Below are 56441 nucleotides of genomic sequence, written 5' to 3' on the forward strand. Positions count from 1 at the left end.
CGCGCCAGCGCGTTGCTGACGGCCGGCTGCGTGAGGTTCAGCACCTCGGCCGCGCGCGTCAGGTTGCGCTTGTTGTAGATCGCCTCGAATACGACGAACAGGTTCAGATCAATCTTCGAAAGGCGCATCGCCGGATCTCCTTGCCGGCATCTTAATACGGCGTGCGCCTCCCGTTCGCCCACGTCGCTCTCCGGCGCGCCGCTCAGCCGCGCGGCGGCGGCGTCAGGTACGGCGCGGTCGCGCCGGGTTCGCCGTCCTTGATCTCCATCCGCGCGATCGCCTGCAGGTGCACCTCATCCGGGCCGTCGGCGAAGCGCAGCGCGCGGCCCCAGGTCCACAGGTCGGCCAGCGGCGTATCGGGGCTCAGGCCGGCCGCGCCGAATACCTGCATCGCGCGGTCGCACACGTCCGTGTAGACGGTCGGCACGAGCGCCTTGATCATCGAGATTTCCTTGCGCGCCGCCTTCGCGCCGACCTTGTCGATCATCCACGCGGCCTTCAGCACCAAGAGGCGTGCCTGGTCGATCTCGATACGCGAGCGCGCGATCCATTCGCCGACCGTGCCGTGCCGGTTCAGCGGCTTGCCGAACGCGACGCGCGACTGCGCGCGGTCGACCATCAGCTCCAGCGCCAGCTCGGCCGCGCCGATCGAGCGCATGCAGTGGTGGATGCGGCCCGGCCCGAGGCGCGCCTGCGCGAGCGCGAAGCCGCTGCCTTCCTCGCCGAGCAGGTTGCGCGCCGGCACGCGCACGTTGTCGAACGTGATCTCGCAGTGCCCTTCCGGCGCGTGGTGATTGACCACCGTGATGTTGCGCACGACCGTCACGCCCGGCGTGTCGCGCGGCACGAGGATCATGCTCTGCTGCTGGTGCGACTCGGCGTCGGGATCGGTCTTGCCCATCACGATGAAGATCTTGCAGTTCGGATGCGCGGCGTTCGTGATGAACCACTTGCGGCCGTTGATCACGTACTCGTCGCCCACGCGCTCGATGCGTGTCGTGATGTTGGTCGCATCCGACGACGCGACGTCGGGCTCCGTCATCGCGAACGCCGAGCGGATCTCGCCGCGCAGCAGCGGCAGCAGCCACTGTTCGCGCTGCTCGGGCGTCGCGAACATGTGCAGCAGCTCCATGTTGCCGGTGTCCGGCGCGTTGCAGTTGAACACTTCCGACGCCCAGCTCACGCGCCCCATGATCTCGGCGAGCGGCGCGTATTCGAGGTTCGTCAGGCCCATCCCCGGCTCGTCGTCCTTCAGGTGCGGCAGGAACAGGTTCCACAGCCCTTCCGCCTTCGCGCGTTCCTTCAGTTCCTCCATGAACGACACCGGATACTGGCCCGCGTGCACTTCGTCGTTCCACTGGCGGATGCGCGGCACGATGTGCGCATCCATGAATGCGCTCACGCGTTCGCGCAGTGCTTCCACTTTCGGGGTGTAGCCAAAGTCCATGATCGACTCCTCGAGATTTCCGTGTTTCCGTTCGTTCGGTTCAGAAGGCCGAGACGCCGCCGTCGACGGCGACGGCCTGCCCGGTCAGATACGTGTTGTCCTTCGCGCACAGCATCAGCATCGTCGCGACGATTTCGTCGGGCCGGCCGAGCCGCTTCATCGGCGAGCCCTGCGCCAGAAAATCCTGGCGCTCGCCGATCTCGCTGTCGGTGACCATCGGCGTCGTGCTGTAGAACGGGCACACCGCATTCACGCGGATGCCGTGGCGCGCGTATTCGAGCGCGGCCGTCTTCGTGAGCCCGACCACCGCATGTTTCGATGCCGCATACGCGGCCAGCTTCGGCGCGCCGCCGAGCCCGGCCATCGACGCGACGTTCAGGATCACGCCTTCGCGCTGCGCGAGCATCTGGCGGATCTGGTGCTTCATCCCGAAGAACACGCCCTTGGCGTTCACCGCGAAGTTCAGGTCGAGATCGGCTTCGTCGGTGTCGATCAGCGCCTTCATCGGTGGCGCAATGCCCGCGTTGTTGATGCCGACGTCGAGCCGCCCGAAGCGCGCGACGGCTTCCTGCACCAGCGCGGCGACCTCCGTTTCGACGCGCACGTCGCAGCGCTGCGCGATCACGTCGGCGCCGGCCGCGCGCAGCGGCGCGGCCACGCGTTCGAGCGCATCGCCGTTCAGGTCGCCGAGCGCGAGCCGCGCGCCCATCGCGGCGAGTTCGCGCGCGAGCAGCGCGCCGAAGCCGCTCGCGGCGCCGGTGATCATCACGGCCTGGCCGGCGTAGCTGTCGAGTTTCATCGCGCGCTCAGATCGTCAGGCCGCCGTCGACGACGATGCATTCGCCGTTCGTGTAGCTCGCCGCGTCCGACACGAGATACAGCACGGTGCCGGCCATTTCGCGCGGCTCCGCGTGGCGGCGCAGCGGGATCTTCGTCATCCAGGTTTCGTAGATGTCCTTGTCCGCGAACAGCGCGCCCGCGAACTTCGTCTTCGTCAACCCCGGCAGCAGCGCGTTCACGCGGATGCCGAGCGGCCCGCATTCCTTCGCGAACGCCTTCGTCATGTTGACGACGGCCGCCTTCGTGATCGAGTAGATGCCTTGCCGGTCCCCCGGCTGCAGCGCGTTCACCGACGCGGTGTTGACGATCGCGCCGCCGCCGTGCGTCTTCATCAGCTTGCCGGCTTCGACCGACATGAAGAAGTACCCGCGGATGTTCACGTCGACGGTCTTCTCGTACGCGGCGAGATCGGTATCGAGGATGTGCCCGAAATACGGGTTCGCGGCCGCGTTGTTCACGAGGATGTCGAGACGGCCGTGCTTGCCGCGGATGTGCTCGAACGTCGCGGCGATGTCCTCCAGACGCCCGACGTGGCACGCGAGCGCCTCGGCGCGGCCGCCCGCCGCGACGATTGCGTCCGCAACCGCCTGGCAGTCGTCGATCTTGCGGCTCGACACGATCACGTGCGCGCCTTGTTCGGCGAGCAGCTTCGCGATTTCTTCGCCGATGCCGCGGCTCGCGCCCGTCACCAGTGCGATCTTGCCCGTCAGGTCGAACAGGTTCGTTGCCATGTTGCTGTGCTCCTCCATTGATTGGGTTGTCGTGTCGCCGCGCGGCGAGCGTGACGCTTCGCGGCGATATCAGCGATGCGCGTCGATCACGCCGACGGCCAGTTCGGCCAGCCGGCCGGCCATTTCGCCGACGCGCAGCGCCTGCTCGCTCGATGCGTTGCCCTGCAGCGCGCGCGCCTTCACGCCCTGCGCGATCGCCGCGAGCCGGAAGAAACTGAAGGCGAGGTAGAAATGCCAGTCGCGGATCGGCGCGATGCCGCGCAGCTCGCAGTAGCGCGCGACGATCGCCGCTTCGTCCGGAATCCCGAGTGCCGCGCGATCCTGGCCCGCGAGCCCGCGCACCTGGCCGCCCGACGGCAGCCGCAGGCACATGCAGAAATACGCGAGATCGGCGAGCGGGTTGCCGAGCGTCGACAGCTCCCAGTCGAGCACGGCCTGCACGCGATAGCCGTCGCGCGCGAACATCAGGTTGTCGATCCGGAAATCGCCGTGCACCAGCGCCGGCCGGCCCGTGTCCTCGGGGCATGCTTTCGGCAGCCAGTCGATCAGCGTCTCCATCGCATCGAGGCGGCCGGTTTCGGCCGCGCGATACTGCTTCGTCCACACGCCGATCTGGCGTTCGAAGTAGTTGCCCGGGCGGCCGTAGTCGGCGAGGCCCACCGCGTCGACATCGACGTCGTGCAGCGCGGCCATCGTCTGCAGCAGCGCGTCGTAGCAGGTCGCGCGCTCGGCCTTCGGCAGTTCGGGCAGCGCGGGATCCCAGAAGATCCGGCCATCCTCGAAACTCATCACGTAGAACAGGCTGCCGATCACGTCGCGGTCTTCGCACAGGTGATACGGGTGCGCGACCGGCACCGCGGTGCCCGACAGCGCGGTCAGCACGCGGAATTCGCGGTCGACCGCGTGCGCGGATTTCAGCAGTTCGCCCGGCGGCTGGCGGCGCAGCACGTAGCGGCCGCTCTTCGCATTCAGCAGGAAAGTCGGATTCGACTGGCCGCCGGCAAACTTCTCCGTGTCGACCGGGCCTTCGAAGCCCGGCACGTGCGTTTCCAGATAGCGCGTGAGGCGGGCTACGTCGAGTTGCTGGGAAGGGTTCGTCATCGTCGCGATCGTTCGTGGGTCAGCCGTAGGTGCGCAGCGCGTGTCGTTCGGGATCCTCCAGATGCGGGATGCCGTTGAACGACGCGAGGTGGAACGCCTCGGCGTTGAAGAAAAACTGCGAAAGACTGCTGTTGCGGATCTGCAGGTTCAGCGCGATCGCGCTCGACGGCGGCGCCGCGAGCACCTGCTGCACGGTGACCGCGATCGGGCCGCCGGAGCTCACCGCCAGCACGCGCTGGCCGCCGCCGTGGCGGATCGCGGCGCGCGCGTCGGCCACGCGCTGCTGGAAATGGGCCCAGGTTTCGGGAGCCGCATCGCCGAGCTTGTCCTCGGTCCACAGCTGCAGCACCTGCCGGAGCGCGCGGAAATGTTCCTTCATCGAGCCGGCCGCGAGCCGCGCGATTTCCGGGTAGTCGCTGGCGGCGGCCGCGAACAGCCCGTGGAAATCGTATTCGTTCAGGCCCGGATGGCGGTCGACCGCGACGCCTTCGCGGTCCATTCCGCGCAGGATCGCGGCGACCGTCTGCGCATGGCGGTTCATCGTGCCGCAGATCACGCGGTCGAACGTCAGCCCCTGCCGCGCGAAGTATTCGCCGAGCCAGACGCCCTGCTGGTCGCCCGCCGCGGAAAGCCGGTCGTAGTCGTCGGTGCCGAACGACGCCTGCCCGTGCCGTACCAGAAAGAGTTCCGCCATTGCATGCCCGCCTGAGTGAAGGATTCAGCATAGCGAGCGGGCGGCCATTTTTAAAATTTATTTGTTGAATGAACGAGCATTCATGATGTAAATGCCCCTGCCTTCGCAGATGGCGTGGGTTTGCCCGACTTATACTGCCCGATCCGCCCCCTTCACAGGAGTCCCGCCCATGTCGTCTTCCCCACCCAACGACCTGCCCCGCTATCGCTTGCTGACGGGCAAGGACGACGCCACGTTTTGCCACCGCGTGTCGGATGCGCTGGCGCTCGGCTATCGCCTGTACGGCTCGCCCGCCGCCACCTTCAACGGCGATCACGTCGTCGTCGCCCAGGCCCTGCTCTGGCCGGACACCGCCGGCACGGAGGCCGGCGCATAATCCCGGTCGCCCGCCGCGCACCGTCCGATGCGGCAGCGGCGCCCTACGGAACGATCGTCGCCTCGCGGCACGCGAATTGCGACAGCCGACACCGTGTCGAATAAATCCAGGAGGGATGCGATGCTCGGTACGATCCTCATCATCGTTCTGATTCTGCTGCTCATCGGAGCATTTCCTGCATGGCCGCATAGCCGAAGCTGGGGCTACTGGCCATCGGGGACCGTCGGGCTGATCGTCGTCATTGTCGTGATACTGGTGCTGCTCGGTCGCATCTGACGCCCCTGCCACCGGCGGGACGCGTCGCAGCCGGCACGGGTGCGTGCCTTCCCGAGCCTTCGCCGTGGATTCTTTACACGACGAGACCCGCAAAGACATGCATCCGATGCCGTCAACCCTACCCGTTACTGGCCACCCTCCAGGCGTAACTGGAGCTTGCTCTTCACCGACGTCACGCCCGGTACCTGGCGGGCCGCGTCCACCGCGGCCCGGTCCTGCGACTCGTCGGCGATCTGCCCGGCCAGTGTCACGTCGCCCGTCTTCGCCTTCGCGAACACGGTGACCTGCGCATTGCCCACGCCGGGCGCCCTCGCGATGGCCTGCCGAACCTTCTTCGCGAATGCGCGGTCGGCCGCGCGTTCGGCCTTCTTCGCCGCTCGCGGCGACGCGGCCGCCGATGCCGCCTGCTCGGCGGGCGCGGTGGGTGCGGCGGACTGCGCTTGACCGGCCAGCGGCGACAACGCAACGAAACCTGCAACGACGATTGCAAAACGGGACTTCATCGGATTCTCCTCGACAGGAACGAACGGGTACAACGGATACGACGGATGGGCCGGCCGTCAGGCCGTGACACCGGCCACCGCACGGGCACGGGCACGCTCGCAGCCGCGCGGCGCCGCGAGCGCGTCGAGCGCGCGGGCGTCGGCTTTCAGCGCGGGCGACAACCCCAAGCGCAGATGCTCGACGAAGGTGCGGACCTTCGCGTCCAGGAAGCGACGCGACGCATACATCGCGTACACGTCGAGCATCGTCAACCGGTAGTCCGGCAGCACGCGCACGAGCCGCCCGGTGCGCAGGTCGTCGATCGCCGAATAGATCGCGAGCGAACCGATGCCCAGCCCCGCGCGCAGCGCGATCGACATCGCCTCCGGCGCATTCGCGTGGAACGGCGCGGCCGTGACCGCATGCGACACCGCCTGGCCGCCCGCGCCGTGCAGCAGCCATTCGCCGTTCGCTTCCGCCGGCGTATCGAGGCGCAGGCAGGTATGGCGCGCCAGGTCGGCGGGCACGGCCGGCGCGCCGTGGCGGTCGAGGTAGGCCGGCGACGCGACCAGCACGCTGAAGGACGTGCCGCACGAATGCGCGATGCACGCGGAGTCCGGCAGGCTCGCGGCCGTGACGACCGACACGTCGTAGCCCTCCTCGACGAGATTGGGCATCCGCTGCGAATAGGTCATCTCGATGGCGACGTCGGGAAAGCGCGCCCGGTAGGCGACGGCCGACGCGGTGACATGGCTCTGCCCGAGCCCCGGCATCGTATGCACGCGCAGGCGTCCGTACGGGCGGACCAGCGCGTTCCTCGCCTCGGCGTTCGCCTGGTCGACATCGCCGAGGATCGATTGCAGGCGCTCGAAATAGCGGCGTCCGCTGTCGGTCAGCGCGATTTTCCGGGTGGTCCGGTTCAACAGACGAATCTGCGCATACGCTTCCAGGCTCGCGACGGCCCTCGACACCTGGGCGGTCGCGACATCGGTCTGCTTCGCCACGGCGGAGAAGCTGCCGGCCTGCACGACGCGAACGAACGTCCGCATGTTCTCGAGCATGTCCATTTCGACTCATCGTCCAGTGCGGTGCTGCATCCACGCGACGCGCCGGCGGGGCGCGGCGACGCATTCGGTGCCCCGATTGTCGGACCATCCCCGCCGCGGCTTCAGCCCCCCGACCGGGGGGCTGAAGGGTAGGCCGATCATGTGGAATGCTTGGCGTTTGCGTCGACGGCGGCCCGCAGCGATCCCTCCGCAGCCCGCGTCGCCAGCACGATCTTGCCGATATGTCGTCCCGAATCCATCAGCTCGTGCGCCGCACGGGCGTCGCGCAGATCGAACAGCCGATAGACCCGAGGCTTGACCGTGCCTTGCCGGATCAGCGGCCACACGGCCTCCTCGAGCTCGCGAATGATCTGCGCCTTCTCCGCGTAAGTGCGCGAGCGCAGCGTCGAGCCGATGTGCGTGAGCCGCTTCGTCAGCATCGGAAACAGATCGAGCGCCTTCGCGGGGCCATTGATCACGCCGATCTGCACGATGCGCCCGTTCATCGCGGCCGCCGCGAAATTGCGCGCGACGTAGTCGCCCGCGATGATGTCGACGATCACGTCGACGCCCTTGCCGCCCGTGAAGCGCGCGACCGCCTCGACGAAATCCTCGCTGCGATAGTCGATCGCGAGATCCGCGCCGAGCCGCATGCTCGCGTCGCGTTGCGCGTCCGACCCGACGGTCGTGATGATCGTCGACGCGCCGAACGCCTTCGCCAGCATCGTCGCCGTCGTGCCGATGCCCGACGCGCCGCCGTGGATCAGCACGCTTTCGCCGGGCGACAACCGGCCGCGCTGGAACAGGTTCAGCCAGACCGTCATGAAGGTCTCCGGCAGCGCCGCCGCCTCGGCCATCCCGAGGCCGTCGGGAATCGCGAGCGTGTTGCTCTCGTTCGCCACCGCGTATTCCGCGTAGCCGCCACCGGGAATCAGCGCGCAGACGCGATCGCCGACGGCGAACCGCGTGACGTCGCGGCCGACCGCGACGATTTCGCCGGCGATCTCGAGGCCGGGAATGTCGGACGCGCCGGGCGGCGGATCGTACAGCCCCTTGCGCTGGAACACGTCCGGGCCGTTGACGCCGGCCGCATGAATCCGGATCAGCACGTCGTCGGGGCCTGGCACCGGTACGGCGCGGGTCGCCGGCACGAGCACGTCGGGGCCGCCGGGACGCACGATTTCGATCGCGGTCATGTGGGTGGGAAGGGGGTTCGCGTCATCAATCACGATATGATCCTCAACGTTCGTCGATGCGCGGCCGATTCGCGGGCCATCCGCGAATCGCGGCATCGCCATGTGTGTGAAGCCAGTCTATGGGCGATGCCGCTGGCGGGCACGCAGCGAATTACCGGTCGGGGAATGCAAAAATGCATCAGTCGGGACACACGATGAACTGGGACGACGCGCGCGTCTTTCTCGCAATCCATCGCGAGCGCACGCTGCGCCGCGCGGCGCAGACGCTCGGCGTCGATCAGGCGACGGTCGGGCGGCGGCTCGCGACGCTCGAGCACATGCTCGGCGCGACGCTGTTCCTGCGCTCGTCGAAAGGCTATCTGCCCACGCCGGTCGGCGAACTGGCGCTACGCGCCGCCGAGGCGATGGAGCAGCACGCGCACGAGCTGGTGCGGCTGACGCACGGGGTCGACCGGCGGCTTGCCGGCGAGGTGAAGATCACGACGACCGACGCGCTCGCGATCGAGTTCGTGATGCCGTCGATCGCGCGGCTGCACGCGAAACATCCCGACGTCTCCGTCGCGCTGAACACGTCGACCCACATCCTGAATCTCGCGAAGCGCGAAGCCGATATCGCCATCCGCACCGTGCGGCCCGAGAACCCCGATCTGGTCGCACGCCGGCTGGCGTGCTGGGACATGGGCCTGTTCGCGTCGCCCGACTATCTGCGCCGGCACGGCGAGCCCGAGCGCGGCCGCGCGTTCGCGGGCCACGACCTCGTCGTCTACCAGCCGTACATCGACGCCAGCCGCAAGCCGACCCTCGCCGGCGAACCGATCGACGGCGGGCGCATCGTCACGCGCACGAACTCGAACCTGATGATGCGCGCGGCGCTGCGCGCGGGCCTCGGCGTCGGCGAGATTCCCGTCCACATGGGCGAGCGCGACGGGCTCACGCGCATCTGGCCGGACCGCATGCGGCAGTCGCCGTACGAGGTCTGGCTCGTCACGCACCGCGACCTGCGCCACACCGCGCGCATTCGCGCGGCGATCGACGAGATCGTGGCCGCGTTCGCCGCGCACCGCTGACGCGCGCCGGCACCGTATCGGCCGGTCATTCGTCGTCGCGCCGCACCCGCGACGGATCGAGCGCCAGCCCGCTGCGCACCGCCTGGATGCGCGACGTCACGTTGAGCTTCTCGAAGACGTTCTTCAGGTGCCACTTGATCGTCTCCGGCGCGACCCGCAGCGCACGGGCAATTTCCTTGTTCGACAGGCCGCGCGCGACGTAGTCGAGGATCTCGACTTCCCGTGCGCTGAGGTTGCCGGCCCCACCCTGCCGTGTGGCGGGCGTGGCGTTCGATTGCCGCTGCCCGTCGAACGCACGGGCCAGATCGCGCAGATACCATGCGCCGACCGCCGGAAAGCGGTCGGCACGCTTGTGTAAGCGCGCCAGCAGGCGCTCGGCCGCGGCCCCTTCGTCGACGAAGGTTCGGACGAGTCCGTTGCCCTGGCCGTATTCGAGCGCGCGCGCCAACGCCGCGAGCGCCGCGCTTTCGTCGCCCGCCTGGTCGAGCGCGATCGCAAGCAGCACGGCCGCCTGCGCCGCGAACCAGTCGAACCCGCGTGCGGCCAGCACCGCGTGCACGGTCGCCATGCGTTGGGCCGCCTCGCTCGCGCGCGCATCGGCGAGCAGCAGCCTGGCCTGCGCGGATTGCGCCATCTGCCACGTCTCGACGTGGCTCGACGCTTCGTCCGGCGGCACGGGCGACACCAGCGACGCCAGCGCCCGCCCCACGCGATGGGCTTGCGTCGGCTTGCCGGCGGCCAGATGCAGCCGGATACCGGTCGCCATGCACGCGACGCGCAGCCGCAGCCATTGCCGGCTGCACGCGACGCGATCGGCTTCGTCGAGCATGTCGTGCGCGCGCGCATCGTTTCCCGACTGGAATTGCAGCAGCGCGGCCGTCTGCATGAACCGCAGCAACGGCCCGAGCGAGCACGCCTGCATCGCGATGTCGAAGCGGTCGGCCTGCGCGTCGCGCACCTTCGCCCAGTCGTTCCATTCGTAATAGATCGCCGACAGATAGCCGGCCGACAGCGCCGTCGCCGCCGACAGGCGACCCGCCGATTGTTCGGCGGCCCGCAGCGCCGTCTCGAACGTCTTCGACGCGTCGTGCAGCCGGCCCGCGACGAACTCGGCCAGGCCCGACATGTTCTGGCGGTACACGTTCGCGTAAAGCGGCTCGTGCCCCGACGCCGCGTGTTCCGCGCGCGCGCCGAGATCCCGCACGTCGCCGAGGCGGCCCGCGTAGCCGAGCCCGAAGATCAGCGTCGTCTGCCCGATCTGCTCGACCCACGAACCGGCCGGCGGCGCGGCCGCGAGTACGCGCTCGCCGAGCTGCAGCGATTCGATGCTGTGATCCGACAGCCCGGCGATCAGCGAGCGGACGGCCAGCAGTTCGGTCGCCGTGACGGCATCGGTATCGAGTCGCCCGGTCGCGATGTCGGCTTCCAGCGCTTCCAGCGCGCGGCGCGCCTCGACCATCTGCATCGACAGCGCGAGCGCCCACGTATGCGCGATCCGCAACCGCAGGCGGCCCGCCAGCGCCTGCGCGGGCAGGCGCGACACCCAGTCGAGCACCGTGCGCACGTCGCTCGACGCGATGAGCTTCATCGCGCACGCCTCGACCCAGCCGGCGGCCGCGTCGAAGTCGCCCGCCGCGAGCGCGTGCCTGACGGCGTCCGGCCATTGCCGCTCGTCCGCGTACCAGGCGCTCGCGCGACGATGCAGCGTGGCCACCGCGCCGGGCTCGCGCAGCGCCAGTTCCTCCCGCAGGTATTGCAGGAACAGCGCGTGATAGCGGTAGCGCCGCCGGTCACCGTCGATCGACCGGATGAACAGGTTGTGCGCATTCAGCCATTCGAGGCAGCCGAGCGCATCGTCGCGGCCGGTCAGCGCATCGCACAGCGCCGGCGTCATCCGGTCCAGCACCGCCGTATGCAGCAGGAAGTGGCGGATCGCGTCCGGCACCTGCGTCATCACGTTCTCGTTCAGGTACGCGGCGATGCCGGCACGCGCGTGGCTGACCTGCTCGGCCACGCGCGCCGCGTCGCTGTCGTCGTGCAGCGCCAGGGCCGCCAGTTGCAGGCCCGACACCCAGCCTTCGGTCGCCGCGCGCAGACGCGCGACGTTGTCCGCATTGAGCGGCTTGCCGGCCACCCGCTCGAAGAACGCACGCGTCTCCGTGTCGTCGAAACGCAGGTCGTGCTCGTCCACCCGCACGAGTTCGTCGCGCGATTCGAAATAGCTGAGCGGCAACGCGGGTACCGAGCGGCACGCCAGCACGACGTGCAGGTTCGACGGCGCGTAGCGCAGCAGGTCGAACATCGCGTCGTGGATGACCGGCGACGCGAGGCGATCGAAGTCGTCGAGCATCAGGAACAGGTCGACGCCCGCGCTGTCCAGTTCGTTGAGCAGTTCGTCGAAGACGGTCTTCAGCGGAATCAGCGCGCGATCGCGCAACAACTGCTGCGCGCGGGCGCCGACGCCGCCGGTTGCGTCGACGATCGCGGCGACCACGTAGGACGCGAAGATCGACGCGTTGTCGTCGTCCTGGTCGAGACTCACCCACGCGACCTTCACGCCCGACGCCACCAGCGCATGGCGCCATTCCGCCAGCAGCGTGGTCTTGCCATATCCGGCCGGCGCGCACACGAGCGTCAGCCGGCGGTCGAGGCCGCGCTTGAGCCGGCCGAGCCGCGCGATGCGCGCCACGATGCCGCGGGCCGACGCCGGCGCCAGCTTGGTGCGCACCAGCACTTCGATCGCATCGGGGTCCGGCGGGCGAGCCGGTTGTCTGCTGTCCATCGGCGCCATGCTGTTCGTGTTCTCCTCGCGCTGATCGCGTGTCCGCCGGCCCGCCGGCGAAGCCGCCGGCCGGGCCCGGTCTCGCCGTGCGCCGAAAACAGCATAACGATTCGACGCCGGCCGTCAAAAGTAGGTGATGTCCGTACCGGCGTGGGCACGCGCAGCGCGTATCGGTCCGCGACACGGGACCCGCATTGTTCTCGAACCGGCGCGCGATGTTCAGCCCCCCATTCGGGGGGTTACCCCGGGCGGGGAGCCGCGTGGCCCTGGCCGCCGGCGTCTGGGCTGCCGGGCACTCGTCAGTCGGGCTGGTAGCGCTCGCGCAACGCGCGCTTGTTGATCTTCCCGACGCTCGTCTTCTCGATCGCGTCGACGATCAGCAGCCGCTCCGGCACCGCATAGCGCGAGATCAGCCCGCGGTCGGCCACTTGCTTCACATGCGCTTTCAATTCCTCCGGCTCGACGCGACCGACCTGCTCGTCGGTCAGCACGACCAGCGCGAGCGGACGCTCGCCCCAGCGCGCATCCTTCACGCCGATCACCGCCGATTCGCGCACGGCCGGATGACGCGACAGGATGCTCTCCAGTTCGAGCGACGAGACCCATTCCCCGCCCGTCTTGATCACGTCCTTGATGCGGTCGGTGATCTGCAGCCGGCCGTCGGGATCGATCACGCCGATGTCGTTCGTATGCAGATAGCCGCCGGCCCACAGCGCGGCCGACGCCGGCGCATCGCCCAGATAGCCTTGCGTCGCCCACGGCGTCCGCACGACGACCTCGCCCGCCGAGCGGCCGTCGTGCGGCACGTCGCGAAACTGCGCATCGACGATGCGCAGGTCGACGAGCGGCAACGGCAGCCCCGCCTTGGTCCGGCGCGCGATGTCGTCGTCGGCCGATGCGCCGCCGGCCGCGCGCGGCGGGTCGATCTGCGCGATGGTCATCAGCGGGCAGGTTTCCGACATCCCGTACCCGGTGTAGACCTCGATCCCGCGCGCGAGCGCCGCCCGCGCCAGCCCGTCGGACAGCGGCGAGCCGCCGACGATCACCTTCCACGCCGACAGGTCGGCCGCCGCCGACGCCGGGCTGTCGAGAATCATCGCGAGCAGCGTCGGCACGCAATGCGAGAACGTCACCGCTTCGCGCGCGATCAGCGCGACCAATCCGTCCGGCGAATAACGGCCCGGATAGACCTGCTTGAGCCCGAGCGCGGTCGCGATGTACGGCATTCCCCAGGCGTGCACATGGAACATCGGCGTGATCGGCATGTAGACGTCGTCGCGATGCACGCGGCCGCGATCGCGCGCGCTCGACAACGCCGCCATGCCCGCGAGCGTGTGCAGCACGAGCTGCCGATGGGTGAACGCCACCGCCTTCGGCAGGCCGGTGGTGCCGGTCGTGTAGAACGTCGTCGCGCGGGTCTGCTCGTCGAAATCGGGGAACGCGAAATCGGGCGAACCGGCCGCGACGAGCGCCTCGTATTCGTCGGTGAAACCGTCCGGCAACCCGGTTTCGTCGCCGTCGGCGATCAGCACGACGTGCCGCACGGTGTCGAGCCGGTCGCGCATGCCCGCCCACAACGGCAGGAAGTCGCGGTGAACCAGCACGATGCATGCGCCCGAATGGTTGAGCGTATACAGCAACTGGTCGGGCGACAGCCGGACATTGGCGGTCATCAGCACCGCGCCCATCATCGGGATCGCGTGGTAGCACTCCAGGTAGCGATGGCTGTCCCAGTCCAGCACGGCGACGACGTCGCCCGCGCCGACACCGATCGACGACAGTCCGCTCGCGAGTTGCCCGATGCGATGCCGGAACGCCCAGTAATCATGCCGAACCCGGTCGCCGTACACGATTTCCTGCTCGGGCCGCGTCGCCAGCGGCGCATGAAGTAACTGCTTGATCAGCAGCGGATACGCATGGCCGGACGGCGCCGGTTCGTCTTGCGGGTACGGGTATGACGAATGCATGAAGGTCTCCATGGGCGACCGGTCGGGTCGTCGAGCGTGCGGCCACGATACCGGACCGGCCGGCTTTCGCGTCCCCCCTGTCCGGGGGGAGCGAGCCCCCGTCGAAACCGGCGACGAGCCGTCCGGACGCGTATCACGGCGATGGATACGGGATACCCACCCGTTCGGGGAGGCGTTCGCCGCGGAACGGCGTTGTAGGATTCATCGCAGCACGTATCGTCCCTGCGAGATACCCGTCCGCACGACCGGGACATGACCGGAACGCCAGGTCGCCGCCGCGGAATCGCCGCGACGACTCACGCAGGCGCCCACCGGCCACGCCCGCCCCATCCGAACCCATCCCCCGAGCAAGGAGCAGCCATGACTTCCGACACGACGCAGACGGACCGCACGCCCGCCGCCGACCCGGCGGAGAACAACGCGTATTTCCCGTCGCCGTATTCGCTGTCGCAGTACACGTCGTCGAAGACCGACTTCGACGGCGCCGATTACCCGAATCCGTACACCGGCGGCAAGTGGAAAGTCCTGATGATCGCGACCGACGAGCGCTACATCCTGATGACGAACGGCAAGATGTTCTCGACCGGCAACCATCCGGTGGAGATGCTGCTGCCGATGCACCACATGGACAAGGCCGGCTTCGAGATCGACATCGCGACGCTGTCGGGTAACCCGGCCAAACTCGAACTCTGGGCGATGCCGCAGGATGACGAGGCCGTGCAGAGTACTTACCGGAAATACCTGCCGAAGCTGAAGACGCCGCTCAAGCTGTCCGACGTGCTCGACCAGCATTCCGGCGCCGATTCGCCGTATATCGCGGTGTTCATTCCCGGCGGCCACGGCGTGCTCGCCGGCATTCCGCACAGCAAGGACGTCAAGCGCACGCTGCGCTGGGCGCTCGACCACGACCGGCACATCATCACGCTGTGTCACGGGCCCGCATGCCTGCTGTCGGCCGCCGTCGACGAAGATCCTCAGGACTACCCGTTCAAGGACTACGAGATCTGCGTGTTTCCGGATGCGCTCGACACGGGGCCGAACCTCGACATCGGCTACATGCCGGGCCCGCTGCCGTGGCTCGTTGCGCAAAGCCTCGAAAAGCTCGGCGCGCGCGTGCTGAACAAGGACATGACCGGCCGCTGCCATCAGGACCGCAAACTGATCACGGGCGACAGCCCGCTCGCGTCGAACGGCGTCGGCAAGCTCGCGGCCGCAGCGCTGCTGAAGGCGGTCGGGCACTGACGGTACGCGCCGCCCTGGCGCGGCGTCTCGCCGGGGCATGGCCGCCCGTCTCCATTCGACCGCCAGAGCCGTACGGTAGTATGGCGATTCGATGGAACCCCGCTGAATCCGAACGAGTGGCCATGCCCGAATTTCCTTCATCTCCCGGCGCCGGCCAAGGCGCGCAGGCGCTCGTCCTCATCGCCGAGGACGAACCCGAGATCGCCGAGATCCTGATCGCGTATTTCGCGCGCAACGGCCTGCGCACCGTGCACGCCGCCGACGGCCGCCGCGCGCTCGAACTCCACCTGTCGCTGAAGCCCGACCTCGTGCTGCTCGACGTGCAGATGCCGCACGTCGACGGCTGGAAGGTGCTTGCCGAGATCCGCCATCGCGGCGACACGCCGGTCATCATGCTGACCGCACTCGACCAGGACATCGACAAGCTGACCGGGCTGCGCATCGGCGCCGACGACTACGTGGTCAAGCCGTTCAACCCGGCCGAAGTCGTCGCGCGCGCCCAGGCCGTGCTGCGCCGTTCGATGGCCGGCGCGCGCCAGGAAGAGCAGCGCGTGCTGCGCGCCGCGCCGTTCGAGATCGATCTCGAGCACCACGAAGCGACGGTCGAAGTCGACGGCGTGCGCCACACGCTCGTGCTGACGCTCACCGAATTCAAGCTGCTCGCGCAGCTCGCGCGCGCGCCGCGCCGCGTGTTCAGCCGCGCCGAGCTGATGGCGACCTGCCTGCCAGAAGGCGACGCGCTGGAACGCACGGTCGACAGCCACGTCAGCAAGCTGCGCAAGAAACTCGACGATCTCGGCGTCGCGGGCGTACCGGCCAGTGTGCGCGGCGTCGGCTACAAACTGTGGAGCGGCGAGTGAGACTCGATGGCCTGAGTCGCCAGATCGCGCTGACGATGGGCGCGATCGCCTTCGGCATCACGGTGCTGATCGTCGTGACGGCCTATGCGTTCTACTACCTGCTGTACCAGTACTCGCCGGAGTCGTTCAAGCCGGAAAGCTGGCTCCCGAGCGGACCGGAGTGGGTGTGGATCACCTCGACCACACTGGTCGGCCTGTTGATCGCGGTCATCGTTGCAATCAACCTGTCGCGCCGCATCCTCGTGCCGCTGAATTCGGTGACGGACAGCATCCGCCGCGTTGCCCGCGGCGATCTCGGCGCACGCGCGGTCGCCGGCGATCGTTCGTTGAAGGAAGCGGCGCTGCTCGCCGACAACTTCAACGCGCTCGCGAGCGAACTGCAGCGCGTGACCGATGAGCAAACCTTCTGGAACGCGGCGATCGCGCACGAGCTGCGCACGCCCGTGACCGTGCTGCGCGGGCGCTTGCAGGGGCTCGCCGAAGGTGTGTTCACGCCGAGCGATGCGCTGTACCGCAGCCTGCTCGTGCAGGTCGAAGGGCTGACGCGGCTGATCGAGGATCTGCGCGTGGTCAGCCTCGCCGACAGCGGCCATCTGAGCATCGAGATCCGCGACACCGACCTTGCCGCCGAAGTGCGCGCCGTAGTCGACGCGTTCGCGCACGCGCTGCAGGCCGCCGGCCAGCAACCGGTGCTCGATCTCGACCCGCGGCGCATGCGCTGCGACCCGGTGCGCATCCGCCAGGCGTTGCTCGCGTTGCTGGAAAACGCACGCCGCCACGCAGTGCCGGGCGCGATCCGGATCCAGACCCGCATCGAAGACGGCATGTGCCGGCTGCGCGTCGAGGACGACGGCCCCGGTATCCCGGCCGAGTTCGCGCCGCACGTGTTCCAGGCTTTCCGGCGCGTCGACGAGTCGCAACCCGGCGGCACGGGCCTCGGGCTCGCCGTCGTCGCGGCGATCGCGCATGCCCATCGCGGCGAAGCGCTGTGCGTGCCGACCGGCGCGGGCGGCACGCGGTTCGAGGTGCAGTGGCCGGACGATCTCGTGCCGGCGCCCGAAAGCGAGCGGTTCGCGGCGTAACCTGGCGCCGTTACGTCGCGACACCCTCACGCGCGCGGTTCGCGCCCGACCTGGTCGAGCGGCGGGCTGAACCAGGTGCCCCGCGGCGATAAAGGTCCCATCGCCGCCCCACCACCACATTTTGTGCATCGCACGACCGAACCTGAGCAAAAAGTATCGGTTCGCGAATTCTTTTGATGTGGTGATCGCATCGCCCCCGTCACACCATTGTCCCTGCCGTCATCGGCGGCATTCGAACAAGCAGAATCAAGGAGACACGGGTGAACAAGATGCGAATCGTCGCAGCCGGCCTGCTGCTCGGCGCCTGTCTGCCGGGCGTCGCGGCCGCGCAAACCTGCAAGGTGCCGACCCTTCGGGTGCTCGCGCAGAAGAGCCTCGGCCTGTCGGTGATGGAGAAATCGCTGGCCGACTACGAGAAGAAGAACGGCACCAAGGTCGAGATCAGCTATTTCGGCGAAAACGACCGCCGCGCGAAATCGCGGCTCGACGCGTCGACCGGCGCGGGTTCGTACCAGATCTACTACGTCGACGAGGCGAACGTCGCCGAATTCGCGTCGGCCAACTGGATCGTGCCGCTCCTGAAGTACTACCCGAAGGACTACGACTACGACGACTTCCTGCCCGGCCGCCGCGCGGTCGCGAGCTACAACGGCGTCGCGTACTTCGCGCCGCTGATCGGCGGCGGCGACTTCCTGTTCTACCGCCGCGACCTGCTCGACGCCGCGCACATCCCGGTGCCGAAGACGCTCGACCAGCTCGTCGCCGCGATCAGGAAGCTGAACGCGCCGCCGAAGCTGTACGGCTGGGTCGCGCGCGGCCAGCGCGGCTCGGGAATGAACGTGTGGCGCTGGTCGCCGTTCATGCTCGGGATGGGCGGCGCGTGGACCGACAAGGGCGGCCAGCCCGCGTTCAATTCGCCGGCCGCGGTGAAGGCCACGCAGCTCTACAGCGACCTGTTCAAGTACGCGCCCCCCGGCTCGGCGACCTACGACTGGAGCAACGCGCTCGAAGCGTTCCGCTCGGGCAAGGTCGCGTTCATGATCGAATCGACGCCGTTCGCGGACTGGATGGAAGATGCGAGCAAGTCGAGCGTGGCCGGCAAGGTCGGCTATACGCGGCCGCCCGCGCCGCTGCCGTCGGCCGCGTACGGGCACGGCTTCGCGATCTCGGCGGTCGGCGCAAAGGACGACTGCACGCGGATGGCCGCCGGCCGCTTCATCGCGTGGGCGACCAGCAAGGACCAGGAGCAGGCGCGGCTGCGCAACGGCGTGTTCAGCGACTACAACCGCTCCAGCACGATCGCCAGCCCGTACTTCAAGCAGCACGTCGCGCCGCAGATCCAGGCCGGGCTGAACGACACCAACCCCGTCACGCAGGTGACGATCTGGCGGACGCCGCTGTGGCCGGATATCGGCGACAACCTCGGCATCGCGCTCGAACAGGTGTTCACCGGCACGCAGACGGACATCCGCGGCACGCTCGACGACGCGGACCAGTATGCGAAGGACGCGCTCGAACATGGCGCTCGCAAATGACGGCACGGGCGGACGCACGCTCGGCGTCCGCCCGGCCCCTTCCGCCACGTCGGCCCGGCGCGGCCGCGCGCGCCGCGACCGCACGAGCCTGCCGTGGGTGTTCCTCGCGCCGACGCTCGCGCTGCTCGCGGTCCTGAGCCTCGTCCCGACGATCGCCGCGATCAATCTCGCGCTGCGCAACCGCGTGCTGCGCTACCCGGACAGCCAATACGTCGGCCTGCGCAACTTCGTCCGGCTCGCGTCGGACCGGCGCTTCCTGAACGCGATCGAGGTGTCGGTGCTGTGGGAAGTCGTCACGGTCGCCGGCGCGGTGCTGGTCGGGATCGCGCTCGCGGTGTTCCTGTTCGAGCGCGTGCACGGCCGCTGGCGCCGCTTCGCGTCGCTGGTGCTGATCATGCCGGTGCTGCTGCCGCGCGTGTCGGCCGCGTTCATCTGGAAGTTCATGTACGCGCCACTCACCGGCATCCTGAGCTGGCTGCTCGGCACGCTCGGCGTCGAGCACACCGCGTTTCTCGCCGATCCGCATCTCGCGCTGTACGCGGTCGCGCTCGTCGACGTGTGGCAGTGGGGGCTGTTCTTCGCGGTCGTGATCCTGAAGCTGCTGGAGACGCTGCCGCCGGAGCCGCTCGAGGCCGCGCGGCTCGACTACGCGACGACCTGGCAGGTGCATGCGTACATCGCGCTGCCGATGCTGAAGGCGCCGCTCGTCAGCCTCGTGTTCATCAAGATGGTCGAATCGCTGCGCTCGTTCGACCTGATCTACGTGATGACCAAGGGCGGCCCCGGCATCGCGACCGAAACGCTCGATCTCTACGCGTACCAGCAGGGCATCGGCCTCGCCGGCAAGGTGTCGTATGCGTCGGGCATGGCCGTGCTGATGATGGTCGCGACCACGCTGGTCTTCACGCTCATCTGGAAGAGGGTCAACAAATGGGACGACTGATGGCCCGCCGCGGCCCCGCCGCCGTTTCCACCGTCGCGATCGCCGGCGCGATCCTGCTCGTCGCCGCGTTCCCGCTGTTCTGGGCCGTGCTCAATTCGCTCAAGCACCTGCTCGACATCGTCACGCCGACGCCGCGCTTCTTCTTCACGCCGACGCTCGCGAACTACGAACAGGTGCTGTCGAGCCCCGAAGTGCTGATCGGGCTCGGCAACAGCATCGCGATCGTCGGCGCGGCGGTGCTGATCGGCGCCGTGCTCGGCGTGCCGGCCGCGTATGCGATCGCGCGCTACCCGGTGCGCGGCAAGCGCGACATCCAGTTCTTCCTGCTGTCGCTGCGGTTCCTGCCGCCCGTCGCGGTCGCATTGCCGCTGATCGCGATCTGGGTCGATCTCGGGCTGTACGACACCAAGCTGTCGATGATCGTCACGTACCTGCTCGTCACGCTGTCGACCATCACGTGGCTGTCGATCCCCGTGTTTCGCCGGCTGCCGCGCGAGATCGAGGAAGCCGCCGCGCTCGACGGCTACGGCCCGTACGCGGTGTTCTGGCACATCGCGCTGCCGGTGTGCGCGAGCACGCTGCTCGGCGGCATCGTGTTCAGCTTCGTGCTGGTGTGGAACGAACTGATGATCGCGCTCGCCCTCACGTCGTCGCGCAGCGCGACGCTGCCGGTGGTCGCGTCCGCGTTCACGTCGCTCGGCCAGGAAGTGCCGTGGGGCGTGATCAACGCGTCGACGGTGCTGCTCGCGCTGCCGCCGCTCGTCTTCGTCGGCATGCTGAGCCGCCTGCTCAATTCGATGGTCAAGGGAAAATAAGGAGAACACGTTGAAAGCGCTCGTACTCGAACGCACGCGCGAGCTCGCGCTGCGCGACATCGACCTGCCGCAAGCAGTCGGCCCCGGCGACGTCCGGATCAAGGTCCATACGGTCGGCGTCTGCGGCAGCGACGTGCATTACTACGTTCACGGCGGGATCGGCCCGTTCCGCGTCGACGCGCCGATGGTGCTCGGCCATGAAGCGTCCGGCACGGTCGTCGAGACCGGCGCCGGCGTCACGCACCTGCGCGTCGGCGACCGCGTGTGCATGGAGCCCGGCGTGCCGCGCCTCGATTCGCCCGCGACGCTGCGCGGGCTCTACAACCTCGATCCCGACGTGCGCTTCTGGGCGACGCCGCCGATCCACGGCTGCCTGACGCCGTTCGTCGTGCATCCGGCCGCGTTCACGTACCGGCTGCCCGACAACGTGTCGTTCGCCGAAGGCGCGATCGTCGAGCCGCTGTCGATCGGCCTGCAGGCCGCGAAGAAGGCGGCGATGAAGCCCGGCGACCTCGCGGTCGTGATCGGCGCCGGCACGATCGGCGCGATGACGGCGCTCGCCGCGCTCGCCGGCGGCGCCGCGCGCGTGATCCTCGCCGACGTCGTGCCGGACAAGCTCGCGCTGTTCGCCGGCAACCCGGCCGTCACGACCGTCGACGTGCGTACGCGGCCGCTGGCCGACGCGGTGGCCGAAGCGTCCGGCGGCTGGGGCGCGGACGTCGTGTTCGAGGCGAGCGGCAGCGCGAATGCGTATGCGGGCCTCGTCGACCTGATGTGCCCGGGCGGCTGCGCGGTGCTGATCGGGATGCCGGTCGCGCCGGTGCCGCTCGACGTGGTCGCGCTGCAGGCGAAGGAGGGCCGCATCGAATCGGTGTTCCGCTACGCGAACATCTTCCCGCGCGCGCTCGCGCTGATCGCGTCCGGCGCGATCGACGTGAAGCCGTTCATCTCGCGCACGTTCCCGTTTTCCGAAGGCGTGCGCGCGTTCGAGGAAGCGGCGAGCGGACACCCGCGCGACGTCAAGATTCAGATCGAAATGGATTGAGCCATGGCCCAGATCACCTGCAAGGCTTTGTCGAAGCACTACGACGGCGGCCCCGCCGTGCTGCATCCGCTCGACCTCGAGATCGCCGACGGCGAATTCATCGTGCTGCTCGGCCCGTCCGGCTGCGGCAAGTCGACGATGCTGCGGATGATCGCGGGCCTCGAGGCGATCACCGGCGGCGAGCTCGTGATCGGCGATGCGGTCGTCAACGACCTGCCGTCGCGCGAGCGCAATGTGGCGATGGTGTTCCAGAACTACGCGCTATACCCGCACATGACGGTGTACGACAACATCGCGTTCGGCCTGCGGCGGCTGAAGGTGCCCGCCGACGAGATCGACCGCCGCGTGCGCGACGTCGCGCGCATCCTGAGCCTCGACGCGCTGCTCGACCGCCGTCCGCGCGCGATGTCGGGCGGCCAGCAGCAGCGCGCGGCGATCGCGCGCGCGATGATCAAGACGCCCGCCGTGTTCCTGTTCGACGAGCCGCTGTCGAACCTCGACGCGAAGCTGCGCACGCAGTTGCGCGGCGACATCAAACGGCTGCACCGGCAACTGAAGACAACCACGCTGTACGTCACGCACGATCAGCTCGAGGCGATGACGCTCGCCGACCGCGTCGTGCTGATGCGCGGCGGCCACATCGAGCAGATCGGCACGCCGGCCGAGCTGTACGGCCAGCCGCACACGGTATTCGCGGCCGGGTTCGTCGGCACGCCGGCAATGAACTTCGCGGACGGCACGATCGCGCGCGTCGGCACGAACGTGCTGCTCGACTGCAACGGCGCGCGCTGGCCGCTCGCGTCCTCGCGCTTCGCACGGCTGCAGGACGGCCAGCAGGTGAAGGCGGCGATCCGCCCGAATCACCTGCAACTCGTCGCCGAAGGCGATCCGACCCCGGGCACGCTCACGCTGACCGGCACGGTCGAACTCGTCGAGCTGCTCGGCGCCGAGGCGCTCGTCACGCTGGACTGGCGCGGCCAGCCGTGCGCGGCCCTCGTGCCGGCCCCGATGGCCCCGGCGCCGGGCGCCGTGGTAGCGTTCCGCTTCGACGAAGAAGCCCTGCATCTGTTCGACGCCGGCACCGAGCGCAACGTCACGCTGCCGGACGCGAACCCGATCGCGCACGCGGCGCCGCCGGCGGCCGCGACGCGCACCACGCCGCCTGCCGCGACGGGCTGGTCGATGTCCCGTTCGTAGCACGCCGGCACGCCCCGACGGAGTACACGATGAACCCGGATCTCGAGATCGTTCCCACCCACCGCGACGAATCGTTTCGCGCGTGGGTCCACGACTATCCGCATTCGGTCGCGAAGTGGCACTTCCATCCCGAGTACGAGATTCATCTGATCCAGGCGTCGCACGGCAAGGTGTTCGTCGGCGACCACATCGGCGATTTCGGCCCCGGCAACCTGATCGTCACCGGGCCGAACCTGCCGCACAACTGGGTCAGCGAGCTGGCCGACGGCGAACGCGTGCCGTCGCGCGACGTCGTGCTGCAGTTCTCGCGCGATGCGATCGAGAAGATGGTCGGCGCGTTCAGCGAGCTGCAGCCGGTGATCGTCCTGATCGACGACGCGGCGCGCGGCGTGCAGTTTCCCGACCGCGTGGGCGTCGAGGTCGCGCCGCTGATGCTCGAACTCGCGAATGCGCACGGCTGCCGCCGCGTCGAGATCCTGATGTCGCTGTTCGACCGGCTGTCGTCGTGCCGCGAGCGGCGCGTGCTCGCCGGCCCCGGCTACCGCAGCGACGCGCAGCACTACATGTCGTCGACCATCAACCAGGTGCTGTCGTACCTGCAGCAGAACCTGCCCGGCATGCTGCGCGAAGCCGACGTCGCCGCGTTCGCCGGCATGAGCGTCAGCACCTTCACGCGGTTTTTCCGGCGTCATACCGGCTCGTCGTTCGTGCGCTACCTGAACCGGCTGCGCATCAACGAAGCGTGCGAGCTGCTGATGTTTTCCGACCTGACGGTGACCGACATCTGCTACCGGGTTGGCTTCAACAACCTGTCGAACTTCAACCGTCAGTTTCTCGCGATGAAGCAGGTGCCGCCGTCGAAGTTCCGCGCGCTGCACCGGCTCAACGAACCGCACGGTCGCGACGACGCGCCGCCCCCGCGACGCGCGCCGCCCCGCGCCCCAGACAGGACGCTTCATACGTGACATATCTCGGCATCGACCTCGGCACGTCCGAGGTCAAGGTTCTGCTCACCGATTCCCGATCGGTGCCCCTCGCGACCGGCTCGGCCGCGCTGTCGATCAGCCGGCCGCATCCGCACTGGTCCGAACAAAGCCCGCAGGCGTGGTGGCACGCGATGCTCGACGCGATCGCGTCGGTGCGCGCCGCGCATCCGGCCGGCTTCGCCGCGCTGCGCGGCATCGCGCTGTCCGGCCAGATGCACGGCGCGACGCTGATCGACCGCGCGGACCAGGTGCTGCGCCCCGCGATCCTGTGGAACGACACGCGCGCCGGCACCGAATGCGTCGAGCTGGAAGCGCTGGTGCCGGAATCGCGCGCGATCACCGGCAACATGGCGATGCCCGGCTTCACCGCGCCGAAGCTGCTGTGGCTCGCGAAATACGAGCCCGCCGTGTTTCGCGCGGTGCACAAGGTGCTGCTGCCGAAGGACTACCTGATCTGGCGCCTGTCCGGCGAATTCGTGTCCGACATGTCCGACGCGGCGGGCACGCTGTGGCTCGACTGCGCGCGCCGCGACTGGTCGGACCGGATGCTCGCCGCAACCGAGCTGTCGCGCGCGCAGATGCCGCGCCTCGTCGAAGGCAACGCGCCCGCCGCGCAGTTGCGCGATGCGTTGCGGCGCGAATGGGGCATCGACGAGCCCGTGACGATCGCCGGCGGCGCCGGCGACAACGCGGCGTCCGCGATCGGCATGGGGGTCACGGGTGCCGGCAGCGGCTTCCTGTCGCTCGGCACGTCGGGCGTGCTGTTCGCCGGCAACGACCGCTTCGCGCCGAACCCGGACGCCGCCGTGCACGCGTTCTGCCACTGCGTCGAAGGACGCTGGCACCAGATGAGCGTGATCCTGTCGGCGGCCGCGAGCCTCGACTGGCTCGCGCGTGCGCACGGCACGACCGCCGGCGCGCTCGCTGCGCGCGCCGAACGCGCCGATCCGGCCCGCGCGCCGCTGTTCCTGCCGTATCTCGGCGGCGAGCGCACGCCGCACAACGACGCGCATGCGCGCGGCGTGTTCTTCGGACTGTCGAACGAACACGATGCGGACGATCTCGCGTATGCGGTGATGGAAGGCGTCGCGTTCGCGATGGCCGACGGCTACGACGCGCTGCGCGCGGCCGGCACGACGCTCGACGCGGTGTCCTTCATCGGCGGCGGCTCGAAGAGCGCGTTCTGGGCGCGGCTGTGCGCGAATGCGACCGGGCTCGCCATGCAGCGCCATGCGGACGGCGCGGTCGGCGCGGCACTCGGCGCCGCGCGGCTCGCGCGGCTGGCGGCGACGAACGACACGCTGGAGGAGGTCTGCGTCGCGCCGCCCGTCACGGAGACGGTCGCGCCCGATGCCGCGTCGGTCGATCTGCTGGCGGGGCGGCTCGCGCGCTACCGGCGGTTGTATCGCGCGCTGCGGGACGAGTTCGCGGCGGCCGACTGAACGCCCGCGATCGCGCTTGACCCGGCCCTTGGGATCGCCTTTATGCTGGGCGCAACGAATCGACAGCAAAGAGGTGACGGATGGGTACCGCCACACCCGGCTTGAACGCGTCGGCCGCCGCCGCGCGGCTCGGCGTCTCGATCAAGGCGCTGCGGCTGTACGAGCGGCACGGCCTCGTCACGCCGGCGCGCACGCCGGCCGGATACCGCACGTACGGCCCGGACGATCTCGCCCGCGCCGCCGACATCGCGGCACTGCGCAAGCTCGGCCTCACGCTCGCGCAGGTCGCGAGCGTGCTCGACGGCGACGCGCGCGGTCTCGACGCAGCGCTGGCCGCCCACGAAGCGGCGCTCGATCACGGGATTCACGATTTCGTCAGCAAGCTCGACCGCGTGCGCGCGATGCGCGCCGGCCTGGCACGCGGGCGGATGCCGGCGGACGGCGAACTCACGCGGCTGCTCGACCCCGGCAGCGCCGGCGTCGCGTTCAGCCTGCCGTGGCCGTGGGGCGGCGAGTGGTTCGAGTGTCGCGATATCCGGCCGCTGAACTACATCATCGGTTCGCCGGGGAGCGGCAAGACGCGGCTCGCGCTTCGGCTGGCGGAGGCGCTGCCTGGCGCCGTGTTCGTCGGCCTCGATCGGCTGGACGACGATTGTGCCGCGGCATTCGATGCAGTGCGCGCCGATCCGGAATTGAAGTCGCGCGTCGATCGCACGTCGGCGTTGCTCGCCGCCAAAGGCGCAACGCCGTCGCCAGCACTGACGGCACTCCTCGTCAGCCTCGAAGCGCAAGGCCCGCGTGCGCAGATCGTCGACATGATCGAACAGGGCCTCGACCGGGCCACGCAACTGGCGTTGATCGCTCATCTGCGCGAATCCGCAGCCGCCGGCATGCGGCCGCTGTTCCTGCTGACGCGCTCGTCGGCGATCCTCGATCTGGCGGCGGTCGGCCCCGACGAAACCATCCTGCTGTGCCCGGCCAATCACAGCCCGCCTGCGCGCGTGGCGCCTTACCCCGGCGCGCCGGGGTATGAAGCCGTGGCCACGTGCCTGGCGGCGCCGGAAGTCCGCGAGCGGATCGCGCGGCGGCCGGAAGCGCGCGCTATGATGCTCGGTACGGAACGCGAAATGAATTGAATGTTTCGCGACCTGTCCGTCGGAGAACATGATGGCACGCGACACGCGGGTAGAAATCGAACTCGACGATATCGAATCGACCGAACAGTTGCACGTACGACTGATGAAGAAGTTGAGTTTCCCGGATTGGTATGGAAGAAACTGGGATGCGTTCTGGGACGCCATTACCGCGCTGGTCGATATGCCGCTCATTCTCCGGCTGAAAGGTTGGTCGGAATTCGAACGCCGCTTTCCCCGCGACGCGAAGCTGATGCGCGACTGCCTGCAGGACATGGCCCGGCAATATCCGGCCTTCGCACCCCGTGTCGAATACGATTGATCGAACTCGCCGCGAGCCGCAAGATCGTGCGTCCGTTCCTTCCAGACTAGATCGCGACAACCTCAAATGGATTTGCCCCCGGATTGACGCCATTGTGACAGTTACGCCACCGTCACGATCCCAGCCGCCCCATCCTGCGCGCCATCGCCGGGCTCACCGCATGCACGGGATCGAAGCCGAAGAATTCGAGCACGTGCCGCGCGACGTCGTCGCGATCGTTGTCCGCGCAGATCATGTGATAGCTGTTCTCCAGCACGATCCCGCGCGCGTCGGGCAGCTTCTCCAGCAGGAAGTCGGCCGAGCGCAGGCTCGTCAGCTCGTCCTCGCGCGCATGCAGCACGAGCGTCGGGCACGGCGTGCCGGCCGCGGCGTCGAGCGCCCAGTCGCGCATCCGGTCCACCTGCCGCACGCACGCGAGCGGCACCCACGCATAGTGGAAACTGTCCTGCCGCTCGAACTTCTTCTTCACGATCGCGCGGATCGTCGCGTTCTTGATACCGAACGGATCGCCTTCCTCCACGCGCATTCGCTCGGCGACACCCGGCACGCGGTACAGCACGTGCCGCAGCGACCGGTACCACGGCGTCGACCAGCCGTCGATGAACATCGGCGTCGCCAGCAGCGCGAGCCGGCCGCGCGCATGCTGCACGCGATGACACAGCAGCAGCGCGACGAGCGCGCCCATGCACATCCCCGCGACGTGCAGCGTGTCGTACTCGCGCGCCAGCGCGCGGTATTGTTCGGTCACCGCATCGAGCCACGCCTCCGCGCGCACGCCGACCAGATCCTCCGGGCGCGTGCCGTGCCCCGGCAGCGTGATCATGTGCGTGTCGCCGCCCGCGCGCCGCATCGCCTTGTGCAGCGAACCGAGATCGTATTGCGTGCCGCCGAGCCCGTGGATCAGCAGCACGCCCGTGCGGCCCGTCATGACGCGTACCCGCTCATTCGTCCGCCGGCCACACGCGCTCGAGCTGCCACACGCCCGCCACCACCGTCACGTCGACGTTCGAATCCAGCAGCGGCGCGCCGTGGTCGGTGATCGTCCGCGTGCCGCCGTCGCGCAGCACGATACGCAGCGACAGCGACGCGCGGTCCTCGCCCGCGATCTCCGCATTCCAGTAGTCGCGCAGCGCGTCGCGATCGCCCGGCTGCACGCGTTCGAGCACGAGCGGCACGGTCGCGATCTGCGCGGCGTCGACGCCGACGCCGAACACGCGCTCGACGTCGCCGCTCCACTCGATCCGGCCCGACTCGGGATCGAGCACGTACGCGATCTGGCCGGCGCTCGCGAGCGCGAGCTCCATGTTGTTCTGCAGGACGGCCGCATGCTCGTGCACGCGCTCGCGCGTCGTCTTCAGCGTGCTGACCGTCAGCACCAGCAGCGACGCGACCGCCAGATAGAGCTGCGCTTCGAGCAGCGCGCTGCCGTAATGCGCGTGAAGCGACGCGAACGGGCCGTCGCCTTGTGCGGTCTGCTCGATCACGATCAGCGCGAGCACCAGCACCGACGACGAACCCGCCCGGCCGCCGAGCAGCAGCGTCACCGCGACCGTCAGGAACAACGGGACATACGTGAGCGCGAAGCCGGCGCCCGTGCCGAATTTCCGCGACGTATCGCCGTCGAAGATCACGAGCGCGACGGCCGCGAGCAGCACGAACGCAACGATGCCGAGCACCAGGTCGAAGCGCTCGTGGTCGCCCGAACGGTGCGCGCGAAAGCGCGACCACGACGCGAGCACCGGCGTGACCAGCAGCACGCCGACGAAATCGGATGCGGCCCACACCGACCACACGTCGAAGAACGGCGCGCCCTTGAGCGTCGTGTACCACGCCGCGCCGCCGATCGCGCCGACGACGCCCGCGATCATCCCGGCGAGGACCACCGAGCGCAGGAAATACAGCCCTTCGAGCGAAAAGCGCACGCGCTGCACGAGCCAGACCGCGAGCGCAGCCGCGCCGACCTCGTCGACCGTGAACAGCACCGCGTTGACGAGGCTGCCGTGCTCGATGGCGGTCAGCGCGAGCTGCCCGACCAGGAACGCGCCGGCCAGCGTCAGCCAGTCGCGCATCGGCCGCAGCATGAATGCGCCGACCGTCACGCCGGCCGGCAGCCAGATGTAGCCCGTCAGCCGGACGGGGCCGTTGAATTCGTGCGAGATGTAGCCGGTCGCGAGATACAGCGCCGCCCAGAGCAGCGCGGCGACGAGCCCCGGCCGCGATCGTTTGGTGTCCATCGAGAATCCCTGTGTATTGCGCCGTGCGTGCGAGCGATGTGCGAATGATAGGCGGGCGGGTTGAACGGCGGAATACCGGAAGGCGGCAGCACGTTCGGGGCACCGGCGCGCGCCCGCAAGCTGGCGAGTGTGACCGGGAAGGTATCGGAAAAGTTCGCCGCTTGCCGGGCGCTATCGGGACACGTCTGCAAGCCGTCTTGTCCGGATGGCCAAAATCGCACGCGGCCGGTCATTCGGCCCTGCGATGAAAGGCAGTCGAAAGCATTCGTTTCGGGTATCGTCCAGCTCTCCCATCTGCATTCCATACGACCGCAAATGAAAACAGTCCCGACCCGGCCGATATCTGCCTCTTCGACGCGATGAGCCGATTTCGCGTCACGTACGACGGGCCCGCGCTCGAATCGTCCGAGATGGACGTGCGCGAACTCGCGCCCGCGCTGCTCGCCTTCGGCGATTTACTCGACGCGTCGACGCGCGCACTGTGCGGCGCTCAGGTCCGGCCGCAGGTCAACGTGCGCGGCAGCTTCAAGACCGGCAGCTTCGGTATCGACTTCACGCTCGCGACCTCGCTGCTCGGCCGCATGCGCGACATGCTGAGCGGCAACGAAGGCACGGCGCTCGCCAATGCGGTCACGATCCTGACCGCGCTCGGCATCGCCGCACCCAAGGCGAGGAAGGGGCTTTTTGCCGTCCTCAAACGGCTGCGCGGGCGCGAGATCACGCACGTACGGATGCAGGACCGCACCGCGGTGCTGGACGTCGACGGCGACACACTCGAAATCGACCTGCCCGTTCTCACGCTGCTACGCGACGTCCGCGTTCGCCAAGCCACCGCGCAAGTGCTCGCGCCACTCGCGCGCGAAGGCATCGAGATTTTTGCGGTCGGCACCGATACCGAGGTGTACGAGATGGTCGCCCGCAACGAGATGGCATGGTTTCATGCGCCGGAGCCAACCGATGCACTCCTGCTCGACGAGCATCGCAAGATGGCGTTCTCGATCGTGTCGCTCGCGTTCAAGGACGACAACAAGTGGCGGCTGCACGACGGCACGTCGACGATTCACGCGACGATCACCGATGCCGGCTTCCTGTCGCGCGTGAACAACAGCCAGATCAGTTTCAGCAAGGGAGATCTGCTCTTGTGCAATGTCCGTGTGCAGCAGTGGCAAACTTCGGACGGGGCAAAAACCGAATACGAGGTCACGGATGTCCTCGAACATCGCCCGGCCGGCCTGCAGATTCCGTTGCCGGGCCTGTGATCCACGTCGCGGCCTCGCGCCCGACGCAACGTCTCACCACTCATGAAACCCGCGATCCATCTGCGTGCCGCGTCCCGGGAAGACCTCCCGTTCCTGTTGACGCTCCGTCGACTCACGATGACCGAGCACCTGCAGCGCGTCGGCGCGCCGACCGACGATGAAGCGCACGACCGGCGCATCCGCGCGAACTTCGACGATGCGATGATCGTCTGCGAAGGCGTCGACGCGATCGGCCTGCTGAAGGTGACGCGCGCTGCCGGCGAATGGCACATTCACCAGATCCAGATCCTCCCCGCGCGCCAGGGGCACGGAATCGGCGAAGCCGTGCTGCACGCATTGCTGACCGACGCGGCACGCGCGCACGTGCCCGTGTCGCTCAGCGTGCTGCACGGCAACCCTGCGCGGCGGCTCTACGAACGGCTCGGCTTTCGCGTCGCGTCGGACACCGACACGAGCGCGAACATGATCTGGCACGCGTGACGGCCGGCGCTCGGCGCCGCCGCATGGCCATTACTGCGTGATCTTCGCGTCCTTCAGCAGATTGCCGATCATCTGCGCACTCGCCTTCTCGGCCGCGATCGCCTGCAGTTGCTGCTGAAGCGTCGGCTTCGCGGTCTCGAAGCCCGGCACCTGCGTCGGCCGCTTCGCATCCAGCTTCACGATCGCCCGCACGCCATCGACCGGAATCGAATCCTTCGTCACCGCGCCGACCGACAGCTTCTCGAGCGCCTGCGCGACGGGCAGCGGCAATCCGGCCGTCTTGCCTTCCACCGCCGGCGTGTTGAAGCTCACCCACGGCAGCTCGCCGCCGGTATCGCGGCTCGGCGCCACGCTGTACTGGCGCGCGAGCCCGTCGAACGACTTGCCCGCTTTCAGCTCGCTCAGCACGGTCGCCGCCGCGACCGGATCCTTGACGACGATCAAACGCGGCTTGAATTCGTTCTTGCCGAGCGCGGCGACGAGTTCGTCATAGCGCGCCTTGACCTGCTCGTCGGTCACCGGCTCCGGCTTCACGTGGTCGCGCAGGTACAGCTGCACCTCGGCCGTCACCTTCGCCTGCTGCATCGCCGCCTTGACCTCGGGCTTGTCCGCGTAGTTCGCCTTTTCGGCCGCCTGCTGAACCAGCACGCGCGTGATCAGCTGATTCTTGATCGCCTGGCGGATCTGCGGCGAATCGGGCTGACCGGACGCGCGCAGCAGCGTATCGACGTCGGTCTGCGTGATCGGCGTGCCGTTGACGGTCGCGACGGTCGCCGCCGTCTGGGCGTGGACAGGGCCGCTCAGTGCGCTGGCCAGCGCAACGATCGTCAACAGGCGGTTCGGTGTCGTTTTCATTTTCATCGGGGTTGTCACTTCGAGCATAAGAAACGCGGCAGCGGCAGCCGCGCCCGTTCATCGGGCACGCCCGCGCAGCGTCCGCGGGTGCCGCTGTCATTGTGCACGGAACCGCGTTTGCGCGTCGGGAGGTTGGGGCGGCTGGCCACCGTGGTGCGGCACGCAGTGTGCCCACCGTTCATTGCATGCGCGTTGCGCAACCATCCCGAGAAAATGCGTCGATGGTCTTCACGACTTTCCGTCCGCGTCCGCAGCCGCGGCCCGAAGCGACCGCACCAGCACGTTCAGCCCGTCAGGGCGTCCACCGGTACACGGTGATGCTGTTCCCCTTCACGTTGTTCTTCATCACCACGTACTCGCCGTTCGACCGGCGGTACGCGCGGATGCTGTACATCGCATCGATCGCGCTGCTGGTGTCGACCGTCGCGGGGCTCGTGTTGACGAGCGTCGTGTCGAGCTTGCCGGTGGTGAGGTTGAACGCGTCGACGTTCGGCCACAGCGGCCCGCTGCTGCTGAACCAGTAGCCGACGAACAGGTGGTTGCCCGCCGCGTCGATCGATTTCGCGCCGCTGTGCGGCAGCGTGATCACCGGGTCCGGCTTCGTCGTATTGCCTGCTCGCCAGCCGTGATACACCTCGATGCGCGTGCCGATCGACGTCCAGTCGTTGCTGCCGAGCGCGCCCTGCGCGAGCACCATCGTGTCGCTGTCCGCGAGATACACGATGCGCGTGAGCGGCTGGATGCTGGCCGGAATGCGGGTCGCGACGCCCGGCCCCCACGACGGCTTGCCATCCGCGTCGAAGCCGGTCAGCGGGTAATGCGTGATCGCGCCGGTCTTGTCGAGGCCGGCCCACACGCCATCCTGGCTGTCGAGGCTGAAGCCGCCCGTCACGCGTTGCGTCGTGTTGAACGCGGGGCCCGGAATCGAGCCGTCCGGAATCGCGATGTAGCCGTTCGCCGCGTTGAAGTGATAGAAGTAGAAAATCGGCGGATTCTGGCCGGCCGCGACGAGGATCCGGTTCGCGCCGACCGACGTGATCATCCCGAAGTGCTCGTCGCGCTGCGTGTCGCTCATGTTGATGCGCGGATCCGACGGGTACGTGAACGGATCGACGGTATTCGCGACGAACTTGCCGCCCGCGCTGCCGCTGTAGATATGCGTACCGCCGTAGAACAGCGCACCGTCCGTGACCGGGTCCGGCGCGGCGATGCCTTCGAAGTTCAGCGACTGCAGCGTCCAGCGCAGGTTGCCGTTGCTGCCGTACGCATGAATGTCGGTCGCGCCGTTGCGCCCGAGATCCCAGCTGCCGCCCCACGGATTGTTGAGCACATAGAGGTTGCCGCCGGTGTCCTTGCCGATCCCGACGATGCGCGTGAAGCGTTGCGGGCCGACCTGCCCCTTGATGCCCGTCGTCGTGTCGAGATAGCCGCCGCGCACGCCGAACGTGCCGGCCAGCGCAGGCTGGCCCGATATCGAATAACGCTTGATGTTCTGGTCGGGGCCTTCGTCGCCCACCAGCAGTTGCCCGGCCGCCGCATCGACATGCAGCGCCGACGGATGCGAGCCGGCCGGCATCCGGATCGTATTCAGCAGCGCGCCGGTCGGCCTGAAGCCGACGATCGAGCCGGCGCTTTTCTGCGCGACCCACACGTTGCCCGCGCCGTCCACCGCGAGCGCGCCCGGCGCCGACACGCCGATGTCCCGCTGCCACACGCCGTCGGTCGTGAATACGCGCACGCGATTGCCGTAGAAGTCGCTCGCATAGAGCAGCGAGCCGGCCGTCGCGAGCCCGGTGACGACATCGATGCGCGGCTGGTTGGTCGCCGCGCTGATCTGGATGACACGATCGCGAACCTTCGTCGCGCGGCTGTAGCGCCCCACCGCGCCGCTGCCGTACGTCTTGCCGGGCTGCAGCGCGACGAACAGCGACGTTGCATTGCCGGTGATCGCGCTGCCCTGGAATTCCGAATGCGCGCCGATCGAGCCGATGCTCTTGCCGTTCTGGTAGATCGCGACGCCGCCCTCATCCTCGTCCCACATCGACGCCGTGTAGATCACGCCTTCGGGCGCGACCCACATCGCGCGCGCGACGTTGCCGACGTGCGCGGCGAGCGTGCCGTACGTATTCGCGAGCCAGTCGGTGGTGTTGGCTGCATGAGCAGCGGGTGCACATGCGGCGATCGCCGCGGCAACGAGCGCGGCCTGGATGCGTTTTCTGGCGACCATGACGGATGCTCTCCTGAACAGGGTAGTCATTCACATGAGGGATCGGCCGGCCAGATGGCTTGAAGCCCGCGAGATGTAAATTCTTCCCCGAATCATCCGGCGCAGTCGGTATGACATACGGCATGCATTCGATCATGCGCAGGGCGAGAATAACGTCATATAAATCGAAAAAAATTGCGAATCGCCCCATGCTTGCGGCGAGCGCCGCCGCCCGTCAGTGAATGGTCACTTACGCGCCGGATCGGGAATGGGGAAAATCAGGCGAGCGCCTGTCGGAATATCGCCGCCGATTCGACGTCGATCGATTGAAACGGCGAATGCCATTTCGGCAACATCGGGAAAAGCCGCCGCCCCAAAACACATTGCCGGCCCGAATCCGTATCGAATCCGGGCCGGCGAATGTCATTTGCCGCGGGTTGGGCAACGCGGCGTTGCGCCGCCGCGTTGCCACGCGTCATGCCGACGTTTCCCGCACCTTCACCTCGGCTACGCGCGCACCGTCCGAATCGTCGTCGTCGCGCGGCGCGTCGAGCTGCCCTTCCCACTTCGCGACCACGGCCGCCGCGATCGAGTTGCCGACGGCGTTGGTGGCCGAACGCCCCATGTCGAGGAACATGTCGACGCCCATGATCAGCAGCAAACCGGCTTCGGGCATGTTGAACTGGTTGAGCGTCGCCGCGATCACGACCAGCGACGCGCGCGGCACGCCCGCCATCCCCTTCGACGTCACCATCAGCATCAGCAACATCGTGATCTGCGTGCCGAGCGGCAGATGGATGCCGTACACCTGCGCGATGAACAGCACCGCGAACGTGCAGTACATCATCGAGCCGTCGAGGTTGAACGAATAGCCGATCGGCAGCACGAAGCTCGAGATCTTGCGGTTCACGCCGAAGCGGTCGAGCGCGTCCAGCAGCTTCGGATACGCGGCCTCGGAGCTGGCCGTCGCGAACGACAGCAGGAACGGCTCGCGAATCAGCCGGATCAGCGTGAACGCGCGCTTGCCGAGGAACGTCACGCCGGCCAGCGTCAGCACGGCCCACAGCAGCGCGAGCGCCAGGTAGAAGCTGGCCATGAACTTCGCGAACGTGAGCAGGATGCCGAGCCCTTCGGTCGTGATCGTCGACGCGAGCGCCGCGAACACCGCGACCGGCGCGAACCCCATCACCGCCCCCGTCACCTTCAGCATCACCTGCGCGAGATCCTCGATCACCCCGGTCAGGCGCTTGCCTGCGTCGCCGAGCGCGGACAGCGCGGTGCCGAAGAAGATCGAGAACACGACGATCTGCAGGATTTCGTTGTTCGCCATCGCCTCGGCGATCGACTTCGGCACCAGGTGCACCACGAAATCCTTCAGCGTGAACGCGCCCGTCTTCAGGTTGAGCGCCGCATCGGACGGCGGCAGCGGCAGGCTCAGGTGGCTGCCCGGCTGCAGGAGCGTCGCAGTCAGCAGGCCGAGCAGCAGCGACGTGAACGACGCGATGAAGAACCAGCCGAACGCCTTGACGCCCACGCGGCCCACCGCGCTGCCGTCGCCCATCTGCGCGATGCCGACGGTCAGCGTCGCGAACACCAGCGGCGCGATGATCATCTTGATCAGGCGCAGGAACACATCGGACAGCAACGACACGTACCCGGCGACCTCCTTCGCCATCTTCGGGTCGGGAAACGCGCTATGGCAGGCGTAACCCACGGCGATGCCAAGAATCATCGCGACAACGATGTACCTGGTAATGTTGTGCTTCTTTTTCATTAGTGATCCAAATTACAAAGCGTATGTTGCTAACGGCTGGCCCATCATTCGCGTCCGGCTGCGAATCGAAACCTGTGTCTCCAAGCGGGCGACCCTGTCCGGTTCGGGCGGTCGCCCGGGCGGACAAGGGGGGGCATTCTAACGCAAATGGTCGGCCGGCTTTCAAATCTGAAAGCGCCGCGGGTTGATTTGCGTCCTGATGTCGTCGGGAAAGGGCAGGTGTCGCGGTCCGGCTCGCTTCCGGTGCGGCCGGATGCCGGGGAATTTCAGCGGATCGGATAGCGCGCGGCTTGCCGGAAGGCCGCGGCGAACGTGTCGACGCGATGCGCGCCGGTGGCGTCGGGCGTCAGGCAACCAGCACGTAGGTGCGGAAGAAATCGCCGAGCGCGGCGGCCGTCTGTTTCATGTCGACGGACGTGCCGAGGCTGCGGTCGAGCCACAGGCCGTTGAACAGCGCGAAGACGATGTTCGTCGCACCGGCAGGATCCAGCGATGGCCGGACCCAGCCTTCGGCCTGGCCGCGCGCCAGCAGCGCCGCAAGATCCGCGCGCATCTTCCGGTCGAGCCCGACGATATCGGGGCGGCGTTCGGCATCGCGCGCCAGTTCGAGCCAGCTGTCGACACCGAGGCCGTCATCGCCTTGCGCCATCATCCCGGCCAGCTCGTCGGCCGTGATGCCGGCCAGCCCAAGCAGGCCGTCCCTGCTGAGGATGCGGTTGAAGTCCCGCGTATAACGCTCGACCTCGACCGCGATGATCGCGTCGATCATCTCGCGCTTGTCGGCGAAATACCGGAACACCGCGCCCGCGCTCATGTCGGCCGCCGCACAGATATCTTCCGTGCGCGCGCCGTGGAACCCCTTGGCCTTGAAGACCCGGGCGGCCGCGGTCAGGATCTGCTCGCGGCGCTGCTGATGAAGGTTTTCGTTCCGTGTACGCGCCATGCTTCCCGAAATAACCGGACTAAATCGTCGCATTATAGGGAAGGCATCGACCCGAATCAAATCCGGCGCCATCGTTGCAATCGAAATCGCGATCGCGGGAAATCGTCACGCACCGGGCGACACGATCCAGCGATCACGACAGATTCTCACAAAGATGCGCAGACCTCGACACTACGGCACGTAAACGATCTGTAATATTTGGAAATGATTCGCATTGACGCCGTACGCCGACGTCGATGCGCAATCCCGGGCCGGAAACGCGGCACCGCGTTCGCGTCAAGGCTTCCATCAGGTCGAGTCCGGCATTTCATCAGTATTCCTCTGAAATGACGGATCGATAAAAAAGCGGCATCGTGATGAACATTCTGTACACCAACTTCCACGGCGATTACGGCGGCGGCCAGGACACCTACGTCCGCGATCTCGCCGTCGCGATGAGCCGCCATCACCGCGTGACCGTCGCGTCGCCGGCAGGCAGCCGCCTGTCGCGACTGCTGAAGGACAGTCCCGACGTGGCGATCTTCGACATGGAATTCAAGCCGCGCTGGAACCGGCTGTGCCGGGAGATTCTCCGGCTGCGCCGGCGGATCGCCGCCGAGCGCTTCGACGTGATCCATGTGAACGGGGCCGCCGATCACCGGCAGGTGATGCTGGCGCTGCTCGGCTGCCGGTATCGGCCCGCGATCGTGCTGACCAAGCACAACACCTATCGCGCCGACAGCCTCGGCAACGTGCTGCGTGCGCGGCTGGCCACCGACCACACGATCGCGGTCAGCGACTACGTCGCCAGCATGCTCGCGCTGCGCTCGCCGTACGGCAACGTCACGGTGGTCAAGCACGGCGTGCGCCGGCCGGCCGCCGAACGACTGGCCGGCGACGAGATCCGCCGCCGCAAGATCGCGCTGTTCGGCGCGTCCGGCGCGGAGGCGATCGTGCTCGGCAGCAGCGCCGGCACCACGCCCGAAAAAGGCTGGATGGACCTGATCGCGGCGCTGGGCCGCCTGCCGGAAGCCGAGCGCGAGCGGTTTCGCGTGCTGCTGATCGGCGCGGAGCCGTCCGGCGAGCAGCGCGAACAGCTCGCGCGGCACGGCATGGCGTCGCGCACCGCGTTCACCGGACGGCTCGACGACGTGTGGGCGCCGTTCTCGATCATCGACGTGTCGTTCGTGCTGTCGTACCACGAGAGCCTGTCGTATGCGTGCCGCGAAGCGATGTCGCTCGGCTGCCCGGCGATCGTGACGCGCGTGGGCGGGCTGCCCGAGAACGTCGAGCCGGGCGTGGACGGCTGGGTCGTCCCGCCCCGCGAGCCCGCGGCGATCGAAGCGATCCTGCGCGCGATCGTGCAGGAACCCGGCTGCGTCCGCGCGATGGGGCGCAGCGCGCGGCTGAAAGGCAAGCGCGAATTTTCGTTCGACGCGTTCGTCGACGCGACCTTGTCCATCTATCAGAAGTCGATTCGACACAACCCGTACCGCTGAGTGACTTCCTTGAGATCCACGAAATGGCATTGAATATCTGGAAGAAGTACTGGGACCTGCGCACGCAGGAATGTCCGTGTGACGTGCACTTCGTCGAATGGCTGGAATCCGTGCACCTCAAGGGCATCCGCATCTATCACTTCGGCACCGGCGGCCACCACCATGTCGGCATCGAATGCGCGCGGCCGCACCTGAACAACACCGTCTTCGGCGTGACGGCATCGCCGAAGGAATACAAGTCGTATGTCGATCTCGTCACGCGGCAACCGGAGGTGAGCAAGACCTACCTCGCGTATTTCGGCGACATCTATACGAGCCATTCGCGCCTGCTGCCGACGTTCGACGTCGTCACGCTGTTCCATCTGTGCGAATTCCGCGGCGAAGCGAACAGCCGCTACGGCGCGAAGACCGACGAAGAAGTGCTCGACCTGTTCGCGCGCCATACCGCGCCCAACGGCCATCTGTTGTTCTACACGGGATCGTCGGCGTATCGAAAGGCCGAACCGATCATCGCGCGGTGGGCCGCCAATGCCGATTTCGTCGAGGTCGGCGACTTCAAGACCCTGCGGATTTTCCGCAAGGCCGCGTAATCCCGCTTTCCTGCGACCCGCCGATGCTTGCGCGCACCCCACGCTATCCGATCCTGATGTATCACCAGATCCGCCCGCTGCCGCCGCCGACCGACCGGCTGCGCAGCCTGAGCGTCGCGCCCGACGCGTTCCGCCGCCAGATGACGCTGTTCCGGCGGCTCGGCTACCGCGGCCTGAGCGTGCGCGAACTGCAGCCGTACCTGCGCGGGGAGCGGCAGGGCAAGGTCTTCGGCATTTCGTTCGACGACGGCTTTCTCAACGTGCTGACGCATGCGATGCCCGTGCTGGATGCGCTCGGATTCACCGCGACCTGCTACTTCGTCGCCGGCCGGTTCGGCGGCGCGAACGACTGGGACGCGGGCGCGCCGACCACGCGCTCGCCGCTGATGACCTGCGAGGACATGCTCGCGTGGCGCGATCACGGCCATGAAATCGGCTCGCATACGCTCGATCACGTCGCGCTGTCGTATGTGCCGGCGCCTGTTTCGGACTTTCAGCTTACCGAATCGAAGCGGCAACTCGAAATGCTGAGCGGGCAATGTGTCGAATCGTTCTGCTATCCGTACGGCGATCTCGACGCACGCGTGCGCGATCAAGTCATCGCTGCCGGTTACGGCAACGCGACGACGACCCGACGCGGATGCGCCGGCGCGGCCGACGATCCGTTTCTGTTGCCGCGGATTCCGGTCGCGGGCGGGGTCGGGGCTGCGAGGCTGTGGTTCAAGTGCTGGAAGGGGCGGATAGCGGGGCGCCGATAAGTATCCAGGCAGTTCGTCCGGATGAACCGGTACCACGCCGAGCCAATACCCGTCTCCTTCGATGTCACTGTCATCATCCGCACCTTGTGTGGGCCATATTCATCGTTCTGGTCAGCAATCCTTCACGCTCCGACCGCACTCGAAGCATGTCGCGAGCAAGGGACCAGGAAGCGTCCGCGGCCGGCCCATGCGCCGCCGAATCTCGGCGGCAATCATCACGTCGCACGCAGCGCGGCGACTGCAACGTGCGTGCGCCGTGTCCCGGGCAATGCGATTCAGAAGCGGTATCCGACCGACAGGAACGTCACGATCGGATTGACCCGGAATTTGCTGGTGCTCGTGACCGTGCCGACGGATGACCGGGTAGTGAGCGTGGCGCGCGTCGATACCCACGAATACGCGACCGACGCGTTGATCGACCAGTGCGAATCGATGTTGTAGGTCAGGCCGCCGTTGACGACGGGCGCGAAGGAATGACTGAGCGACACGGATGTCGGTCCCTCGAGCGCAGTCCCGACGGTCGGCGAGAAATAGATCTGGCCGGTGGAAACGGGATTGCTGAGCTTGATGTTGCTGAACCACGTGTAGGTGACGCCGGCGCCCAGATACGGCCTCAACCGTGCATTCGGCTGGCCGAAGTAGTAGTTGAAGATGATCGCTGGACTCCAGGCCCGCGCGGTCCCCAGCTCGCCGAAACCGCTGAGCGTACCTGCGCCGTTCAAGTGCCAGGTCGGCGGAAAGCCCATGACCGTCGTCGCCGCGATATGGTCGGTCAGGAAGTACGTTGCGGTCAGTCCGAACGTATCGCCGCTTGCGATGTCCCCGCCGCTGCCGGTCATCACTTGCGACTGGCCGAGTGCATTGAGGGTCAGCGGATCCGCCGATCCCTGCGGGGCAAAGTGGGACCAACCGGCACTGACCACCCACTGACCGGCTGATTGCGCATGCGCGCCAGAAATGGCCGCGACCAATACGACGGCTCCTGCACTGATTCGTTTCATGATTGTCTCCAGATTTTGGTGTTGGTGTTCAAGAATCGTGAAACCTGTCTTCATCGCCGTGCGCCACGCATGACTTGCGGGCTGTTCCCGCGCGTGTGACGCGCGACGCCAAAAACGTCGGGTGCTGCTTCGTCAAGCGAAATTCCCGCTCCATAAATTCGGATTCCGAATCTATTTGCTCAATTCAATGCCGAACGTTCCGGGAATCGACAATCAGTGATGTTCGGGTTCCACGGAAGTCGAAAAGGCGAACGGGAAGCGGCCCACCACCGTATTGGCCTTCGCTGTCTGCGCGTGATCGCTCAGCGCCACATGCAGGGTGAGCCCGCGCGACGGATCGTCCACCATGCTCACCCGCGCACCCTCGACGCCGGCATCCTTCAGCGCGGAGACCAGCGCGTCGAACGTCTCCCATCGTTTGAGTTCGGGCTTGAAGATCTTGCCGACCGCCGTAAGCGGCATCGCATCGACGATATGAATCCGCTTCGGTATCGCGGCGCGCTCGCCGATCATGCCGCGTATGAACGTGTCGAGCTCCGTCTCGGTTGCCGTTGCGCCGGCTTTCAACTGCACGTACGCGACCGGCAGCTCGCCGGCATGCACGTCGGGACGTCCGATTGCCGCAGCGATCTGCACGGCCGGGTGGCGGTGCAGCGGTTCTTCGATCGTCGCCGGATCGATGTTGTGCCCGCCCCGGATGATGAGCTCCTTGCGGCGGCCCGTGAGCCAGAAGTAGCCCTGCGCATCGCGTCGCGCGAGGTCCCCGGTGTTGAGCCACTGCCGGCCGTCACCGAGATCGAGCCACAGGCTCTTGTTCTGATCTTCCTGAAGATAGCCCGCGAACACGTTCGGCCCGGAAATCGTCAGCACACCGACTTCGTTCTCGACGCAATCGCGCACGTAGCGGCCGGCGTCGTCGAGTATCACCGCCTTCATCATCTGGCCGGGGATGCGCAAGCCGATCGAACCGAGACGCCGTTCGCCGCCTGGCGGATTGACGCTGCTGACGCAGGCGCCCTCGGTGAGCCCGTAGCCTTCGAGGATCCGGACCCCGGTGCGATCCTGGAACGTGCGGAATACTTCCACGGGCATCGGCGCGGCACCGCACAGTCCATATTCCAGCGAGTCGATGTTCCGGCCGTCGACGGGCACGTCGAGCAACGCCGAATACAAGGTCGGCACCGCGCTGAAGAAATTGATCCTGTGGTGCTCGACGATTTCCCAGAATCGTTTGACGACGCCGTCGCCGCGATAGCCCTGTGGCGTACCCAGCACCACATGTGCGCCGCGCGAGAACGGCACCAGGCCGGTTGCCAGCACGGCATTGACATGGAACAGCGGCAGTCCGCAGAACACGGTCTTCCCCGGGCCCATCCCGGCGCCGACGACCTGCCCGACGCTCCAGGCATTGGCCACCTCGTTGCCGTGCCGGCGAATCGCGATTTTCGGCAATCCCGTGGTGCCGCCCGTACAGAAGTAGGACGATATGTCGTCGGCTTCGAAACGCCGTGGGATCAGCAGCGAATCGCCGGATTCACGCGACATCGCACTGTCGAAATCGTGGATCGCGACGTGGCGCGGAACGGCGCCGCGCACGCCGGCGCGCCCGTGCAACCGTTTGCATTCGCGACGCTGCATCGCGCGTGCGGCAATGCGGCGCCACCCCTGCACGCGCTCGGCCAGATCGATCAGGACGAGGCTTTGCAGCGACGGCACCTCGCTCAGGACGGGCTGGATCTTCGACCAGATATCCGTTCCCGGAAAAGGCGCCAGCGTCACCAGCACCTTTGCGTTTGCGGCCTTGAGCAGCGATGCGATCGCCGGCCCCTCCAGCAACGGATTGATCGCGCACACGATCCCGGCCGCTTCGCCTCCCCAGATGACGAAATGCGTTTCCGGCAAATTCGGCAGCACGTAGGCGACCACCGCGTGGCGATCGATACCGAGGCGCGAAAACATGTTCGCGGCGCGGGTGATATCCCGCAGAAGCGCCGCATAGGTCCAGCGCAATGGCTTGCGATGATCGTCGGCGCGCAGGAAAAACGACAAGGCCGGCGCGCTCGGGTCGATTGCCGCACCACGGCCGATCATCTCGTAAGTGCTGGCCGGGAGGTCGGCGGGCGGCCCCTGGTTTTCGATCCGAAGCACGTCCGCTTCGGTTGCGATGGCGTTCATGCGAGCTCGTCCACGATTCGGTTGCGTTGCACACCGAGGTCGATCGCCCCGTCCCTGCTCCGGATCCGCGACTCGACCAGATCCCCGGCCTTCAGGTACTGCGGGCGCGCGGCCTGAACCTTCGTGAAAATCCGCCACTTCATGTGCTCCGGCAGCAACGCGGCAATTCGTTGCTTCGCCGGCGACGGAATGCTGAGCGCGCACCCGGAAGGCGTGCCGGTTGCAAGCAAGTCACCGGCGTTCAGATCCTGAACACCCGAAAGTTCCGTGAGCGTTTCGGCCGGACCGTACACGAGGTTCCCCGTCGAATCGCTCTGCCGCACGTCCCCGTTCACGGTCAGTGTCAGCGTCAGCGCGTGCAGCCGTGCGATATCGCTGGCCTCCAGCAGGCACAGATACGGCCCGACCGGCCCGAACGTCCGATAGCTTTTTCCCTTGTAAAACTGCATTTGGGGAATCTGGATATCGCGTGCGGAATAGTCGTTGACGATCACGAGGCCCGCGACGTACTCGTGCAGGTTCTTGTCCGTGATGGCTTGCCGGGACGTGATATCGCGGCGAAGCACGAGCCCCAGTTCGATCTCGTAGTCCAGAAACCGCACATGTTGCGGCCGGATGACGTCGGAATCGGCGGCGACGATGCAGCTCGTCGCCTTCGTGAAGATCATGTTGAATGACTTCGCATCCGGATTCATGCCGGACTCGATCATGTGCTGGCGATAGTTGGCGCCCTGGCAAACGAACCGTTGATTGCGCGTGACCGGCGACAGCCACTCGACGTCCGATTCGGGAATCGTTTCTCCGTCGAGCGCGGCGAGGTCATCGATCCGATGTGCGCGCACGAATTCGCCGGTCGTCGGGTAGTCGCCCGGTATCGGCGTGATCCGGTGATGCCTCACCACGCCCCATTGGGCGCGCCCCTGATGCCGGTAGTGCAAGACGTGCAATGCCATGAAGATGCCTCGAACAGGTCTGAGTGAAGATGAAGGTCACGCAAACAGCTTCGCGAGCGTGCGCAGCTTCGCGAACGTGACGTCCGGACTGGCCCGGAGGTTTCGGATGAGCGATGCGATGCTGGCGGCGGTGATCTTCGGTTTGGTGAAGCTGCGCGGCATCCGCGGGCCCCACTGCGACATCGCTTCACGGCTGACTTCATGGATGCCCGTCGCCACGTCCGCCGTGAACATGTCCCCATCGCAATAGTGTTCGTGCTTGTCGCCCCAGGGGTCCTGCCAATAGTCGAAGACCTGGCTGCCGAGAATGTGGCGACCCATTCCCCATGCGTGCGTCCATCCTTTTTCGCTCAGCACACGCTGCCCGATCCCCACGGCGTCCGCGTCCACCAGCTCGAATGCCGAGTGGCTGTAAAGCGCTGCGAACCCCTGTGCCAATGCCAGCGTATGGTGATCCGTGGGGGTCGCCCCGCGATCGAGCCGCAAGAACGCGACGGCGGGCGATCCATCCGGCAACACCTGAACGTCGCTCGGGATGAAACCGAAGTGAGACGTGTACCACGCACAAGTCGCCTGGAAATCGGCGAGTTCGAGCACGACATGACCGAGGCGAATCACTTCCGGCGCCGCCAGCGGCGCACGCTGGGTATCGTTCACGCGAACGACGGAATCGGGCGAGTTGAACGGTAACGCCGACCGGTGCGGCAGGGCGCCGGCCCGCGCTTGTCCCGCGACCGCGTCGACACGAAAACCCGACGGATCGACGAGCGTGACGCGATGGCCGCCACCGGGCCACGGCGACAGCGCCACGTCCGACGCGCCCGGCACGCCGGCAAGCTTTCGCAGTGCGTCGATGCCGTCCACTTCAAGCCCGAAGCCGACGAACCGGTTTTTTTCAGCCCGCCGGACGACGTAGCAGAACGGTGTGGCGGCCGTGCCTCGAAGGAACAAATGTTCGCCGTCACGGGATACCGTCCGCAGGCCGAAATCGTTGAGAAATCGTTCGGCCCGTTCGAGATCGGGACGCTCGAACATCAGATAGGAAAGCGCCCGAGCCTTCGTCGTCGGCTGGGGACTCCGTGCGGGTTGTGCAGTCGTGAGCTTCATGGGGGCCTCAGGAAATCGGCTGGGCAATGTGATCGGACAGCGACGACAACGCGGTGCGCGCACCAAGCAATCGCAGGGATTCGAGAACCAGACGGGTCGAGTCGGCCACCGGGCCTTCGTGCAGGACCGTTTTGTCCGGCCGAATCACGGCCGCCCAGCCAAACCGCACGACACCCGGCATGAACGTACCGTCCAGGTCCTCCCATCCGTCATCCTCGATGCGATGAAGGCGCTGCCCGCGGTGCATCACCTGCACCACGACGCCGCCCGCCGCAATAAACGCGGCTCGCGCGCCGGCGTCGAGCTCGACGCCCGGATCCCGTCCGAATCCGATCAGCGCGAGACCACTCCCGAACACGTCGTCGCTCAGGCGGATCGTCCCATCGTGCCTGCGCAGCCATCCCTGCGGCAGGGCTGCGCCGCGCACGAGCCGCGTGGACGAATGGCCAGGGACGAACAGACCGCTCCGGAACGCATTCTTCGGCTTGATCCCGAGTTCGTCGAAATGATTCCGTAGCGGCGGAACGAGCCGCGTCAATCGCATCAGACCATGCGTGAACAACGCGATCCCGGCGTTTCGCGGCATCACGAGCTTGCCCATGAATTTCGCGACGCCGATCATCGCCTTGGCGTGCGGTCGGCGTTCCCGATCGTAGGAATCCAGAATTTGCGGGGTTGCGTGGCCTTTGACGACCCACGCCAGTTTCCAGCCGAGATTCGCGGCATCGCGCAGGCCGGCGACGAGCCCCTGGCCGACGAACGGCGGCGTGATATGGGCGGCATCGCCCGCGAGAAAAACGCGCCCTTTGCTGAACGTCGTGACGGTTCGGGCATGAAAACGGTACACGGCCTTGCGTTCGATCACCATGTCCTCGATGCCACCCCACGGCGCGAGCAGTTCGCGGATGCGTTCGTCGGATTCCATCTCTTCGCGCGTCTCGTCAGGATGGAGCATGAACTCCCAACGCTCGCGCCCCCCGGGTGCGGTCATATGAGGCGTCGGTCGCCGGTGGTCACAGATGAACTCGACATGGTCGATGGGTCGGCGCACGTTTCGCGCATCGACGATCAACCAGTCCTCCGCGAACGTCTTGCCTTTGAAATCCTGTCCGATCAGCTGGCGCACGATCGAGCTGGCGCCGTCGGCACCGACGACGTAGCGGGCGCGCACGACGTGCCGTGCGCCCGGCCCGCTGTCGAGCGTGGCGGCGACGTGGTCGGCGTGCTCGTCGAGCGAGACGAGCGTCACACCGAGCGCCATTCGGGCCGTGCGGTGCGCGGCCAGTCGGGCACGCAAGCATCGCTCCAGGTCCGGTTGATAGAACGTCACGAGCTTCGGATGGCCGTCGATGCTCCCCAGCGTATTGATGCGCCCGAACTCGCCGAACCAGGGCGAGCGCATCCGGACGTACGGAATCGCCACCGTATCGAGGTCGGCTTCGTTCACCCCGACGTACTGCAGGATGCGAAGCGCGTCGTTGTCGAGCGCGATCGCACGCGGCGCCATGAAGATCTCCGCCGCCCTGTCGACGACGAGCACGCGCACGCCGTCCCGGCCGAGAAGCGCACCGATCGCCGCGCCGACGGGACCGCAGCCCACCACGAGCACGTCTACCTCCGACGGCAAGTCGCGGCCGCCGGCACAGTTCGCGTTGTCGTTGCCTTCATGGACGCCCGGCTCGCACGTCAGTTTTGTCTCCACCACCGTTCCGTCTCCCATTCTCGGGACTGGCCACTGCCGGCCGCCTTGATGACATTAAAGTCATAACTGATAACTTTGTCAATTTTGATGTTCGAACGTATACTCGAACACCGAAACCATGCGCACGCCGATGCCCAACACTTCTTCCCGTCGCACCAGAACACCGTCGCCGGCCGTCTCGAACGGGCAAGCGCCGTCGAGCCCCGAGGTTCGCGAGCCGCGGGGCGCGCGCCGCAAGCGCGAGACGCGCGCGCGCCTCCTGGATGCCGCCTTTGTACTCATGGCGCAAAAGGGGATGGAAGGCGTCGCGATCAATGAAATTACGGAAGCCGCGGACGTGGGTTTCGGGTCGTTCTACAACCACTTCGAATCGAAAGAGGCGATTCATGCCGCGGTGTTGGAAATCGTGTTCGAGGAGTTCGCGGATACTCTGGACCGCATCGCAGGCGGCCTCACCGACCCGGCCGAGATCATTTCCGTGTCGCTGCGCCATACATTGCTGCGAGCCAGAAGCGAGCCGGTCTGGGGACAATTTCTCCTGCGCGAGGGGTTGTCCATGCGAGCGCTCAGCCGCGGCCTCGGACCGCGGTTGTTGAGGGATATTCAGAAAGGCATCCTCGCGGGGAGGTTCTCGGCAAGCGACCCGCTGATGAGCGTGATCACGGTCGGGGGCGCGGTACTGACCGCCATTGCGATCGAGCTCCGATTCGATGCGGACGAGAAGCCGGTTACCGACATGTTGAACATGATCGGGTACAGTCAGAACGGCTTTGCCGAACGGGCAGCTTCATCCCTGTTGCAGACCTTGGGTGTGCCGCGAACTGAAGCGATAGAGATTGCGAATCGCCCGTTGCCGCCGGCTGTGACGTCTGCGCCCAACGAATCGCAAGAACGTTAGCGGTCCATCGTTCGGCTGTGATGGGCAGAACCTTGGCGGGTACTCGCGTAGCGCTGACGACCGCGGTCACGCACTCCCACGCCCCGTACCGGCAATCGTCAATTTAACTGTACCGGTACTGTACAGAAAACCGTCGCTACACTGACTCCATCCCAGCCTCGAACCGAATGGAGAATCCGCGATGGAATTCCTCACCCTCAGCGCGCTGCCCGCCGGCATGCTGTTCGCGCTCGTCACGACGATCACGCCCGGCCCGAACAACACGATGCTGCTCGCGTCCGGCGTCAACTTCGGTTTTCGCCGCACGATGCCGCACCTGTTCGGCATCAGCATCGGCGTCGCGATCCTGATGCTCTGCGTCGGCTTCGGCCTCGGCGAAGCGTTCAAGCGCCTGCCGCTGCTGTACACGCTCCTCGAAGTGGCGAGCGTCGCCTATCTGCTGTACCTCGCGTGGCGCATCGGCACGTCGGGCGAAGTGAAGGCGCACGGCGCCAAATCGCGGCCGATGACGTTCATCGAAGCCGCCGCGTTCCAGTGGGTCAACCCGAAGGCGTGGATGATGGTGCTGACCGCCGCGACGACGATCCGCCTGTCCGCCGACTATGGAATGAATGCCGCATGGATGGCCATCCTGTTCATCCTGATCGGCTTCCCGTGCATCAGCCTGTGGGCCGCGTTCGGCCTCGGCCTGCGCCGCTTCCTGTCGAATCCCCGCGCGCTGCGCATCTTCAACGTGACGATGGCCGTGCTGCTGATCCTGTCGCTGTACCCGCTCGTCGCCCATCTGCTGCCGCAGTAAGCGCTCACGAGCGCCCGTTGAGCTTCAGGTGATGCAGGCGTACCCTTTCGGTACGGGCGCGTGCAACCGCTTCGGCGGTTGCACCGCTGCTCTGCATGGAGATTGCCGATGAAGCCAATGCTCAGAGCGGGCGAGCACATCGAGGGTATGCACTGGATCGCCGAGTATCACCCGCTCACGCACGATATCCGCGTGCTGCGCGAGAACATCGAAGTCGGCACCTACTGCGCGCCGCCGACGCTGTTCGGCGACGAGGCGGGAATGGGCGCCGCGAACCATGACGATCATCGCGGCCGGGAAGCCGCGCTGCGCGCGTATCTGCGCAACTTCGTCAAGGAGCACGACGCGGAGGAGTAACGGTGCGACGGCCGCAATGTCGACGGGCCGCGAAGGCGGCCCGGTCTGTCGTCGTGCGCCGGTCGATCTGCTCTCGACCGGCCCGAATCCATCACGCGCCGGGCCGATGCAACGCACCGGCCCGCGCGCCGCTCAATGTCCGAGCGACTCGATCTTGCCCGCCGGCTGCGCCACGCCATGCGGGCGCGCCATCTGCTTGATCAGCAGCGCGACACACGCGAGCACGCCCGCGACGGCGATCGTCGCGAACACCCCCGCGAACGAGAAGTGCCGGCGCGTCAGCTCGGCGACGAGGAACGACCCCGCGATCCCGCCGAAACGGCCGACGCCGAGCATCCACGCGACACCCGTGCCGCGCCCTTCGGTCGGATAGAACGCGGCGGCCAGCGCCGGCATCGACGACTGCGCAGTGTTCATCAGCACGCCGGCCACGAACACGACCAGCACCAGCAGCCCGACGTTGCCGGCCGCCTGCCCGATCGCATACACGCTCACCGCCGTCAGCGCGTAGCACACGGCGATCACGCGGTTCGCGTTGAAGCGGTCCATCAGCACGCCGCACAGCACGGCGCCCACGCCGCCGAGCGGGAACAGCGCCGAGATCAGCGTCGCGCTCTTCGGCGTCAGGCCCGCATCCTTCAGCAGGATCGGCATCCAGTTGATCGACGCGTAGAAGATCACGAGGCCCATGAAGTACGCGAGCCACAGCATCACCGAGCCGACGATGTACGAGCGCGACAGCACGACGCCGAGGCCCTTGCCGCCCGTCTGCGGTGCGGCTTCGGTCAATGCGAACGAGCCGGCGTTCAACGCGTCGCGCGAGATGCGTGCGAGCGTGGCGCGGATCTTGTCGACGGACTGACCGGTCGCGACCATGAAACGCACCGATTCCGGCATCTTCAGCAGCAACAGCACGCCGAGCAGCAGCGGCGTCACGCCGCCGAGCACCAGCACGCTGCGCCAGCCGAAATGTGGAATCATCCACGCGGCCAGGAAGCCGCCGAACGCGGCGCCGAGCGGAAAGCCGCAGAACATCAGGTTGATCACGGTCGCGCGGCGCTTGTCCGGGCAGAATTCGCCCATCATCGTGACCGCGTTCGGCATCGCGGCGCCGAGCCCGACGCCGGTGATGAAGCGCAGGATGGTCAGGTGTCCGATCGTGTTCGAGAACGCGGACATCAGGCACGCGACGCCGAACAGGAACACCGAGCCGAGCAGCAGCGAGCGGCGGCCGAGCCGGTCGGACAGCGGGCCCGACACGAGCGCGCCGCACGCGAGGCCGAACAGCGCGGCGCTCAACACGGGCGCGAGATCGGGCTTGGTGAGGTTCCATTCGCCGAGCAGCGACGGCGCGATGAAGCCGATCGCGGCCGTATCGAAGCCGTCGAGCAGCACGATCACGAAACACATGAGGAACACGAGCCATTGAAAGCCGCCGAACGGCTGCTCGTTGATGAAGGTCTGGACATCGACCACGGGTGCGCGATTCATCGCTAGTCTCCTTGTCGGCCGGCGTGGGCGCGTCTGCGCTTGCGCCGGTCCCATGCAACATTGATATATGCAAGAAGCGCGGCCTCGTGGCCGCGCCTTTCCTTCGTTCACGCACCGATTCGCTGCCGGTGCGCTCTTCATCGACGACTGCCCGCCAACCTCGGCGGGCCGCCCGATCGGATCATCGCCGGCGCTTAACCGGCCGCATCCTGTTCCTTGAAGATCTTGTCCGCGAGATGGAACGCGGAATTCGCGGCCGGCACGCCGCAATAGATCGCGGTCTGCAGCAGCACTTCCTTGATCTCGTCGCGCGTCACGCCGTTGTTGCGCGCGGCGCGCAGGTGCAGCGCCAGTTCCTCGCCGCGGTTCAGCGCGACCATCATCGCGATGGTCAGCAGGCTGCGCGTATGGCGCGGCAGCCCGTCGCGGGTCCAGATCTCGCCCCATGCATAGCGCGTGATCAGGTTCTGGAATTCGTCGGTCACCTCGGTGCGGTTCTCGATCGAACGGTCGACGTGCGCGTCGCCGAGCACCGCGCGACGCACCTTCATCCCTGCTTCATAACGTTCCTGGTCATCCATCGCCGGTGCCTCACGCAGTCAGGAAATCGAGCAGCGCGCGGTTGAACCCGCCGGTGCACTCGATGTTCGAAATGTGCGCGGCGTCGAATTCGACGTGCAGCGCACCGGGAATCGCGGCGGCCAGCGCGCGGCCCTGGTCGGGCGGCGTCGACATGTCCTTCGCGCCGGTCACGACGAGCACCGGCAACGCGATGCCCTTCACTTCCTCGCGCAGGTCGGCCGCGTTCAGCGCGTCGCAGTTCGCCGCATAGCCGTCCTTGTCGGTATGCACGAAGGTGTCGCGGATCGCATCGAACAGACGCGGCTCGCGTTCGACGAATGCGTCGGTGAACCAGCGCGGCAGCACGGCGTCAGCGAGCGCGGCCATGCCTTCGGCGCGCGCCTTCTGCGCACGCGGCGCCCACACTTCCGGCGAGCCGATCTTCGCGGCGGTATTCGACAGCACCGCGCGCACGATGCGCGACGGGTAGCGCGCGGCGAGCGCGGCGCCCGTCAGCCCGCCCATCGAGATGCCGCAGAAATGCGCGCAGTCGATGCCGACGTGGTCGAGCAGGCCGATCACGTCGCCCGCCAGTTGCTCGATCGTGTACGAACCGGACGGCGCGTCGGAATGGCCGTGGCCGCGCGTGTCGTAGCGCAGGATGTTGAAGTGCTGCGTGAGCGGGCGGATCTGGGGGGCCCACATCTGCAGGTCGGCGCCGAGCGAATTCGAGAAGACGAGCCACGGCGCGTCGTCGCGCGCGGCACGGTCGATCCGGTAATGCAGTTTCACGCCGTTGACAGTGGCGAAAGGCATCTCAAGGTTCTCCTGGTTAGTGCGCGCCCGCATGCAGCGCGAGCACGGCGTCGACATAGGCATGCGCCTCGCCGACGTAATGTGCGGGATCGAGCAGCCGCGCGAGCGCGTCGCGCGACAGGTGGGCCGACACGGTCGCATCGGCGGCGAGCACGTCGAACAGCGTCGCGCCCGTGCGCACGGCTTCCTTCGACGCGTGCTCGACGACGTGATGCGCATCGAGCCGGCCGATGCGGTCGCCGAGCGCGAGCATCACGGCTTCGCCGAGGATCAGCCCGTGCGTGAGGTCGAGGTTCGCGGCGAGGCGCTCGGTGTTGACGTCGAGGCCCGCGACGATCTGCGCGATCTGTGCGAGCGCGCCGCCCGTCAGGCGGGCGAGGTCGGGCAGCGCATCCCATTCGGCCTGCCAGCCGCCGAGGGCGCGCTCGTGCTCCTGCACCATCCCCGCGAACACGGTCGCGACGAGGTTCGGCGCGCGCACGGCAGCCGTCAGCACGGCTGCGCAGCCGACCGGGTTGCGCTTGTGCGGCATCGTCGACGAGCCGCCCTTGCCGGCAGCCGCCGGTTCGCCGAGCTCGCCGACTTCGGTCTGCATCTGCAGCGACACGTCGCGCGCGATCTTGCCGAGCGTGCCGATCAGCATCCCGAAGCACGACGCGGCTTCCGCGATGCGATCGCGCTGCGTATGCCACGGCACGGCCGGCACCGCGAGCTTGAGATCGGCCGCGAGCGCGGCGCTCACGCCGGCTGCGTGTTCGCGCAGGCTCGCGAGTGTGCCGGCCGCCCCGCCGAACTGCAGCACGAGCGCACGTTCGCGCAACTCGGCGAAACGCGCGCGATGGCGCAGCAGCGCATCGAGCCATTGGGCGAATTTGAGGCCGAGCGTGATCGGCAGCGCCTGCTGCAGCCACGTACGGCCGATCATCGGCGTCGCGCGATGGGTGCGCGCGAGCGCCGCGAGCGACGCGCAGGCTTCGTCGAGCAGCGGATCGAGCACGTCGAGCGTGTCGCGCAACTGCAGCACGGTCGCGGTATCGATGATGTCCTGGCTCGTCGCGCCCCAGTGCACGAACTTCGCGGCCTCGGGGTCGTCGGCCTTCACTTGCGCGGTGAGCTGCTTGACGAGCGGAATCGCAAGATTGCCGCCGAGCGCCGCACCGTGCGCGAGCGCGTCGGCGTCGAGTCGGCCGGCGTCGCACGCACGTTCGATCGGCGCGACCGCGGCGGCGGGAATCACCTGCTGCGCGGCCAGCGCGCGCGAGAGCGCGGCCTCGACGTCGAGCATGCGCTGGATCGTCGCGCGGGGCGACCAGATCCGGTTGAGCGGCTCGGTGCCGCAGATCAGGGAGGTCAGGCGGGCGCTGTCTTCGAGCATGGCATCAGAATGGGGAAACGGCGTGCGCCTATTGTCTACCCAAGCGTGCCGGCGTGCGCTCGAATGCGCGCCCCGGCACGCTTGCCGTTCAGGCGGCGGCCTTTTGCGTCGCGTCGATCAGCGGCACGCCGGTCAGCTTCTGCAGCTCGTCGAACGACAGGTCGGTGAAGATCTCGCTCACCGCGAGGCCGTCGGCCGTCACGTCGAGCACGGCGAGATCCGTATAGATGCGGCTCACGCATTGCACGCCGGTGACCGGATACGAGCACTGCGCGACGATCTTGCTCTCGCCCTGCTTCGTCAGGTGCTCCATCATCACGAACACCTGCTTCGCGCCGATCGCGAGGTCCATCGCGCCGCCGACGGCCGGAATTGCATCGGGCGCGCCGGTATGCCAGTTCGCGAGATCGCCGTTCGCCGACACCTGGAACGCGCCGAGCACGCAGTAGTCGAGGTGGCCGCCGCGCATCATCGCGAACGAATCCGAGTGGTGGAAATACGCGCCGCCGGTGAGCAGCGTCACGTGCTGCTTGCCGGCGTTGATCAGCTCGTCGTCTTCCTCGCCGGGCGCGGGCGCCGGGCCCATGCCGAGCAGGCCGTTCTCGCTGTGCAGGAAGATCTCCTTGCTCGGGTCAAGGTGGTTCGCCACCAGCGTCGGCACGCCGATGCCGAGGTTCACGTACGCGCCTTCGGGGATGTCCTGGGCGACGCGCTTGGCCATTTCATCGCGGGTCAGTCGTTTCATGTCGGTTTCTCCAGGCGGGTCAGGCGGCTTGCGATGCAGCGTGTTCGGCGGCCAGCTCGGCCGCGTGCGCGGCCTGCGGCACCTCGACGATCCGCTGGACGAAAATGCCCGGCGTCACGATGTGTTCCGGGTTCAGCGCGCCGAGCGGCACGACTTCCGACACCTGGACGATCGCGACCTTCGCGGCGCTGGCCATGATCGGCCCGAAATTGCGCGCGGTCTTGCGGTACACGAGGTTGCCCCAGCGGTCGCCCTTGTATGCCTTCACCAGCGCGAAATCGGCGTGGATCGGCGTCTCGAACACGTACGGCTTGCCGTCGATCACGCGCGTTTCCTTGCCTTCCGCGAGCTTGGTGCCGTAGCCCGTCGGCGTGAAGAACCCGCCGATGCCGGCGCCCGCCGCGCGGATGCGCTCCGCGAGGTTGCCCTGCGGCACGAGCTCCAGTTCGATCTCGCCCGCGCGGTACAGCGCGTCGAACACCTGCGAGTCGCTCTGGCGCGGGAACGAACAGATGATCTTGCGCACCTTCTTCGCCTTCAGCAGCGCCGCGAGGCCCGTCTCGCCGTTGCCCGCGTTGTTGTTGACGATCGTCAGGTCGCGCGCGCCCTGTTCGATCAGCGCGTCGATCAGCTCGGACGGCATGCCGGCCGTGCCGAAGCCGCCGATCATGATTGTCGCGCCATCGTGGACGTCGGCAACCGCCGACTGAAGCGATTCGAAAATCTTGTTGACCATGTCTCTTCCTGATGCGAACCCGCGGCTCGTGCGCGGCCTGTCGAGGGGACACGCGCGTGCCGCGTGCCGCGCCGGAGGCCTTCGTCGACCCTCGGCTTTTGTTCGCTATTCGAACTCAGATTCGATTAGCGAACGATGGGCCGATCATAGAGTCGCGCACAGCGCGTTGTCAAGGCGGGTTGCCTCGGAGGCCGTCGCATCGTCGAACGGCAAGCCGACGTAGTTTTCAGCGAGCGACTGCGCGGCGGCCCGCGAGCGCGTCACGTACTTCAACTCGGCAAACTTCAGGCGATTGACGAACGGCGAATCGTCCGGCGACGCATGCAGCATGTTCGTCATGAAGTACGAGAAGTGCTCGGCGCGCCACACGCGTTCGAGGCAAGTCGCCGAATAGCGCTCGAGCGGCGTCGCGTCGCCCGTCCGGTAGCGTGCGCCGAGCGCGCGGGACAGCGCGCGGACGTCGGCCACCGCGAGGTTCATGCCCTTCGCGCCGGTCGGCGGCACGATGTGCGCGGCGTCGCCGGCGAGGAACAGGCGGCCGTGCTGCATCGTCTCCGACACGAAGCTGCGCATCGGCGTCACGCTCTTCTGCGTGATCCGGCCCTCGGTCGGCGTCCAGCCGGTGTCGTTCGAGAAGCGCGTGTGCAGTTCGTCCCAGATCCGCGCGTCGGACCATGCGGCGAGGTCTTCATCCGGCTTGCATTGCAGGTACAGCCGCGTGACCGTCGGCGAGCGCATCGAGAACAGCGCGAAGCCGTTGTCGTGGTGTGCGTACACGAGCTCGTCGAGCGACGGCGCCGCGTCGGCGAGGATGCCGAGCCACGCGAACGGGTAGACGCGCTCGAACGTGTTCAGCCGGTCGGCCGGAATCGTCTGCCGCGCGATGCCGTGGAAGCCGTCGCAGCCGGCGATGTAGTCGCAGTCGATGCGGTCGGCGCGGCCGTCCGCATGCTTGAACGTGACGAACGGCCGCTCGCTTTCGACATCGTGCAGCGCGACGTCGCTGACTTCGAAGTGCATCTGATGACCGTGCTCGACGCCGGCCGCGATCAGGTCGCGTACGACTTCGTGCTGGCTGTAGACGGTGATCGCGCGCCCGCCGGTCAGCTCGGACAGGTCGATGCGGTGACGCTGGCCGTCGAACAGCAGCTCGATGCCGTGATGTTCGAGCCCTTCGCGACGCATCCGGTCGCCGAGGCCGGCTTCGTTCAGCGTGTCGACCGTGCCCTGCTCGAGCACGCCGGCGCGGATGCGGTTCTCGCAGTATTCGCGCGAACGCGCTTCGACGAGGATGGAATCGACGCCTTGCAGGCGCAGCAGGTGGGAAAGCAGAAGGCCGGACGGACCGGCGCCGATGATCGCGACTTGGGTGCGCATTGTTCGTCTCCAGAACATTAATTCGAATCGTGGAACACATTTGAGCGCTTTCCCGACTATGCGGCAACGCGATTCAGGAGATATGTTGTATACGTTTCGAAGATACCGGCCCGGCCATGGATGCGCTCGATCTGAACCTGATTCCCTACCTCGTCGCGCTCGACGACGCGCGCAACGTGAGCCGCGCGGGCGACCTGCTCGGCGTGAGTCAGCCGCGCGTGAGCACCGCCCTCGGCCGGCTGCGCGAGTATTTCGGCGATCCGCTGTTCGTGCGCACGTCGCGCGGGATGGAGCCGACGCCGCGCGCGCTCGCGCTGCTGCCGGCCGCCCGCGACGCGCTCGCGCAGATCGAGCGCGGCCTCGTCGCGCCGCACGACTTCGACCCGGCCGCGAGCACGCATACGTTCTCGATCGCGCTGTCGGACGTCGGCGAGATCGTGTTCCTGCCGAAGCTGCTGCAGGCGTTCGCGACACATGCGCCGCACGCGAACCTGCGTTCGGTCTCGCTCGCGCACGACGAAGTCGGACGCGGCCTCGAAGCCGGGTCGATCGATCTCGCGGTCGGCTACTTCCCCGACCTCGACGGCAACAACTTCTTCCAGCAACGGCTGTTCACGCACCGGTTCGTCTGCCTGATGCGGCGCGGTCATCCGTTCGAGCAGACGCCGCCGTTCACGGTCGAGCAGTTCCTCGCGTGCGGGCACGCGGTGGTGCGCGCCGAAGGCCGCAGCCAGGAGGTGCTCGAGAAATATCTGGCGAAGCAGCGCATGCAGCGCCGCGCGGTGCTCGAAACGCCGCACTTCATGAGCCTCCCGTTCATCCTGAGCCGCACCGACCTGATCGCGACGGTGCCGCACGCGATCGGCTACGCCTATGCGGCCGAGCACGCGTTCATCGTGCCCGTCGAGCCGCCGCTCGCGTTGCCGCGCTTCGACCTGAAGCAGCACTGGCATCGCAAGTACCACAACGACCCGCGCACCGCGTGGCTGCGCGGCGTCGTCGCGTCGCTGTTCAACGACGAGCAGGACGAATGGCCGAAGTGACGAAGGGGCGCGGCGGCCCGCACGCACGACCGGCGAAAGCATGAAACAATGGCCGGATATCGGCCGCCGCAGGCGGCCTTCGATGGAGCCACTACATGGGTAAGGGAAAGAAATCCGCGC

At 67.4% G+C, this 56441-nt stretch carries 55 protein-coding genes (2 of these 55 running past the window's edge); 25 read left to right on the forward strand and 30 right to left on the reverse strand.

Annotated elements, in window-relative coordinates; all coding sequences use genetic code 11:
* The 6 genes from H0X95_RS07925 to H0X95_RS07950 all read right to left on the reverse strand — a co-directional run.
* On the reverse strand, window positions 1–128 hold the beginning of the coding sequence (locus H0X95_RS07925; RefSeq protein ID WP_006483110.1) for a LysR family transcriptional regulator. 778 nt of this gene lie to the left of the window's left edge; the window shows 128 of its 906 coding nt (coding positions 1–128); its start codon is at window positions 126–128; the stop codon falls past the left edge of the window.
* A gap of 74 nt (window positions 129–202) precedes the next feature.
* Window positions 203–1447: an acyl-CoA dehydrogenase family protein gene (locus H0X95_RS07930; RefSeq protein WP_059720942.1), complete on the reverse strand. Its 1245-nt coding sequence runs from the start codon at window positions 1445–1447 to the stop codon at window positions 203–205.
* A gap of 40 nt (window positions 1448–1487) precedes the next feature.
* The gene (locus H0X95_RS07935; RefSeq protein ID WP_059720943.1) at window positions 1488–2246 is read right to left on the reverse strand and encodes an SDR family NAD(P)-dependent oxidoreductase; all 759 of its coding nucleotides are present in this window, start codon (window positions 2244–2246) and stop codon (window positions 1488–1490) included.
* A 7-nt stretch (window positions 2247–2253) separates the two neighbouring features.
* Window positions 2254–3018 (reverse strand): SDR family oxidoreductase, encoded by a 765-nt coding sequence (locus tag H0X95_RS07940; RefSeq protein ID WP_034178669.1) that lies wholly within the window; start codon window positions 3016–3018, stop codon window positions 2254–2256.
* A 69-nt stretch (window positions 3019–3087) separates the two neighbouring features.
* Window positions 3088–4119 (reverse strand): phosphotransferase, encoded by a 1032-nt coding sequence (locus H0X95_RS07945; protein WP_006483113.1) that lies wholly within the window; start codon window positions 4117–4119, stop codon window positions 3088–3090.
* Window positions 4120–4138: 19 nt separating this feature from the next.
* On the reverse strand, window positions 4139–4813 hold the full coding sequence (locus H0X95_RS07950) for a histidine phosphatase family protein (RefSeq protein ID WP_006483087.1): 675 nt from the start codon (window positions 4811–4813) through the stop codon (window positions 4139–4141).
* A 169-nt stretch (window positions 4814–4982) separates the two neighbouring features.
* Between H0X95_RS07950 and H0X95_RS07955 the strand changes: the two genes are divergently transcribed.
* A complete protein-coding gene (locus tag H0X95_RS07955) occupies window positions 4983–5189 on the forward strand; it encodes a DUF1737 domain-containing protein (protein ID WP_023474879.1) in 207 nt (68 codons plus the stop codon).
* A gap of 120 nt (window positions 5190–5309) precedes the next feature.
* Window positions 5310–5465 carry a DUF3309 family protein gene (locus tag H0X95_RS07960; RefSeq protein WP_006483086.1) on the forward strand — a complete coding sequence of 52 codons (156 nt, stop codon included), beginning with the start codon at window positions 5310–5312 and terminating at the stop codon, window positions 5463–5465.
* Between the two features lie 125 nt (window positions 5466–5590).
* On the opposite strand, the gene H0X95_RS07965 is transcribed toward H0X95_RS07960, so the two are convergent.
* From H0X95_RS07965 to H0X95_RS07975, 3 genes are all read right to left on the reverse strand, one after another.
* Window positions 5591–5968, reverse strand: a complete 378-nt coding sequence (locus H0X95_RS07965; RefSeq protein WP_059720944.1) for a BON domain-containing protein — start codon at window positions 5966–5968, stop codon at window positions 5591–5593.
* A gap of 57 nt (window positions 5969–6025) precedes the next feature.
* Window positions 6026–7015, reverse strand: a complete 990-nt coding sequence (locus H0X95_RS07970; RefSeq protein ID WP_059720945.1) for a LysR family transcriptional regulator — start codon at window positions 7013–7015, stop codon at window positions 6026–6028.
* A gap of 137 nt (window positions 7016–7152) precedes the next feature.
* Window positions 7153–8292 carry an NAD(P)H-quinone oxidoreductase gene (locus tag H0X95_RS07975; protein ID WP_171983953.1) on the reverse strand — a complete coding sequence of 380 codons (1140 nt, stop codon included), beginning with the start codon at window positions 8290–8292 and terminating at the stop codon, window positions 7153–7155.
* A 92-nt stretch (window positions 8293–8384) separates the two neighbouring features.
* Here H0X95_RS07975 and H0X95_RS07980 point away from each other — a divergent pair, with 92 nt between their 5' ends.
* On the forward strand, window positions 8385–9257 hold the full coding sequence (locus H0X95_RS07980) for a LysR family transcriptional regulator (protein ID WP_012493015.1): 873 nt from the start codon (window positions 8385–8387) through the stop codon (window positions 9255–9257).
* Between the two features lie 25 nt (window positions 9258–9282).
* On the opposite strand, the gene H0X95_RS07985 is transcribed toward H0X95_RS07980, so the two are convergent.
* Entirely contained in the window at window positions 9283–12048 is a 2766-nt protein-coding gene (locus H0X95_RS07985) for a LuxR C-terminal-related transcriptional regulator (protein ID WP_059720946.1), read from the reverse strand.
* Between the two features lie 290 nt (window positions 12049–12338).
* Window positions 12339–14006: a fatty acid--CoA ligase gene (locus H0X95_RS07990; protein WP_023474886.1), complete on the reverse strand. Its 1668-nt coding sequence runs from the start codon at window positions 14004–14006 to the stop codon at window positions 12339–12341.
* Window positions 14007–14366: 360 nt separating this feature from the next.
* Between H0X95_RS07990 and hchA the strand changes: the two genes are divergently transcribed.
* From hchA to H0X95_RS08050, 12 genes are all read left to right on the forward strand, one after another.
* Window positions 14367–15248 carry a glyoxalase III HchA gene (gene hchA / locus H0X95_RS07995; protein WP_059720947.1) on the forward strand — a complete coding sequence of 294 codons (882 nt, stop codon included), beginning with the start codon at window positions 14367–14369 and terminating at the stop codon, window positions 15246–15248.
* Between the two features lie 122 nt (window positions 15249–15370).
* On the forward strand, window positions 15371–16108 hold the full coding sequence (locus tag H0X95_RS08000) for a response regulator (RefSeq protein WP_006482275.1): 738 nt from the start codon (window positions 15371–15373) through the stop codon (window positions 16106–16108).
* Entirely contained in the window at window positions 16105–17190 is a 1086-nt protein-coding gene (locus H0X95_RS08005; protein WP_006494550.1) for an ATP-binding protein, read from the forward strand. The genes H0X95_RS08000 and H0X95_RS08005 overlap by 4 nt, the downstream gene beginning before the upstream one ends.
* Before the next feature lie 269 nt (window positions 17191–17459).
* Window positions 17460–18725: an ABC transporter substrate-binding protein gene (locus H0X95_RS08010; protein WP_230878172.1), complete on the forward strand. Its 1266-nt coding sequence runs from the start codon at window positions 17460–17462 to the stop codon at window positions 18723–18725.
* Window positions 18709–19668: a carbohydrate ABC transporter permease gene (locus tag H0X95_RS08015; RefSeq protein WP_230878167.1), complete on the forward strand. Its 960-nt coding sequence runs from the start codon at window positions 18709–18711 to the stop codon at window positions 19666–19668. The genes H0X95_RS08010 and H0X95_RS08015 overlap by 17 nt, the downstream gene beginning before the upstream one ends.
* Window positions 19656–20483 carry a carbohydrate ABC transporter permease gene (locus H0X95_RS08020; protein WP_006482351.1) on the forward strand — a complete coding sequence of 276 codons (828 nt, stop codon included), beginning with the start codon at window positions 19656–19658 and terminating at the stop codon, window positions 20481–20483. Before H0X95_RS08015 ends, H0X95_RS08020 begins: the two co-directional genes overlap by 13 nt.
* Window positions 20484–20493: 10 nt before the next feature.
* Window positions 20494–21528: an NAD(P)-dependent alcohol dehydrogenase gene (locus H0X95_RS08025; protein ID WP_006480069.1), complete on the forward strand. Its 1035-nt coding sequence runs from the start codon at window positions 20494–20496 to the stop codon at window positions 21526–21528.
* Window positions 21529–21531: 3 nt separating this feature from the next.
* Window positions 21532–22725, forward strand: coding sequence for an ABC transporter ATP-binding protein (locus H0X95_RS08030; protein WP_006482347.1), 1194 nt, complete (start codon window positions 21532–21534; stop codon window positions 22723–22725).
* Between the two features lie 29 nt (window positions 22726–22754).
* On the forward strand, window positions 22755–23690 hold the full coding sequence (locus H0X95_RS08035) for an AraC family transcriptional regulator (RefSeq protein ID WP_059720949.1): 936 nt from the start codon (window positions 22755–22757) through the stop codon (window positions 23688–23690).
* A complete protein-coding gene (xylB, locus tag H0X95_RS08040) occupies window positions 23687–25153 on the forward strand; it encodes a xylulokinase (protein WP_059720950.1) in 1467 nt (488 codons plus the stop codon). Before H0X95_RS08035 ends, xylB begins: the two co-directional genes overlap by 4 nt.
* An 80-nt stretch (window positions 25154–25233) precedes the next feature.
* The gene (locus tag H0X95_RS08045) at window positions 25234–26289 is read left to right on the forward strand and encodes a MerR family transcriptional regulator (protein WP_059720951.1); all 1056 of its coding nucleotides are present in this window, start codon (window positions 25234–25236) and stop codon (window positions 26287–26289) included.
* Window positions 26290–26320: 31 nt separating this feature from the next.
* On the forward strand, window positions 26321–26608 hold the full coding sequence (locus H0X95_RS08050) for a barstar family protein (protein ID WP_027813915.1): 288 nt from the start codon (window positions 26321–26323) through the stop codon (window positions 26606–26608).
* 112 nt (window positions 26609–26720) lie between these two features.
* Here H0X95_RS08050 and H0X95_RS08055 read toward each other — a convergent pair whose 3' ends face one another.
* Window positions 26721–27536: an alpha/beta hydrolase gene (locus tag H0X95_RS08055; protein ID WP_059720952.1), complete on the reverse strand. Its 816-nt coding sequence runs from the start codon at window positions 27534–27536 to the stop codon at window positions 26721–26723.
* Between the two features lie 13 nt (window positions 27537–27549).
* Complete coding sequence (locus tag H0X95_RS08060; RefSeq protein WP_196446017.1) at window positions 27550–28842, reverse strand: MASE1 domain-containing protein; 1293 nt, start codon at window positions 28840–28842, stop codon at window positions 27550–27552.
* 359 nt (window positions 28843–29201) lie between these two features.
* Between H0X95_RS08060 and H0X95_RS08065 the strand changes: the two genes are divergently transcribed.
* Both H0X95_RS08065 and H0X95_RS08070 read left to right on the forward strand, forming a co-directional pair.
* Window positions 29202–30101, forward strand: coding sequence for a hypothetical protein (locus H0X95_RS08065; protein WP_059720953.1), 900 nt, complete (start codon window positions 29202–29204; stop codon window positions 30099–30101).
* Window positions 30102–30143: 42 nt separating this feature from the next.
* Window positions 30144–30581: a GNAT family N-acetyltransferase gene (locus H0X95_RS08070; protein WP_006482330.1), complete on the forward strand. Its 438-nt coding sequence runs from the start codon at window positions 30144–30146 to the stop codon at window positions 30579–30581.
* A 30-nt stretch (window positions 30582–30611) separates the two neighbouring features.
* Here H0X95_RS08070 and H0X95_RS08075 read toward each other — a convergent pair whose 3' ends face one another.
* The 5 genes from H0X95_RS08075 to H0X95_RS08095 form a co-directional block, all read right to left on the reverse strand.
* The gene (locus H0X95_RS08075; protein ID WP_006494558.1) at window positions 30612–31442 is read right to left on the reverse strand and encodes a peptidylprolyl isomerase; all 831 of its coding nucleotides are present in this window, start codon (window positions 31440–31442) and stop codon (window positions 30612–30614) included.
* Window positions 31443–31728: 286 nt separating this feature from the next.
* A complete protein-coding gene (locus H0X95_RS08080) occupies window positions 31729–33663 on the reverse strand; it encodes an SMP-30/gluconolactonase/LRE family protein (RefSeq protein ID WP_059720954.1) in 1935 nt (644 codons plus the stop codon).
* 257 nt (window positions 33664–33920) lie between these two features.
* The gene (locus H0X95_RS08085) at window positions 33921–34121 is read right to left on the reverse strand and encodes a hypothetical protein (protein ID WP_154641150.1); all 201 of its coding nucleotides are present in this window, start codon (window positions 34119–34121) and stop codon (window positions 33921–33923) included.
* Window positions 34118–35416, reverse strand: coding sequence for a dicarboxylate/amino acid:cation symporter (locus H0X95_RS08090; RefSeq protein ID WP_059720955.1), 1299 nt, complete (start codon window positions 35414–35416; stop codon window positions 34118–34120). The genes H0X95_RS08085 and H0X95_RS08090 overlap by 4 nt, the downstream gene beginning before the upstream one ends.
* 346 nt (window positions 35417–35762) lie before the next feature.
* Complete coding sequence (locus H0X95_RS08095) at window positions 35763–36431, reverse strand: TetR/AcrR family transcriptional regulator (protein WP_230204561.1); 669 nt, start codon at window positions 36429–36431, stop codon at window positions 35763–35765.
* Between the two features lie 284 nt (window positions 36432–36715).
* Between H0X95_RS08095 and H0X95_RS08100 the strand changes: the two genes are divergently transcribed.
* From H0X95_RS08100 to H0X95_RS08110, 3 genes are read left to right on the forward strand one after another with little or no spacing between them, the layout of a single operon-like run.
* A complete protein-coding gene (locus H0X95_RS08100) occupies window positions 36716–37837 on the forward strand; it encodes a glycosyltransferase (protein WP_059720956.1) in 1122 nt (373 codons plus the stop codon).
* Window positions 37838–37866: 29 nt separating this feature from the next.
* Entirely contained in the window at window positions 37867–38427 is a 561-nt protein-coding gene (locus H0X95_RS08105) for a hypothetical protein (RefSeq protein ID WP_059720977.1), read from the forward strand.
* A 23-nt stretch (window positions 38428–38450) separates the two neighbouring features.
* Window positions 38451–39185 carry a polysaccharide deacetylase family protein gene (locus H0X95_RS08110; protein WP_006494566.1) on the forward strand — a complete coding sequence of 245 codons (735 nt, stop codon included), beginning with the start codon at window positions 38451–38453 and terminating at the stop codon, window positions 39183–39185.
* A gap of 275 nt (window positions 39186–39460) precedes the next feature.
* Here H0X95_RS08110 and H0X95_RS08115 read toward each other — a convergent pair whose 3' ends face one another.
* The 5 genes from H0X95_RS08115 to H0X95_RS08135 form a co-directional block, all read right to left on the reverse strand.
* Window positions 39461–40186, reverse strand: coding sequence for an OmpW/AlkL family protein (locus H0X95_RS08115; protein WP_059720957.1), 726 nt, complete (start codon window positions 40184–40186; stop codon window positions 39461–39463).
* A 213-nt stretch (window positions 40187–40399) separates the two neighbouring features.
* Window positions 40400–42361: an acyl-CoA synthetase gene (locus H0X95_RS08120; protein ID WP_059720958.1), complete on the reverse strand. Its 1962-nt coding sequence runs from the start codon at window positions 42359–42361 to the stop codon at window positions 40400–40402.
* The gene (locus tag H0X95_RS08125) at window positions 42358–43314 is read right to left on the reverse strand and encodes a fumarylacetoacetate hydrolase family protein (protein ID WP_034203074.1); all 957 of its coding nucleotides are present in this window, start codon (window positions 43312–43314) and stop codon (window positions 42358–42360) included. The genes H0X95_RS08120 and H0X95_RS08125 overlap by 4 nt, the downstream gene beginning before the upstream one ends.
* Window positions 43315–43350: 36 nt before the next feature.
* On the reverse strand, window positions 43351–44421 hold the full coding sequence (locus H0X95_RS08130; RefSeq protein ID WP_059720959.1) for a VOC family protein: 1071 nt from the start codon (window positions 44419–44421) through the stop codon (window positions 43351–43353).
* Window positions 44422–44428: 7 nt separating this feature from the next.
* Entirely contained in the window at window positions 44429–46141 is a 1713-nt protein-coding gene (locus H0X95_RS08135; RefSeq protein WP_059720960.1) for a bifunctional 3-(3-hydroxy-phenyl)propionate/3-hydroxycinnamic acid hydroxylase, read from the reverse strand.
* Window positions 46142–46241: 100 nt separating this feature from the next.
* Here H0X95_RS08135 and H0X95_RS08140 point away from each other — a divergent pair, with 100 nt between their 5' ends.
* The 3 genes from H0X95_RS08140 (at window position 46242) to H0X95_RS08150 (ending at window position 48177) form a co-directional block, all read left to right on the forward strand.
* Window positions 46242–47021 carry a TetR/AcrR family transcriptional regulator gene (locus H0X95_RS08140; protein WP_063889495.1) on the forward strand — a complete coding sequence of 260 codons (780 nt, stop codon included), beginning with the start codon at window positions 46242–46244 and terminating at the stop codon, window positions 47019–47021.
* Between the two features lie 181 nt (window positions 47022–47202).
* Window positions 47203–47820 carry a LysE family translocator gene (locus H0X95_RS08145; protein WP_006482276.1) on the forward strand — a complete coding sequence of 206 codons (618 nt, stop codon included), beginning with the start codon at window positions 47203–47205 and terminating at the stop codon, window positions 47818–47820.
* Between the two features lie 108 nt (window positions 47821–47928).
* Window positions 47929–48177, forward strand: coding sequence for a hypothetical protein (locus tag H0X95_RS08150; RefSeq protein WP_012492997.1), 249 nt, complete (start codon window positions 47929–47931; stop codon window positions 48175–48177).
* A 132-nt stretch (window positions 48178–48309) separates the two neighbouring features.
* Here H0X95_RS08150 and H0X95_RS08155 read toward each other — a convergent pair whose 3' ends face one another.
* From H0X95_RS08155 to pobA, 7 genes are all read right to left on the reverse strand, one after another.
* Window positions 48310–49668, reverse strand: coding sequence for an MFS transporter (locus H0X95_RS08155; protein ID WP_006482278.1), 1359 nt, complete (start codon window positions 49666–49668; stop codon window positions 48310–48312).
* Window positions 49669–49862: 194 nt separating this feature from the next.
* Window positions 49863–50249, reverse strand: coding sequence for a 4-carboxymuconolactone decarboxylase (pcaC, locus tag H0X95_RS08160; RefSeq protein ID WP_006480129.1), 387 nt, complete (start codon window positions 50247–50249; stop codon window positions 49863–49865).
* Window positions 50250–50259: 10 nt separating this feature from the next.
* Complete coding sequence (gene pcaD, locus H0X95_RS08165) at window positions 50260–51045, reverse strand: 3-oxoadipate enol-lactonase (RefSeq protein WP_059720961.1); 786 nt, start codon at window positions 51043–51045, stop codon at window positions 50260–50262.
* Window positions 51046–51061: 16 nt separating this feature from the next.
* Window positions 51062–52420: a 3-carboxy-cis,cis-muconate cycloisomerase gene (locus tag H0X95_RS08170; RefSeq protein WP_059720962.1), complete on the reverse strand. Its 1359-nt coding sequence runs from the start codon at window positions 52418–52420 to the stop codon at window positions 51062–51064.
* 88 nt (window positions 52421–52508) lie between these two features.
* Window positions 52509–53165 carry a CoA transferase subunit B gene (locus H0X95_RS08175; RefSeq protein WP_006482308.1) on the reverse strand — a complete coding sequence of 219 codons (657 nt, stop codon included), beginning with the start codon at window positions 53163–53165 and terminating at the stop codon, window positions 52509–52511.
* A gap of 19 nt (window positions 53166–53184) precedes the next feature.
* On the reverse strand, window positions 53185–53901 hold the full coding sequence (locus H0X95_RS08180; RefSeq protein ID WP_006482282.1) for a 3-oxoacid CoA-transferase subunit A: 717 nt from the start codon (window positions 53899–53901) through the stop codon (window positions 53185–53187).
* Between the two features lie 144 nt (window positions 53902–54045).
* Window positions 54046–55278 carry a 4-hydroxybenzoate 3-monooxygenase gene (gene pobA / locus H0X95_RS08185; protein WP_059720963.1) on the reverse strand — a complete coding sequence of 411 codons (1233 nt, stop codon included), beginning with the start codon at window positions 55276–55278 and terminating at the stop codon, window positions 54046–54048.
* Window positions 55279–55394: 116 nt separating this feature from the next.
* Here pobA and H0X95_RS08190 point away from each other — a divergent pair, with 116 nt between their 5' ends.
* Together H0X95_RS08190 and folE are read left to right on the forward strand one after the other, a co-directional pair.
* Window positions 55395–56321 (forward strand): LysR family transcriptional regulator, encoded by a 927-nt coding sequence (locus H0X95_RS08190; RefSeq protein ID WP_006482291.1) that lies wholly within the window; start codon window positions 55395–55397, stop codon window positions 56319–56321.
* Window positions 56322–56416: 95 nt separating this feature from the next.
* Window positions 56417–56441, forward strand: partial view of a GTP cyclohydrolase I FolE gene (gene folE, locus H0X95_RS08195; protein ID WP_006482320.1) — the start only. 611 nt of this gene lie beyond the right edge of the window; only the first 25 of its 636 coding nucleotides appear in the window; its start codon is at window positions 56417–56419; its stop codon lies off the right edge, out of view.

The organism is Burkholderia sp. 9779_493, from assembly GCF_015712215.1.
In the GTDB taxonomy this organism is placed as follows: Bacteria; Pseudomonadota; Gammaproteobacteria; order Burkholderiales; family Burkholderiaceae; genus Burkholderia; species Burkholderia cenocepacia.

Bases quoted from the DNA above. Each gene is read 5' to 3' on its own strand.
- H0X95_RS08155 (WP_006482278.1), bottom strand. From the start codon at position 49,668: ATGAATCGCGCACCCGTGGTCGATGTCCAGACCTTCATCAACGAGCAG.
- H0X95_RS08010 (WP_230878172.1), top strand. From the start codon at position 17,460: ATGCGAATCGTCGCAGCCGGCCTGCTGCTCGGCGCCTGTCTGCCGGGC.
- pcaD (WP_059720961.1), bottom strand. From the start codon at position 51,045: ATGCCTTTCGCCACTGTCAACGGCGTGAAACTGCATTACCGGATCGAC.
- H0X95_RS08090 (WP_059720955.1), bottom strand. From the start codon at position 35,416: ATGAAAAAGAAGCACAACATTACCAGGTACATCGTTGTCGCGATGATT.
- H0X95_RS07965 (WP_059720944.1), bottom strand. From the start codon at position 5,968: ATGAAGTCCCGTTTTGCAATCGTCGTTGCAGGTTTCGTTGCGTTGTCG.
- H0X95_RS07975 (WP_171983953.1), bottom strand. From the start codon at position 8,292: ATGGCGATGCCGCGATTCGCGGATGGCCCGCGAATCGGCCGCGCATCG.
- H0X95_RS07990 (WP_023474886.1), bottom strand. From the start codon at position 14,006: ATGCATTCGTCATACCCGTACCCGCAAGACGAACCGGCGCCGTCCGGC.
- H0X95_RS07985 (WP_059720946.1), bottom strand. From the start codon at position 12,048: ATGGCGCCGATGGACAGCAGACAACCGGCTCGCCCGCCGGACCCCGAT.
- H0X95_RS07935 (WP_059720943.1), bottom strand. From the start codon at position 2,246: ATGAAACTCGACAGCTACGCCGGCCAGGCCGTGATGATCACCGGCGCC.
- H0X95_RS08170 (WP_059720962.1), bottom strand. From the start codon at position 52,420: ATGCTCGAAGACAGCGCCCGCCTGACCTCCCTGATCTGCGGCACCGAG.
- H0X95_RS08095 (WP_230204561.1), bottom strand. From the start codon at position 36,431: ATGGCGCCGGATTTGATTCGGGTCGATGCCTTCCCTATAATGCGACGA.
- H0X95_RS08000 (WP_006482275.1), top strand. From the start codon at position 15,371: ATGCCCGAATTTCCTTCATCTCCCGGCGCCGGCCAAGGCGCGCAGGCG.
- H0X95_RS08075 (WP_006494558.1), bottom strand. From the start codon at position 31,442: ATGAAAATGAAAACGACACCGAACCGCCTGTTGACGATCGTTGCGCTG.
- H0X95_RS08120 (WP_059720958.1), bottom strand. From the start codon at position 42,361: ATGAACGCCATCGCAACCGAAGCGGACGTGCTTCGGATCGAAAACCAG.
- H0X95_RS08145 (WP_006482276.1), top strand. From the start codon at position 47,203: ATGGAATTCCTCACCCTCAGCGCGCTGCCCGCCGGCATGCTGTTCGCG.
- H0X95_RS08130 (WP_059720959.1), bottom strand. From the start codon at position 44,421: ATGAAGCTCACGACTGCACAACCCGCACGGAGTCCCCAGCCGACGACG.
- pobA (WP_059720963.1), bottom strand. From the start codon at position 55,278: ATGCGCACCCAAGTCGCGATCATCGGCGCCGGTCCGTCCGGCCTTCTG.
- H0X95_RS08150 (WP_012492997.1), top strand. From the start codon at position 47,929: ATGAAGCCAATGCTCAGAGCGGGCGAGCACATCGAGGGTATGCACTGG.
- H0X95_RS07960 (WP_006483086.1), top strand. From the start codon at position 5,310: ATGCTCGGTACGATCCTCATCATCGTTCTGATTCTGCTGCTCATCGGA.
- H0X95_RS07980 (WP_012493015.1), top strand. From the start codon at position 8,385: ATGAACTGGGACGACGCGCGCGTCTTTCTCGCAATCCATCGCGAGCGC.
- H0X95_RS07940 (WP_034178669.1), bottom strand. From the start codon at position 3,018: ATGGCAACGAACCTGTTCGACCTGACGGGCAAGATCGCACTGGTGACG.
- H0X95_RS07950 (WP_006483087.1), bottom strand. From the start codon at position 4,813: ATGGCGGAACTCTTTCTGGTACGGCACGGGCAGGCGTCGTTCGGCACC.
- H0X95_RS08110 (WP_006494566.1), top strand. From the start codon at position 38,451: ATGCTTGCGCGCACCCCACGCTATCCGATCCTGATGTATCACCAGATC.
- H0X95_RS08190 (WP_006482291.1), top strand. From the start codon at position 55,395: ATGGATGCGCTCGATCTGAACCTGATTCCCTACCTCGTCGCGCTCGAC.
- pcaC (WP_006480129.1), bottom strand. From the start codon at position 50,249: ATGGATGACCAGGAACGTTATGAAGCAGGGATGAAGGTGCGTCGCGCG.
- H0X95_RS08065 (WP_059720953.1), top strand. From the start codon at position 29,202: ATGAGCCGATTTCGCGTCACGTACGACGGGCCCGCGCTCGAATCGTCC.
- H0X95_RS08100 (WP_059720956.1), top strand. From the start codon at position 36,716: ATGAACATTCTGTACACCAACTTCCACGGCGATTACGGCGGCGGCCAG.
- H0X95_RS08180 (WP_006482282.1), bottom strand. From the start codon at position 53,901: ATGGTCAACAAGATTTTCGAATCGCTTCAGTCGGCGGTTGCCGACGTC.
- H0X95_RS08015 (WP_230878167.1), top strand. From the start codon at position 18,709: ATGGCGCTCGCAAATGACGGCACGGGCGGACGCACGCTCGGCGTCCGC.
- H0X95_RS07930 (WP_059720942.1), bottom strand. From the start codon at position 1,447: ATGGACTTTGGCTACACCCCGAAAGTGGAAGCACTGCGCGAACGCGTG.
- H0X95_RS08115 (WP_059720957.1), bottom strand. From the start codon at position 40,186: ATGAAACGAATCAGTGCAGGAGCCGTCGTATTGGTCGCGGCCATTTCT.
- H0X95_RS08045 (WP_059720951.1), top strand. From the start codon at position 25,234: ATGGGTACCGCCACACCCGGCTTGAACGCGTCGGCCGCCGCCGCGCGG.
- H0X95_RS08135 (WP_059720960.1), bottom strand. From the start codon at position 46,141: ATGGGAGACGGAACGGTGGTGGAGACAAAACTGACGTGCGAGCCGGGC.
- H0X95_RS08085 (WP_154641150.1), bottom strand. From the start codon at position 34,121: ATGACGCGTGGCAACGCGGCGGCGCAACGCCGCGTTGCCCAACCCGCG.
- H0X95_RS08035 (WP_059720949.1), top strand. From the start codon at position 22,755: ATGAACCCGGATCTCGAGATCGTTCCCACCCACCGCGACGAATCGTTT.
- H0X95_RS08020 (WP_006482351.1), top strand. From the start codon at position 19,656: ATGGGACGACTGATGGCCCGCCGCGGCCCCGCCGCCGTTTCCACCGTC.
- H0X95_RS08140 (WP_063889495.1), top strand. From the start codon at position 46,242: ATGCGCACGCCGATGCCCAACACTTCTTCCCGTCGCACCAGAACACCG.
- hchA (WP_059720947.1), top strand. From the start codon at position 14,367: ATGACTTCCGACACGACGCAGACGGACCGCACGCCCGCCGCCGACCCG.
- H0X95_RS08030 (WP_006482347.1), top strand. From the start codon at position 21,532: ATGGCCCAGATCACCTGCAAGGCTTTGTCGAAGCACTACGACGGCGGC.
- H0X95_RS08175 (WP_006482308.1), bottom strand. From the start codon at position 53,165: ATGAAACGACTGACCCGCGATGAAATGGCCAAGCGCGTCGCCCAGGAC.
- H0X95_RS07970 (WP_059720945.1), bottom strand. From the start codon at position 7,015: ATGGACATGCTCGAGAACATGCGGACGTTCGTTCGCGTCGTGCAGGCC.
- H0X95_RS08070 (WP_006482330.1), top strand. From the start codon at position 30,144: ATGAAACCCGCGATCCATCTGCGTGCCGCGTCCCGGGAAGACCTCCCG.
- H0X95_RS07945 (WP_006483113.1), bottom strand. From the start codon at position 4,119: ATGACGAACCCTTCCCAGCAACTCGACGTAGCCCGCCTCACGCGCTAT.
- H0X95_RS08055 (WP_059720952.1), bottom strand. From the start codon at position 27,536: ATGACGGGCCGCACGGGCGTGCTGCTGATCCACGGGCTCGGCGGCACG.
- H0X95_RS08080 (WP_059720954.1), bottom strand. From the start codon at position 33,663: ATGGTCGCCAGAAAACGCATCCAGGCCGCGCTCGTTGCCGCGGCGATC.
- H0X95_RS08060 (WP_196446017.1), bottom strand. From the start codon at position 28,842: ATGGACACCAAACGATCGCGGCCGGGGCTCGTCGCCGCGCTGCTCTGG.
- H0X95_RS08125 (WP_034203074.1), bottom strand. From the start codon at position 43,314: ATGGCATTGCACGTCTTGCACTACCGGCATCAGGGGCGCGCCCAATGG.
- H0X95_RS07955 (WP_023474879.1), top strand. From the start codon at position 4,983: ATGTCGTCTTCCCCACCCAACGACCTGCCCCGCTATCGCTTGCTGACG.
- H0X95_RS08050 (WP_027813915.1), top strand. From the start codon at position 26,321: ATGGCACGCGACACGCGGGTAGAAATCGAACTCGACGATATCGAATCG.